Source organism: Ramlibacter sp. GCM10027632 (genome assembly GCF_042675325.1).
GTDB lineage: Bacteria > Pseudomonadota > Gammaproteobacteria > Burkholderiales > Burkholderiaceae_C > Ramlibacter.
In genome coordinates this window covers 1-55943 of record NZ_JBHTGW010000005.1, presented here as the reverse complement: position 1 = coordinate 55943, position 55943 = coordinate 1, and the positions used below count along the sequence as shown (strand labels likewise).

General features: G+C 72.2%; 47 protein-coding genes (1 of these 47 running past the window's edge). 17 read left to right on the top strand and 30 right to left on the bottom strand.

Translation table 11 applies throughout. The features are described 5' to 3' along the window. On the bottom strand, positions 1–635 hold the 5' portion of the coding sequence (gene tsaB / locus ACFQZY_RS09105; RefSeq protein ID WP_377415313.1) for a tRNA (adenosine(37)-N6)-threonylcarbamoyltransferase complex dimerization subunit type 1 TsaB. The gene continues 58 nt to the left of window position 1, outside the view; 635 of the gene's 693 nt are visible here — the first part of the coding sequence; it begins with the start codon at positions 633–635; the stop codon falls past the left edge of the window. Between the two features lie 54 nt (positions 636–689). Here tsaB and dacB point away from each other — a divergent pair, with 54 nt between their 5' ends. Beyond that, positions 690–2114 carry a D-alanyl-D-alanine carboxypeptidase/D-alanyl-D-alanine-endopeptidase gene (dacB, locus tag ACFQZY_RS09100; RefSeq protein WP_377415312.1) on the top strand — a complete coding sequence of 475 codons (1425 nt, stop codon included), beginning with the start codon at positions 690–692 and terminating at the stop codon, positions 2112–2114. Here the strand turns inward: dacB and ACFQZY_RS09095 are convergent. From ACFQZY_RS09095 to purE, 4 genes are read right to left on the bottom strand one after another with little or no spacing between them, the layout of a single operon-like run. Further along, positions 2098–3057, bottom strand: coding sequence for an SGNH/GDSL hydrolase family protein (locus ACFQZY_RS09095; protein WP_377415311.1), 960 nt, complete (start codon positions 3055–3057; stop codon positions 2098–2100). The two genes, dacB and ACFQZY_RS09095, sit on opposite strands and share 17 nt — an antisense overlap. 44 nt (positions 3058–3101) lie before the next feature. Next, positions 3102–4094 carry an L-threonylcarbamoyladenylate synthase gene (locus tag ACFQZY_RS09090; RefSeq protein ID WP_377415310.1) on the bottom strand — a complete coding sequence of 331 codons (993 nt, stop codon included), beginning with the start codon at positions 4092–4094 and terminating at the stop codon, positions 3102–3104. Between the two features lie 13 nt (positions 4095–4107). Continuing rightward, entirely contained in the window at positions 4108–5277 is a 1170-nt protein-coding gene (locus tag ACFQZY_RS09085) for a 5-(carboxyamino)imidazole ribonucleotide synthase (protein ID WP_377415309.1), read from the bottom strand. Further along, on the bottom strand, positions 5274–5768 hold the full coding sequence (gene purE / locus ACFQZY_RS09080; protein ID WP_377415308.1) for a 5-(carboxyamino)imidazole ribonucleotide mutase: 495 nt from the start codon (positions 5766–5768) through the stop codon (positions 5274–5276). Before purE ends, ACFQZY_RS09085 begins: the two co-directional genes overlap by 4 nt. 58 nt (positions 5769–5826) lie before the next feature. Here purE and trxA point away from each other — a divergent pair, with 58 nt between their 5' ends. Then, the gene (trxA, locus tag ACFQZY_RS09075; RefSeq protein WP_377415307.1) at positions 5827–6735 is read left to right on the top strand and encodes a thioredoxin; all 909 of its coding nucleotides are present in this window, start codon (positions 5827–5829) and stop codon (positions 6733–6735) included. A 52-nt stretch (positions 6736–6787) separates the two neighbouring features. Here the strand turns inward: trxA and ACFQZY_RS09070 are convergent, their stop codons facing one another. The 3 genes from ACFQZY_RS09070 to fba form a co-directional block, all read right to left on the bottom strand. After that, the gene (locus tag ACFQZY_RS09070; protein ID WP_377415306.1) at positions 6788–7246 is read right to left on the bottom strand and encodes an SRPBCC family protein; all 459 of its coding nucleotides are present in this window, start codon (positions 7244–7246) and stop codon (positions 6788–6790) included. An 84-nt stretch (positions 7247–7330) separates the two neighbouring features. Continuing rightward, positions 7331–8239 carry a phosphoribosylaminoimidazolesuccinocarboxamide synthase gene (locus ACFQZY_RS09065; RefSeq protein WP_377415305.1) on the bottom strand — a complete coding sequence of 303 codons (909 nt, stop codon included), beginning with the start codon at positions 8237–8239 and terminating at the stop codon, positions 7331–7333. Between the two features lie 72 nt (positions 8240–8311). Then, positions 8312–9376 carry a class II fructose-bisphosphate aldolase gene (gene fba / locus ACFQZY_RS09060; RefSeq protein WP_377415304.1) on the bottom strand — a complete coding sequence of 355 codons (1065 nt, stop codon included), beginning with the start codon at positions 9374–9376 and terminating at the stop codon, positions 8312–8314. 125 nt (positions 9377–9501) lie between these two features. Here fba and ACFQZY_RS09055 point away from each other — a divergent pair, with 125 nt between their 5' ends. Then, positions 9502–10926, top strand: coding sequence for an 8-oxoguanine deaminase (locus ACFQZY_RS09055; RefSeq protein ID WP_377415303.1), 1425 nt, complete (start codon positions 9502–9504; stop codon positions 10924–10926). Between the two features lie 74 nt (positions 10927–11000). Here ACFQZY_RS09055 and pyk read toward each other — a convergent pair whose 3' ends face one another. Next, complete coding sequence (gene pyk, locus ACFQZY_RS09050; protein WP_377415302.1) at positions 11001–12434, bottom strand: pyruvate kinase; 1434 nt, start codon at positions 12432–12434, stop codon at positions 11001–11003. 176 nt (positions 12435–12610) lie between these two features. Here pyk and ACFQZY_RS09045 point away from each other — a divergent pair, with 176 nt between their 5' ends. After that, positions 12611–13696 (top strand): fatty acid desaturase, encoded by a 1086-nt coding sequence (locus ACFQZY_RS09045; RefSeq protein WP_377415301.1) that lies wholly within the window; start codon positions 12611–12613, stop codon positions 13694–13696. Between the two features lie 61 nt (positions 13697–13757). Here the strand turns inward: ACFQZY_RS09045 and ACFQZY_RS09040 are convergent, their stop codons facing one another. The 5 genes from ACFQZY_RS09040 to def form a co-directional block, all read right to left on the bottom strand. After that, complete coding sequence (locus tag ACFQZY_RS09040) at positions 13758–14951, bottom strand: phosphoglycerate kinase (RefSeq protein WP_377415300.1); 1194 nt, start codon at positions 14949–14951, stop codon at positions 13758–13760. 63 nt (positions 14952–15014) lie between these two features. Continuing rightward, positions 15015–15350: an AzlD domain-containing protein gene (locus tag ACFQZY_RS09035; RefSeq protein WP_377415299.1), complete on the bottom strand. Its 336-nt coding sequence runs from the start codon at positions 15348–15350 to the stop codon at positions 15015–15017. After that, positions 15347–16084: an AzlC family ABC transporter permease gene (locus tag ACFQZY_RS09030; RefSeq protein WP_377415298.1), complete on the bottom strand. Its 738-nt coding sequence runs from the start codon at positions 16082–16084 to the stop codon at positions 15347–15349. The genes ACFQZY_RS09035 and ACFQZY_RS09030 overlap by 4 nt, the downstream gene beginning before the upstream one ends. Then, the gene (gene fmt, locus ACFQZY_RS09025) at positions 16084–17040 is read right to left on the bottom strand and encodes a methionyl-tRNA formyltransferase (RefSeq protein WP_377415297.1); all 957 of its coding nucleotides are present in this window, start codon (positions 17038–17040) and stop codon (positions 16084–16086) included. Before fmt ends, ACFQZY_RS09030 begins: the two co-directional genes overlap by 1 nt. A gap of 5 nt (positions 17041–17045) precedes the next feature. Continuing rightward, a complete protein-coding gene (gene def, locus ACFQZY_RS09020) occupies positions 17046–17558 on the bottom strand; it encodes a peptide deformylase (RefSeq protein WP_377415296.1) in 513 nt (170 codons plus the stop codon). A 131-nt stretch (positions 17559–17689) separates the two neighbouring features. Between def and ACFQZY_RS09015 the strand changes: the two genes are divergently transcribed. The 3 genes from ACFQZY_RS09015 (at position 17690) to ACFQZY_RS09005 (ending at position 20589) form a co-directional block, all read left to right on the top strand. Beyond that, on the top strand, positions 17690–18892 hold the full coding sequence (locus ACFQZY_RS09015; RefSeq protein ID WP_377415295.1) for a LysM peptidoglycan-binding domain-containing protein: 1203 nt from the start codon (positions 17690–17692) through the stop codon (positions 18890–18892). A 4-nt stretch (positions 18893–18896) separates the two neighbouring features. Beyond that, positions 18897–20012, top strand: a complete 1116-nt coding sequence (gene dprA, locus ACFQZY_RS09010) for a DNA-processing protein DprA (protein ID WP_377415294.1) — start codon at positions 18897–18899, stop codon at positions 20010–20012. 76 nt (positions 20013–20088) lie between these two features. Then, positions 20089–20589 (top strand): DUF494 family protein, encoded by a 501-nt coding sequence (locus tag ACFQZY_RS09005; protein WP_377415293.1) that lies wholly within the window; start codon positions 20089–20091, stop codon positions 20587–20589. A 69-nt stretch (positions 20590–20658) separates the two neighbouring features. On the opposite strand, the gene ACFQZY_RS09000 is transcribed toward ACFQZY_RS09005, so the two are convergent. The 5 genes from ACFQZY_RS09000 to ACFQZY_RS08980 all read right to left on the bottom strand — a co-directional run bounded on the left by ACFQZY_RS09000 (position 20659) and on the right by ACFQZY_RS08980 (position 29959). Beyond that, the gene (locus ACFQZY_RS09000) at positions 20659–23022 is read right to left on the bottom strand and encodes a DUF1631 family protein (protein WP_377415292.1); all 2364 of its coding nucleotides are present in this window, start codon (positions 23020–23022) and stop codon (positions 20659–20661) included. 16 nt (positions 23023–23038) lie between these two features. After that, positions 23039–23992 (bottom strand): protein translocase subunit SecF, encoded by a 954-nt coding sequence (secF, locus tag ACFQZY_RS08995; RefSeq protein ID WP_377415291.1) that lies wholly within the window; start codon positions 23990–23992, stop codon positions 23039–23041. 4 nt (positions 23993–23996) lie between these two features. Continuing rightward, positions 23997–25883: a protein translocase subunit SecD gene (gene secD, locus ACFQZY_RS08990; protein ID WP_377415290.1), complete on the bottom strand. Its 1887-nt coding sequence runs from the start codon at positions 25881–25883 to the stop codon at positions 23997–23999. A 53-nt stretch (positions 25884–25936) separates the two neighbouring features. Then, positions 25937–26266, bottom strand: coding sequence for a preprotein translocase subunit YajC (gene yajC, locus ACFQZY_RS08985; protein WP_377415289.1), 330 nt, complete (start codon positions 26264–26266; stop codon positions 25937–25939). A 123-nt stretch (positions 26267–26389) separates the two neighbouring features. Further along, positions 26390–29959: an indolepyruvate ferredoxin oxidoreductase family protein gene (locus ACFQZY_RS08980; protein WP_377415288.1), complete on the bottom strand. Its 3570-nt coding sequence runs from the start codon at positions 29957–29959 to the stop codon at positions 26390–26392. Positions 29960–30073: 114 nt separating this feature from the next. Between ACFQZY_RS08980 and ACFQZY_RS08975 the strand changes: the two genes are divergently transcribed. Then, a complete protein-coding gene (locus ACFQZY_RS08975; protein WP_377415287.1) occupies positions 30074–30553 on the top strand; it encodes an Lrp/AsnC family transcriptional regulator in 480 nt (159 codons plus the stop codon). Positions 30554–30556: 3 nt separating this feature from the next. Here the strand turns inward: ACFQZY_RS08975 and ACFQZY_RS08970 are convergent, their stop codons facing one another. Together ACFQZY_RS08970 and ACFQZY_RS08965 are read right to left on the bottom strand one after the other, a co-directional pair. After that, a complete protein-coding gene (locus ACFQZY_RS08970; protein WP_377415286.1) occupies positions 30557–32524 on the bottom strand; it encodes a PhoX family protein in 1968 nt (655 codons plus the stop codon). A 5-nt stretch (positions 32525–32529) separates the two neighbouring features. Then, positions 32530–33693: a murein transglycosylase A gene (locus ACFQZY_RS08965; RefSeq protein ID WP_377415285.1), complete on the bottom strand. Its 1164-nt coding sequence runs from the start codon at positions 33691–33693 to the stop codon at positions 32530–32532. Between ACFQZY_RS08965 and ACFQZY_RS08960 the strand changes: the two genes are divergently transcribed. Then, positions 33692–33814 (top strand): hypothetical protein, encoded by a 123-nt coding sequence (locus ACFQZY_RS08960; RefSeq protein ID WP_377415284.1) that lies wholly within the window; start codon positions 33692–33694, stop codon positions 33812–33814. The two genes, ACFQZY_RS08965 and ACFQZY_RS08960, sit on opposite strands and share 2 nt — an antisense overlap. A gap of 9 nt (positions 33815–33823) precedes the next feature. On the opposite strand, the gene ACFQZY_RS08955 is transcribed toward ACFQZY_RS08960, so the two are convergent. From ACFQZY_RS08955 to ACFQZY_RS08940, 4 genes are read right to left on the bottom strand one after another with little or no spacing between them, the layout of a single operon-like run. After that, positions 33824–34453 carry a response regulator transcription factor gene (locus ACFQZY_RS08955; protein WP_377415283.1) on the bottom strand — a complete coding sequence of 210 codons (630 nt, stop codon included), beginning with the start codon at positions 34451–34453 and terminating at the stop codon, positions 33824–33826. Between the two features lie 3 nt (positions 34454–34456). After that, positions 34457–36496: a nitrogen regulation protein NR(II) gene (locus tag ACFQZY_RS08950; protein ID WP_377415282.1), complete on the bottom strand. Its 2040-nt coding sequence runs from the start codon at positions 36494–36496 to the stop codon at positions 34457–34459. A 4-nt stretch (positions 36497–36500) separates the two neighbouring features. Then, positions 36501–37325, bottom strand: a complete 825-nt coding sequence (locus ACFQZY_RS08945) for a carbon-nitrogen hydrolase family protein (RefSeq protein WP_377415281.1) — start codon at positions 37323–37325, stop codon at positions 36501–36503. Between the two features lie 10 nt (positions 37326–37335). After that, a complete protein-coding gene (locus tag ACFQZY_RS08940) occupies positions 37336–41373 on the bottom strand; it encodes a YhdP family protein (protein WP_377415280.1) in 4038 nt (1345 codons plus the stop codon). A gap of 24 nt (positions 41374–41397) precedes the next feature. Between ACFQZY_RS08940 and glnE the strand changes: the two genes are divergently transcribed. From glnE to ACFQZY_RS08920, 4 genes are all read left to right on the top strand, one after another. Continuing rightward, entirely contained in the window at positions 41398–44121 is a 2724-nt protein-coding gene (glnE, locus tag ACFQZY_RS08935; RefSeq protein WP_377415279.1) for a bifunctional [glutamate--ammonia ligase]-adenylyl-L-tyrosine phosphorylase/[glutamate--ammonia-ligase] adenylyltransferase, read from the top strand. A gap of 77 nt (positions 44122–44198) precedes the next feature. Beyond that, on the top strand, positions 44199–45590 hold the full coding sequence (locus tag ACFQZY_RS08930) for an efflux transporter outer membrane subunit (RefSeq protein ID WP_377415278.1): 1392 nt from the start codon (positions 44199–44201) through the stop codon (positions 45588–45590). Positions 45591–45604: 14 nt separating this feature from the next. After that, positions 45605–46768: an efflux RND transporter periplasmic adaptor subunit gene (locus ACFQZY_RS08925; protein ID WP_377415277.1), complete on the top strand. Its 1164-nt coding sequence runs from the start codon at positions 45605–45607 to the stop codon at positions 46766–46768. An 18-nt stretch (positions 46769–46786) separates the two neighbouring features. After that, positions 46787–49876: an efflux RND transporter permease subunit gene (locus ACFQZY_RS08920; RefSeq protein WP_377415275.1), complete on the top strand. Its 3090-nt coding sequence runs from the start codon at positions 46787–46789 to the stop codon at positions 49874–49876. 21 nt (positions 49877–49897) lie between these two features. Here ACFQZY_RS08920 and rfaE2 read toward each other — a convergent pair whose 3' ends face one another. Then, the gene (gene rfaE2 / locus ACFQZY_RS08915) at positions 49898–50398 is read right to left on the bottom strand and encodes a D-glycero-beta-D-manno-heptose 1-phosphate adenylyltransferase (protein ID WP_377415273.1); all 501 of its coding nucleotides are present in this window, start codon (positions 50396–50398) and stop codon (positions 49898–49900) included. Next, on the bottom strand, positions 50398–51246 hold the full coding sequence (locus tag ACFQZY_RS08910) for a ferritin-like domain-containing protein (RefSeq protein ID WP_377415271.1): 849 nt from the start codon (positions 51244–51246) through the stop codon (positions 50398–50400). Before ACFQZY_RS08910 ends, rfaE2 begins: the two co-directional genes overlap by 1 nt. Before the next feature lie 112 nt (positions 51247–51358). On the opposite strand from ACFQZY_RS08910, the gene ACFQZY_RS08905 reads away from it, so the two are divergent. Next, on the top strand, positions 51359–51949 hold the full coding sequence (locus ACFQZY_RS08905) for a glutathione peroxidase (protein WP_377415269.1): 591 nt from the start codon (positions 51359–51361) through the stop codon (positions 51947–51949). An 81-nt stretch (positions 51950–52030) separates the two neighbouring features. On the opposite strand, the gene ACFQZY_RS08900 is transcribed toward ACFQZY_RS08905, so the two are convergent. Continuing rightward, positions 52031–52645, bottom strand: a complete 615-nt coding sequence (locus ACFQZY_RS08900; RefSeq protein WP_377415267.1) for a glutathione S-transferase N-terminal domain-containing protein — start codon at positions 52643–52645, stop codon at positions 52031–52033. Positions 52646–52742: 97 nt separating this feature from the next. On the opposite strand from ACFQZY_RS08900, the gene purB reads away from it, so the two are divergent. Beyond that, positions 52743–54122 (top strand): adenylosuccinate lyase, encoded by a 1380-nt coding sequence (gene purB / locus ACFQZY_RS08895; RefSeq protein ID WP_377415265.1) that lies wholly within the window; start codon positions 52743–52745, stop codon positions 54120–54122. A gap of 10 nt (positions 54123–54132) precedes the next feature. Beyond that, on the top strand, positions 54133–54693 hold the full coding sequence (locus ACFQZY_RS08890) for a YaeQ family protein (RefSeq protein WP_377415263.1): 561 nt from the start codon (positions 54133–54135) through the stop codon (positions 54691–54693). A gap of 19 nt (positions 54694–54712) precedes the next feature. Here the strand turns inward: ACFQZY_RS08890 and ACFQZY_RS08885 are convergent, their stop codons facing one another. Continuing rightward, positions 54713–55171: a DUF3717 domain-containing protein gene (locus ACFQZY_RS08885; RefSeq protein ID WP_377415261.1), complete on the bottom strand. Its 459-nt coding sequence runs from the start codon at positions 55169–55171 to the stop codon at positions 54713–54715. A gap of 70 nt (positions 55172–55241) precedes the next feature. On the opposite strand from ACFQZY_RS08885, the gene ACFQZY_RS08880 reads away from it, so the two are divergent. Beyond that, positions 55242–55595, top strand: a complete 354-nt coding sequence (locus tag ACFQZY_RS08880; protein WP_377415259.1) for a phage holin family protein — start codon at positions 55242–55244, stop codon at positions 55593–55595. On the opposite strand, the gene ACFQZY_RS08875 is transcribed toward ACFQZY_RS08880, so the two are convergent. Beyond that, the coding region (locus ACFQZY_RS08875) for a tetratricopeptide repeat protein (protein ID WP_377415257.1) at positions 55563–55943 on the bottom strand (381 nt) is incomplete at its 5' end. The genes ACFQZY_RS08880 and ACFQZY_RS08875 overlap by 33 nt on opposite strands.

Here is a 55943-nt window from a genome sequence, read left to right as displayed (position 1 = left end):
ACGTAGATCGGCAGCGCCGCGGCCGGCGGCACGACGCCGCCCGCGGCGGCCAGCGCAGGGGCCAGGCGCAGCATCGCGTCGGCCGTGGGCAGGGCCTCGATGCGCGGGGCTCCCGCCGGCAGACGCGCGCCGTACGGGCCGAAGGCATTGCCCGCGAGCACCCAGCCCTCGGGCACCGCCACGGCCTCGGGCCGGTACAGGCCGATCGGGCCCTGGCGCTGCCAGGCCTGGCCGTCGAAGGCGTAGGCGGCGGCGTAGACCTCGTCCATCCGCGCGTCGAGCAGGGCCAGCACGCGGGTGGCGCCGTGGGAGGCGCGGGCGGCCTCGGCCACGGCCATCAGGGTCTCGACCGGCAGCACCGGCAACGCGGCCCCGAAGGCCAGGCCCTGGGCCACCGCGCAGGCGGTGCGCAGGCCGGTGAAGGAGCCGGGGCCGGCGCCGAAGGCGATGGCGTCCATCGCCGCCAGCGGCAGCCCCGCCTGCGCCAGCAGGCCACGGGCCACGGGGATCAGCGAGGCCGAGGCCTCGCGGCCGCCCTCGCCCTGGTGCGACAGGGTGCGCGGCCCGCCGCCGTCGCGCCATGACAGCGCCACGGACAGGTGCTCGGTGCTGGTGTCGAAGGCAAGCAGGTTCAAGGCAATGCGGAAATCGGGGGAAGCGGTGATTATCCGGCCACCGATAATGGCCGCATGGCCCTGCGCTCCCTCCTCGCCGCCGTGACCGCGCTGTGCGCCGCCCTGGCCGGCCCGCCCGCGCAGGCCCAGGGCCTGCCCACCGAGGTGGACGCCCACCTGGCCCGCGGCAAGCTGCCGCGCGAGGCGGTGGTGGTGGTCGTCGCCGACGCCGAGGGCCGCCTGCCCCCGCGCGTGTGGCACCGCGCCGATGCGCCGGTCAACCCCGCCTCCATCGCCAAGCTGGCCACCACCTATGCGGGCCTGGAGCTGCTCGGCCCGGCCTGGACCTGGACCACCCCCGTCTACCTCGACGGCCCGGTGCAGGACGGCACGCTCCAGGGCAACCTCTACCTGCAGGGGCGCGGCGACCCGCGCCTGGTGATGGAGCGCCTGTGGCAGCTGCTGCGGCGCGTGCAGGGCCTGGGCATCCGCCGCATCGCGGGCGACATCGTGCTCGATCGCAGCGCCTTCGAGCTGCCCCCGCAGGACCCGGCCGCCTTCGACGGCGAGCCCCTGCGGCCCTACAACGCCGGTCCCGACGCGCTGCTGGTGAATTACCGCGCCCTGCTGCTGCACTTCACCCCCAACGGCCAGGGCGCGGCGGTGCAGGTCGAGCCCGCCCAGGCCGGCGTGCAGCTGCCTGCCACCGTCCCCCTCGCCGGCGGCGAGTGCGGCGACTGGCGCGCCGCGCTGAAGGCGGATTTCCGCGACCCCGCTCGCATCCGCTTCGATGGCGCCTACCCCGCGGCCTGCGGCCCGCGCAGCTGGCCGGTGGGCGCCCCCGACCCGGCGGCCCATGCCGCGCGCGCCATCGCGGGCACGTGGCAGGAGCTGGGCGGCCAGCTCGCCGGCACGGTGCGCGAGGGCCGCGTGCCCGCCGGCCTGCGGCCGGTGCTGGAGACGCAGTCGCCCGCGCTGGCCGAAGTGGTACGCGACATCAACAAGTTCAGCAACAACGTGATGGCGCAGCAGCTGTTCCTGACGCTGAGCCTGCAGCAGCGGGGCCTGGGCACGCCCGCCGGCTCGCGCGAGGTGCTGCAGCAGTGGTGGCGGGAACGGGTGCGCACCGAGCCGCCGCAGTTCGACAACGGCTCGGGCCTGTCACGCCAGGAGCGCGCCACCGCGGCGCAACTGGCGCGCCTGCTGCAGGTGGCCTGGGCCTCGCCGCTGATGCCGGAGTTCGTGGCCTCGCTGCCGGTGGCGGGGCTGGATGGCACGGCGCGCCGCAGCGGCGCCCGCGCCGCCGGCCTGGCCCACCTCAAGACCGGCAGCCTGCGCGATGTGGCCGGCGTGGCCGGCTACGTGCATGCGCCGGGCGGGCGGCGCTGGGTGGTGGTGGCCATCGCCAACCACCCGAACGCCGGCGCGATGCGCCCGGCGATCGACGCGCTCGTGGACTGGGTGGCGCGCGACCCCGAGGCGCTTACCAGCGCGCGGTGACGCGCTGGTAGGCGTAGTCGCCGAAGGTGCGGTGGCCGAACGGCGTGGGGTAGACCAGGTCGGCGAACAGGTAGGTGTCCGGCGTGACGCCCGAGCCCAGGGTGCTGCTGGTGCACAGCGCGGAGTTCACCTGGCCGGTGCCGATGCCGATGCCGGCGCCCGCATCGACCGAGGCGCAGGCGGCGCCGGTCACGTTGGTCAGCGCGTAGGAGGTGGGGAAGCCGGTGAACTGGTTGAACTGCAGCGGCATGTCCACGTAGAGCACATGCTCGCCGAGGTCCGCCGCGGCCACCAGCAGGGCGTTGTTGAACGCCGTGCTCAGGGCCTCCAGCGTGGCCACCTGGCCGATCGCGATGGCCCAGGGCGAGCGGCCCAGGTTGTAGGGACCGGCGATGACGACGTGGCGCGCGCCGCCCTGGACCAGGCGGCGCACCTGCGCGGCGTAGTCACGCGCGGCCTGCTCGAGGTTGGCCCGGGCCTGGGCCACGGTCTGCTGGCCGGCGAAGGCCCGGGTGGCCTCGGCAATCATGTCGGCGGTGCCGGCGGACACCAGCAGCATGTCCTGCGTGGCGGGGCCGCCGGCGGCCAGGAAGCTGTCGACCTGGGCCTTCAGCGTGGGCGTGGCGGCGTTGCCGGCCGCATCCGGCGTGGCCAGGATGCGGGCGTTGCCGGTGGCGTAACTGGTGCCGCCGGCCGATCGGGTGGTGAGCACCAGGCCGAAGCGGCTGGCGACCTGCTGGGTCCAGACGTTCACCGAGCCGTCATTGATGGTGTAGCGCTTGCCGCCCACCTCGCCCAGGTCGGCGAGGCCGTCGCCGAAGGCCACCATGCGCGTGGGGCGGAACTGCGAGACGACGCCGGTGCCGCCGCCGCAGGCGGCCAGCAGGACGGGGGCGACGCAGGCCAGCGCGAGGACGGCGCGGCGCAGGCGGGGGAAGGCCATGAATCTCTCCAAGGGGGAATGCGTGGGTGGGGTCGGCCGCGAGTTTAAGCCGCGGCGCGGCGCAGCCGGTCCCGCACGCCGGCCCACTCGGGGGCCTCGGGCGGCTGCTCGATCCAGATCAGGCGCGCGCCCTGCGCGTCGAACTCGCGCAGCACGGCGAACAGCTCGCGCGCGGCCCGCGCCGCGTCGTCGGGCATGCGGCGCAGGGTGACGCCGCGCGAGGCGGCGGCCAGCGGTGTACGCGACCAGATGGCCAGGTGCGCGGCATCGGCGCCGAGCAGGTCCAGGCCGTCCTGAAGCGCCTTGGCGTCCATCAGCCGCACTTGGGCGTGCGGCGCGTAGTGCGACGCCAGGGTGCCCGAGGCGCGCGGCGCGGCCTGGGCGACCTCGTGCGGCAGCCACAGGCGCTCGCCGCAGGCGGCCTCGATCTGCGCGTGGGTCAGCGTGCCGGGACGCAGCAGCACCGGCTTGCCCCGGGTGCAGTCGACGATGGACGACTCGATGCCGACCTCGCAGGCGCCGCCATCGAGCACCAGCAGGTCGTCGCCGAACTCGCTGCGCACATGGGCGGCGGTGGTGGGGCTCACGCGGCCGAAGCGGTTGGCGCTGGGCGCGGCCAGGCCCGCCACCGGCGGCGCCAGCTGCGCGCAGGCGGCCAGCAGGGCGCGGGCCACGGGATGCGAGGGGCAGCGCAGGCCGATCGAGTCCTGGCCGCCGGCCGCCGCCTGGCCCATGCCCTCGCGGCGCGGGAGGATGACGGTGAGCGGGCCGGGCCAGAAGGCCTGCATCAGGCGGTGCGCCACGGGCGGGACCTCGCGGGCGAAGCGCCGCGCCATGTCCTCGCCGGTGACATGCACGATCAGCGGGTGGTCGCTCGGGCGGCCCTTGGCCGCGAAGATGCCGGCCACCGCGGCGTCGCTGCCGGCGTCGGCGCCGAGGCCGTAGACGGTCTCGGTCGGGAAGGCGACCAGCGCGCCTTCAGCCAGGCGGCGGGCCGCCTGGGCGATGGCATCAGGGGAGGAGCCGTCGAGGATCACGCGCGGCCGCCGCTCAGAACGGCTCGAGGCCGAGGAGGGCGCAGGCCTTGAGGGCCGACTCGCGCACCGCCACGGCGGTGGCGCCGGTGAAGGTGAGGTGGCCCATCTTGCGGCCGGCGCGGGCCTCGGTCTTGCCGTACAGGTGCAGGTGCGCGCCGGGCAGGGACAGCACGGCGGCCCACTCGGGCTCGCGGGCCGCGGTGTCGCCAGCGCGGAACCACAGGTCCCCCAGCAGGTTCAGCATGATCGCGGGGCTGTGCTGGCGCGGCTGCACCAGGGGCAGGCCGGCGAGCGTGCGTACCTGCAGCTCGAACTGAGAGCAGTCGCAGGCGTCCATGCTCCAGTGGCCGCTGTTGTGGGGGCGTGGGGCCATCTCGTTGACCACCAGCGAGCCGTCCTGCAGCACGAAGAACTCGACGCACAGCACGCCGACGTAGCCCAGGCCCTCGGCGATGGATTTCGTGGCGGCGATGGCCTGCTGCGCGCGCGCCGGCGGCAGGATGCCGTCGAACACCTCGGTCACGGCCAGGATGCCGCCGCGGTGCAGGTTGCGCTGGGGCGGCAGGTTCACCATGGCGCCATCGGCGCCGCGCGCCACCACCACCGAGCACTCGGCGGCCAGGGGCAGCATCTTCTCGAGCACGCAGGGCACGCGGCGCAGGCCCTCCCAGGCGGCGGCCAGCTCCTCGCGGGTGGACACGCGCACCTGGCCCTTGCCGTCGTAGCCGAGGCGGGCGGTCTTGAGGATGCCGGGCAGCAGGGCGTCGCCCACGGCAGCGAGCTGCTCGGGCGTCTCGATCACGGCATGCGGGGCCACCGGCACGCCGCACCTCGTGAAGTGGGCCTTCTCGGCGGCGCGGTCCTGGGCGATGGCCACCGCGTCGCCCGCGGGGGCGACGGGGCGGTGCGCCGCCAGCTGGCGCAGGGCCTGGGCCGGCACGTTCTCGAATTCGGTGGTGATGGCGTCGGCCACCCGGGCCAGCTCGGCCAGGCCCTTGTCGTCGAGGTAGTCGGCGTGCAGGTGGTGGTGGCTGACCCGGCCGGCCGGGCTCACCGCGTCGGGGTCGAGCACCGCGGTGAAGTACCCCATGCGCTGGGCGGCGTGGACGAACATGCGGCCCAGCTGGCCGCCGCCCATCACGCCGAGGGTGGCACCGGGCAGGAGGGTCGGGCGAGCGGTCATGCGCTGGGCGGCAGGGTGGTGTTGCGGGCGACGTCCGACTGCTTCTGGCGGTAGGCGTCGAGCCTGGCGCGCAGGGCCGGGTCGTCGGTGGCGAGCATCGCCACGGCGAACAGCGCGGCGTTGGCCGCGCCGGCCACGCCGATGGCGAAGGTGGCGACGGGGATGCCCTTGGGCATCTGCACGATGCTGTGGAGCGAATCCACGCCCTGCAGGTGCTTGCTGGCGACCGGCACGCCCAGCACCGGGACGGTGGTCTTGGCGGCGATCATGCCGGGCAGGTGGGCGGCGCCGCCGGCGCCGGCGATGATGGCCTTCAGGCCGCGGCCGGCCGCCGCCTCGGCGTAGGCAAACATGTCGTCGGGCATGCGGTGCGCCGAGACCACGCGGGCCTCATGCGCGACGCCGAATTCCTGGAGAATCGCGACTGCGTTCTGCATGGTGTCCCAGTCGCTGCCGGAACCCATGACGACGCCAACCTGTACCGTGCTCATGCCTGCCTTCAAGGGGAAAAGGCATGAATTTTAAGTTCCAACCCCCGAACAAGCCCGAATGATCGACGTCACCCTGGAAAACTTTGAGCAGGAGGTCATCGCCGCCTCCATGGAAGTGCCCGTGCTGGTGGACTTCTGGGCGCCCTGGTGCGGCCCCTGCAAGGTCATCGGGCCGCTGCTGGAAAAGCTGGAAGCCGACTACGGCGGCCGCTTCAAGCTGGTGAAGATCGACTCCGACCAGGAGCAGCAGCTCGCCGGCGCCTTCGGCATCCGCAGCATCCCGACCTGTATCCTCCTCATGGGCGGCCGCCCGGTCGACGGCTTCATGGGCGCGCTGCCCGAAGGCCAGGTGCGGGAGTTCCTGGACAAGCACCTGCCGCCCGGCGATGCCGTGGCCGACGAGGCCTTCGAGGAGGAGGCTGCGGCGCCCGCCGCCCCGGCCGGCAGCGAGGAGGCGATCGCCGCCCTGCGCCAGGCCGCCGAGGCCGCCCCGGACAACGACGACGCCCGCTTCGACTACGTGAAGGCCCTGCTCCTGGCCGGCCGCCTGGACGACGCCAAGGTCGCCTTCGCCCCGGTGATCGCCAAGGCCCCGGCCGTGCGCAAGCTCGACTCGCTGCAGCGCCAGATGGACGCCATGGACTTCGCCCTGTCGAAGGGCGCGCAGATGGAGGCCCTGGTCGACCTGGATTCGCGCATCGCGGCCAACCGCCGCGACTTCCCGGCCCGCTTCGACCGCGCCCGCCTGCTGATGGCGCACGGCAAGTGGACCGAGGCCATGGACGAACTGCTCGAGATCCTGATGCGGGACAAGTCCTGGAACGAGGAAGCCGCGCGCAAGGCCTACATCGCGGTACTGGACCTGATCGAGCCGCCCCGGCCCAAGGTGGCCGAGGGCCAGATCCCGCCGGACGACCCGACGGTGGCCACCTACCGGCGCCGCCTCTCCAGCGCGATCCTGAGCTGAGGGGACACGCCCCGGCCCGCCCCCGCCGGCCGGGCGGGCGGCCGAGGCGCGGCTACGCCGGGCCCGACTCCTCGACCAGCCGCCCCAGGAGGGCCAGCGAGTCCTGCCAGCCGAGGTAGCAGTCGTCGGCGGGGATGGCGGCCGGGATGCCCTCCTGCACGATGGACACCTCGGTCCCGCGCGCCACGGCGGTGAGCGTCACCGTGGTCTGCATCTCGCCGGGCAGCTGCGGGTCGTCGAAGCGCGCGGTGTAGCGCAGGCGCTCATGGGGCACCAGTTCGAGGTAGCTGCCGCCGAACGCATGGACATGACCCGAGGCGAAATGGGTGAACGACATCCGGTAGGAGCCGCCGGCCACCGCATCCTGCTGGTGCATGCGGGCGGTGAACCCGTCGGGCGGCAGCCATTTGACCAGCGCCTCGGCGTCGAGGAAGGCGCGGTAGACGCGCTCCGGGGGGCAGCGCAGGACGCGGTGGAAGCGGACGCTGGAGGTCGAGGTCGGTGAGGCCATGGCAAAGCTCCTGGGAGGGAAAAGCCTCGCCATTGTGCGCGGGCGCGGGCGCGCGGCGCACCCCCGCGCCGGGACCTGCCGGCGTTAACCCGTGAGCCGCTCCAGCGCCTCACGGTACTTGGCCGCCGTCTTCTCGATCACGTCCTGCGGCAGGCGCGGCGCCGGGGGCGTCTTGTCCCAGGGCTTGCCGTTCAGGCGGACCTGCTCCAGCCAGTCACGCACGAACTGCTTGTCGTAGCTGGGCGGGTTGGCGCCCTGCGCGGCGGCCTCTTCATAGCCCTCCACCGGCCAGTAGCGGGAGGAGTCGGGCGTGAGGACCTCGTCCATCAGCACCAGCTGGCCCTTTTCGTCGAGGCCGAACTCGAACTTGGTGTCCGCGATGATCAGGCCCTTCTTCAGGGCGATCTCGGCGGCCTCCTTGTAAAGCTGGATGCTGATGTCGCGGATGCGGGCGGCCAGGTCGGGGCCGATCATTTCCACGGTGCGCTCGAAGGTGATGTTCTCGTCGTGCTCGCCCACGGCGGCCTTGGCCGCGGGGGTGTAGATCGGCTCGGGCAGGCGGGCCGCGTTGGTCAGGCCGGCGGGCAGCTTCACGCCGCACACCGACTGCGACTCCTGGTACTCCTTCCAGCCGCTGCCGGCGAGGTAGCCGCGCACCACGGCCTCGACCGGGATCGGCTTCAGGCGCTTGACCAGCATGGAGCGGCCGATCACCTGGTTGCATTCGGCGGAAGTGACCACGCTCTCGGGCAGCTCGCCGGTGAGGTGGTTCGGGCAGACATGGGCCAGCTTGCCGAACCAGAACAGCGCCATGTGCGTCAGCAGCTCGCCCTTGCCGGGAATGGGCTCGCCCATGATCACGTCGAAGGCGGAGAGGCGGTCGGTGGCCACCATCAGGATGCGGTCGTCGCCGACGGCGTAGTTGTCACGCACCTTGCCGCGGGCCAGCAGCGGCAGGGAGGTCAGCGAGGAGGTATGCAGGGCGGAAGTCATGGCAGGGCCTTCTGGAAACGCAAACGGCCCGCGGTCAGCGGGCCGTTGATTATCGCAAGGGAGCGACCGGGATCAGTTCACCACCTGGGCCAGCTCGCCCTGGGCGTACTTGGCGGCCACGACCTGCAGGCTGTGGGCCTTGATCTTGCCGGCCTGGCCTTCGCAGCCGAATTCCAGGTAGCGGGCCTTGCACACCTGCTTGGCGGCCTCGCGGGCGGGCTTGAGCCACTCGCGGGCGTCGAACTTCTCGGGGTTCTCGTGCAGGAACTTGCGCACCGCGCCGGTCATGGCCAGGCGGATGTCGGTGTCGATGTTGATCTTGCGCACGCCGTACTTGATGGCTTCCTGGATTTCCTCGACGGGCACGCCGTAGGTTTCCTTCATGGCGCCGCCGTACTGGCGGATGATCGCCAGCAGCTCCTGCGGGACGCTGGAGGAGCCGTGCATCACCAGGTGGGTGTTGGGGATGCGGCGGTTGATTTCCTTGATGCGGTCGATCGCCAGGATGTCGCCGGTGGGCTTGCGGCTGAACTTGTAGGCGCCGTGGCTGGTGCCGATGGCGATGGCCAGGGCGTCGAGCTGGGTGCGCTTGACGAAGTCGGCGGCCTGCTCCGGGTCGGTGAGCAGCTGCTCGCGGGTCATCACGGCGTCGGTGCCATGGCCGTCTTCCTTGTCGCCCTGCATGGTCTCGAGCGAGCCCAGGCAGCCCAGCTCGCCTTCGACGGTGATGCCCAGGGGGTGGGCCATGTCCACCACCTTGCGGGTGACTTCCACGTTGTAGTCGTAGGAGGCGATGGTCTTGCCGTCGGCCTCGAGGCTGCCGTCCATCATGACCGAGGAGAAGCCCAGGTCGATGGCGCCCTTGCAGACGTCGGGGTTCTGGCCGTGGTCCTGGTGCATCACCAGCGGGATGGTGGGATAGGCCTCGATGGCGGCCTGGATCAGGTGCTTGATGAAGGCCTCGCCGGCGTACTTGCGGGCGCCGGCGCTGGCCTGCAGGATCACCGGCGCGCCGGTTTCCTTGGCGGCTTCCATCACGGCCTGGACCTGTTCGAGGTTGTTGACGTTGAAGGCCGGGATCCCGTAGCCGTTTTCGGCGGCGTGGTCCAGCAGTTCGCGCATGGAAACGAGAGGCATGGTGCAGTCCAGTGGAGAGTTTCGAAGGCGGCTTTCCGGGCCATGTAACCGCCCGGTAACTCACCCGATTTTAGCCGCCGACCCACCCGGCCGGGGTTCGTAACACCTGCGGACACAATCCGGGCATGACCGCCGAACGCACGCTCCTGATCAAGAATGCCCGTCATGTCTTCACCGCCGACGAGGCCGGCACCGAACTGAAGGACGCCTCCATCCGCGTGCGCGGCCACCGGATCGAGGCCATCGGCCCGGCCGCCGAGGTCGGCGACGGGGCCGACGAGGTGATCGACGCCCGCGCCCACCTGGTGGTGCCGGGCCTGGTCAACACCCACCACCACATGTACCAGAGCCTGACCCGCGCCATCCCCGCGGTGCAGGACGCCGAGCTGTTCTCCTGGCTGCAGGGTCTCTACCCGATCTGGGCCGGCCTGACGCCGGAGATGGTCGAGGTCTCGACCCAGGTCGCCATGGCCGAACTGCTGCTCTCGGGCTGCACCACCAGCAGCGACCACCTGTACATCTACCCCAATGGCGTGCGGCTGGACGACAGCATCCGCGCCGCGCAGGCCATCGGCATGCGCTTCACCGCCACCCGCGGCAGCATGAGCGTAGGCCGCAGCCAGGGCGGCCTGCCGCCGGACCGGGTGGTGGAGGACGAGGCCGCGATCCTGAAGGACAGCCAGCGCCTGATCGAGCAGTACCACGACGCCTCGCACGGCGCGATGGTGCAGGTGGCCCTGGCGCCGTGCTCGCCCTTCTCCGTGAGCCGCGACCTGATGCGCGAGACGGCGGCCCTGGCCCGCGCCCACGGCGTGCGCCTGCACACCCACCTGGCCGAGAACGACCACGACATCGCCTACAGCGCCGAGAAGTTCGGCTGCACGCCGGCGCAGTACGCCCAGGACCTGGGCTGGCTGGGCGACGACGTCTGGCATGCCCACTGCGTGAAGCTGGACGACGAGGGCATCTCGCTGTTCGCCGCCACCCGCACCGGCGTCGCCCACTGCCCCTGCAGCAACATGCGCCTGGCCAGCGGCATCGCGCCGGTGCGCCGCATGCTGGACGCCGGCGTGCCGGTGGGCCTGGGGGTGGATGGCAGCGCCAGCAACGACGCCGCGCACCTGGTCAACGAGGCGCGCCAGGCCATGCTGCTGGCGCGCGTCGGCCGGGCGCTGCAGCCGCCGGTGCAGCGCGAGGGCCGCACCTTCTTCGGCTGCGACCTCGGCCCCGCCGAGATGACGGCCCGCGATGCCCTGCGACTGGCCACGCGCGGCGGCGCGCAGGTGCTGGGGCGCACGGACATCGGCCGGCTCGCGCCGGGCCTGTGCGCCGACTTCGCCCTGTTCCGCCTGGACACGCTGGCCATGGCCGGCGGCGCAGTGCACGACCCGGTGGCCGCGCTGCTGCTCTGCGCCAGCCCGCAGGCCGACCACGTGGTGGTCCATGGCCGGCGGGTGGTGAAGGACGGGCGCCTGGCCACCGTGGACCTGGCGCCGCTGCTGGAGCGGCACAACCGGCTGGCCGTGGAACTGGCGCAGGCCGCGCGCTGAAGGCGGGCGGGCGGCCTCGCCCTCCGCGGTTTCCACGCCCGCCCCTCCCCGCGGGGAGCGGCCGGGGGGGGCGGTCAGGTGGCCCGCAGCACCTTCAGCATGTTGGTGCCGCCGGGGTTGCCCATGCGGTCACCGCAGGTGATCACGTAGATGTCGCCGCCGGTGACGATGCCGCGCTGCTTCAGGTGCCCCTCGGCCTCGGCCAGCGCGGTGTCGCGCTCGGCGCTCTGGTCCACCAGCAGCGGGCGCACGTTGCGATACAGCGCCATCTTGCGCTGCGTCGCCAGCTTGGGCGTGAGCGCGTAGATCGGGACGTGGATGCGGTGGCGCGACATCCACAGCGCGGTGGAGCCGGTGTCCGTGAGCGCCACGATGGCCTTGCAGCCCAGGTGGTGCGCGGTGAACAGCGCGCCCATGGCGATGGACTGGTCGATGCGGTGGAAATCCATGCCGCGGAAATCGGCATCGAGCTGCACGTCCTCGGCGCGCTCGGCCTCGGCGCAGATGTTGGCCATCTCGACGACCGTCTCCAGCGGGTACTTGCCGGCGGCGGTCTCGGCGCTGAGCATCACCGCGTCGGTGCCATCGAGCACGGCGTTCGCCACGTCGCTCACCTCGGCGCGGGTGGGCACCGGGTTGGTGATCATGGACTCCATCATCTGCGTGGCGGTGATCACCACCTTGTCATGCTCGCGGGCCAGCCGGATCATGCGTTTTTGCAGCGCCGGCACGGCGGCATTGCCCACCTCCACGGCGAGGTCGCCGCGGGCGACCATGATGCCGTCGCTGGCCTTGAGGATGGACTCCAGGTTCGGGATCGCCTCGGCCCGCTCGATCTTGGCGATCAGCCCCGGCTTGTGGCGGAATTCGGCGGCGGCCACGTTGCACAGCTGGCGCGCCATCTCCATGTCGGTGGCGTTCTTGGGGAAGCTCACCGCCACGTAGTCGGCTTGGAAGCTCATGGCGGTACGGATGTCCTCCATGTCCTTGGCCGTGAGCGCCGGCGCGGTGAGGCCGCCGCCCATCTTGTTGATGCCCTTGTTGTTGGACAGCTCGCCGCCGAGCTTGACGGTGGTGTGGACCTTGTCGCCGTCCACATGGTCGACGATCAGCACGATCAGGCCGTCGTTCAGCAGGAGGGTGTCGCCGGGCTTCACGTCGCGCGGCAGCTCCTTGTAGTCCAGGCCCACGCCGGCGAGGTCGCCGGGCTCGGTGCGCGAGGCGTCGAGCACGAATTTCATGCCCGGCTCGAGCAGGACCTTGCCCTCGGCGAACTTGCCCACGCGGATCTTGGGGCCCTGCAGGTCGGCCATGATGGCCACCTCGCGGCCGGCGCGGCGGGAGGCCTCGCGCACGAGGCGGGCCCGGTCGATGTGGTCCTGCGCCTTGCCGTGGCTGAAATTCAGGCGCACGACATTCACGCCGGCGCGGATCATCTGTTCGAGGAGTTGGGGGTCGCTGGAGGCGGGGCCGAGGGTGGCGACGATCTTGGTGGCTCTACGGGCCATGGTGGTTGTTTCCGGGGTTGAGGATTGTCTCTGCGCGGGCATTCTCACACGCGCGCCGTGGCGCCGGTTACAGCGCGGTTACCAGCGCGCTCCGGCGCCCCGGTTGATCCAGGTCATCGAATCTGTAAGTGGACGTGTTTACCATCCACGGGTTTACCCGTGTTTGCCAAGATTCCATGACTCCCCATCCGCAGCCGCTGCCTCCCGAAGCCCCCCTGCCGCATCGCAAGATCATCCGCGAGTGGCTCATCCCCCTGTCGCAACGCACCACGCTGCGCGCCTTCGTCCTGCTCGCGCTGGACTATGCGCTGTTCGCGGCGCTGCTGGCGGGCGTGATCGCCGTCGAGGCCTGGTGGGCCAAGGCCCTGCTGGGGCTGGCCGCCGGCTTCGTGATCGGCCGCCTGTTCATCATCGGCCATGACGCCTGCCACCAGAGCCTGACGCCGCACCGCCGCCTGAACAAGTGGCTGGGCCGCATCGCCTTCCTGCCCTCGCTCACGCCCTACAGCCTGTGGGATGCGGGGCACAACGTGGTGCACCACGGCTTCACCAACCTCAAGGGCGTGGACTTCGTCTGGGCCCCGGCCACCGCCGCCGAGTTCGCGGCCATGACGCCGGTGCAGCGCGCCCTGGACCGCGCCTACCGCAGCGGCTGGGCCCCGGGCCTGTACTACTTCATCGAGATCTGGTGGAAGAAGATGTTCTTCCCCTCGCGCAAGCAGATGCCTTCGCGCCGCCCGGTGTTCCTGTGGGACAACCTGCTGGTCTCCGTCGCCGGCCTGGTGTGGCTCGGCGGCCTGGTGGCCGCGGCTGCCGCGACCGGCCAGTCGATCGCGCTGCTGCTGGTCACCGGCTTCGTGCTGCCCTTCCTGTTCTGGTGCTCGATGATCGGCTTCGTCGTCTACGTCCACCACACGCACGTGAAGGTCTCCTGGCACGACGACCGCGCCGCCTGGCAGAAGGCCCAGCCCTTCGTGTCGACCACGGTGCACCTGACCTTCCCCTTCCGGATCGGCGCGCTGATGCACCACATCATGGAGCACACCGCCCACCACGTGGACATGAGCATCCCGCTGTACCGCCTGAAGCAGGCGCAGGACAAGCTCGAGGAACTGCTGCCGGGCCGCATCGTGGTCCAGCGCTTCTCCTGGCGCTGGTACTTCCAGACGGCGCGCGCCTGCAAGCTGTACGACTTCACCCGTCGCTGCTGGACCGACTACGCCGGGCGGGCGACGAGCCAGCCGGCGGCCTTGCCGGCCTGACCCGACGGAACGACAACGACAAAGGGGCCCGCGGGCCCCTTTGTCTTTGGTGCGGGGGCGATCAGCCCGCCGCGCGCTTCTCGAGGATCTCGAACGCCGGCAGGGTCTTGCCCTCCAGCACCTCGAGGAAGGCGCCGCCGCCGGTGGAGATGTAGCCCACGTCCTTCTCGATGCCGTACTTGGCGATGGCCGCCAGGGTGTCGCCGCCGCCGGCGATGCTGAAGGCGCTGGACTCGGCGATGGCGCGGGCGATGGTCTCGGTGCCCTTGGCGAAGGCGTCGAACTCGAACACGCCCACCGGGCCGTTCCAGACGATGGTGCCGCAGGCCTTGAGCTGCGCGGCCAGCCTGGCGGCGGTCTGCGGGCCGATGTCCAGGATCAGGTCGTCGTCGGCCACCTCGGTGGCCGCCTTGACGGTGGCCGGGGCGTCGGCGGCGAAGGCCTTGGCCACCACCACGTCGGTGGGGATCGGCACCTCGGCGCCGCGGGCCTTCATGGCCTCGATCACGGCCTTGGCCTCGGCGACCAGGTCGGCCTCGGCCAGCGACTTGCCGATCTTCAGGCCGGCGGCCAGCATGAAGGTGTTGGCGATGCCGCCGCCCACGATCAGCTGGTCCACGTTGGCGGACAGCGACTTCAGGATGGTCAGCTTGGTCGAGACCTTGGAGCCGGCCACGATGGCGGCCAGCGGGCGCTTCGGGTTGGCCAGGGCCTTGGAGATGGCGTCGATCTCGGCGGCCAGCAGCGGGCCGGCGCAGGCCACCTTGGCGAATTGGGCGATGCCGTAGGTGGAGGCCTCGGCGCGGTGCGCGGTGCCGAAGGCGTCGTGCACGAAGATGTCGCACAGGGCGGCCATCTTCTGGGCCAGCTCGGGGTTGTTCTTCTTCTCGCCCTTGTTCAGGCGGCAGTTTTCCAGCAGCACCACGGAGCCGGGCGCGACCTGCACGCCCTCGACCCAGTCGGACACCAGCGGCACCTCGCGGCCCAGGAGTTCGGCCATGCGCTTGGCGACGGGCGCCAGCGAGTCCTCGGGCTTGAACTCGCCCTCGGTGGGGCGGCCCAGGTGGGAGGTGACCATCACCGCCGCGCCGGCGTCCAGGGCCAGCTGGATGCAGGGGATGGAGGCGCGGATGCGGGTGTCCTCGGTGATGTTCCCGGCGTCGTCCTGGGGCACGTTCAGGTCGGCGCGGATGAAGACGCGTTGGCCGCGGGCCTTGCCCTGGGCGCACAGATCGGAGAAGCGGAGGATGTTCATGGTCGGTCCCTTGGAGAACCCGCCATTTTAGGAAACCCGGCTGACGCCCCGGGTCCGGAACCGTTACCAGCCCAGGCCGAGGTGCAGCGGCAGGTACACCGCCATGCCGGCGATGATGGTCAGGAGCGTGTCGCGGCGCCAGAAGAACACCGCCACCCCCACCGCGGCCCCGAAGATGCGGGCGTCCTGCCAGGTGGGCACCAGGTGGCCCTGGGCCATCACGACCTCGGGCAGCACCACGGCCGAGAGGGCGGCGATGGGCGCGTACTGCAGGCCGCGCTCGGCCCACTCGGGCAGCGACCAGTCGCGGCTGGAGATGAAGAAGAAGCCGCGCGCCACCACGGTCACCACGGCCAGGCCGAGGATGACCGCCATGGTCCAGAGGTCGGTCTGCCTCATGGGGCCTCCTGCTGCCGGACACGCTCCCGGCTTTCGAGCGTGAGGCAGACCAGCACCGCCACGCCGATCGCGGCGACGATGTTCAACTTGAGCGGCAACGCATAGGTGGCCACCGCGGTGATGCCGGCGACCGCCATCGCGATGACGCGCAGCCGGCTGGTCGCCAGCGACAGCTGGATGCCGATCAGGCACAGGATGCCGGCAAAGCCCAGGCCCCAGTGCGTGGGCACGAAGTTGGCCAGGGCGATGCCGGCCAGGCTGGGGAGCATCCAGGCGACCCAGTTCATGCCGGCATTGCCGGCCATGAAGGCCTCCTGGGCCAGGCGCTCCTGCGGGTCGTCGGCCGGGGGATGCGGGTAGCGCTTGGTGTGCAGCACATAGGTCATGTCCGTGGTCAGGTAGCCGGTGACCAGGCGCCGCAGCAGCGGCATGTGCATCATGTACGGGCGCAGGTGCAGGCTGAAGACCACGAAGCGCAGGTTCACGCAGAAGCCGGTGGCCAGGACCACCCAGGCCGGCGCGCCGGCCACCAGCAGCGGCAGGGAGGCCAGCTGCGAGCTGCCCGCGAAGACGAACAGCGCCATGGACAGCGCCTCCACCAGCGACAGGCCCGACTTGACCATGGCCACGCCGGTCATGAGCCCCCAGGCCGCGATGCCCGGCGCCTGCGGCGACATGCTGCGCAGGCCGGCCCGGAACTCCGGGTGCTCGCGCAGCGCCCGCTCCCAGAACATCAGGCGGCCTCGCCGAAACGCTGGCCCGCGGCCAGCGGGAAGCCGCGCAGGAAGTCGGCGACGCCCAGTCGCTTGCCGCCGGCGCGCTGCAGCTGGGTGAGGCGCAGCGCGCCCTCGCCGCAGGCCACGGTGATGCCGTCGGCCTCCACGGCCAGAACCGTGCCGGGCCGGCCCGCGCCCGCCGCGAGGGCGGCTCCCCAGATCTTGACGGCCTCGCCGCCCAGGTGGGTGGCGGCGCCGGGGAAGGGGTCGAAGGCGCGCACGCGGCGCTCGATCAACTCCGCCGGCAGCGACCAGTCGACCTGGGCCTCGGCCTTCTCGATCTTGTGCGCGTAGGTCACGCCCTCGGCGGGCTGGGGCACCGGGCGCAGGCCGCCGCGGGCGACCCGCTCCAGGGCCTCGACGATCATGCGCGCGCCCAGGTCGGCCACCTTGTCATGCAGGCTGCCGGTGGTGTCGCCGGCCGCGATCGGCAGGCGCTCGACGAGCAGCATGTCGCCGGTGTCCAGGCCGGCGTCCATCTGCATGATGGTCACGCCGGTCTCGGCGTCGCCGGCCTCGATGGCGCGGTGGATCGGCGCGGCGCCGCGCCACCGGGGCAGCAGCGAGGCATGGATGTTCAGGCAGCCGGCCCGCGGCAGGTCCAGCGTCCACTGCGGCAGGATCAGGCCGTAGGCGGCGACCACCATGACGTCGGGACGGGCCGCCTCCAGCGCGCCGCGGGCAGCGGCGGCGTCCTCGGGATACTTGCCGTCCAGGCGAAGGCTGAGGGGCTGCGAGACCGGGATGCCGTGGTCCACCGCGAACTGCTTGACCGGCGAGGCCTGCAGCTTCATGCCGCGCCCGGCCGGGCGGTCAGGCTGGGTGAGGACCAGGGGAATCTCGAAACCCGCAGCGTGCAGTCGCTCCAGCGCCAGGCGGGCGAACTCCGGGGTGCCGGCGAAGACGACGCGCACGGTGGTCAGAGCCGCACCGCCTCGCGGCGGGACTTGACCAGCTTGGTCTTGATGCGGTTGCGCTTGAGGGGCGAGAGGTACTCGACGAAGACCTTGCCCAAGAGGTGGTCCAGCTCGTGCTGGATGCACACCGCGGTCAGGCCCTCGGCCTCGATCACGCGCTCCTGGCCGTTCTCGTCGAGGGCGCGCACCTTCACGGCGATCGAGCGCTCGACGCCGTCGTAGATGCCGGGCACCGACAGGCAGCCCTCCTCGCCGACGCGCTTCTCGTCGCTGGCCCAGATGATCTCGGGGTTGATCAGCGCCATGGGCTGGTCGCGGTCCTCGGAGGTGTCGACGACGACGACGCGCTCATGCACGTCCACCTGGGTGGCCGCCAGGCCAATGCCGTTGGCGTCATACATGGTCTCGCGCATGTCGGCCACCAGCTGGCGGATGCGGTCGTCGACGGCCGCCACCGGCTTGGCGACGGTGTGCAGGCGGGGATCGGGATAGACGAGGATGGGGAGCAGGGCCATGGGATCGGGGCAGAACTGTCGCCATTTTCCCCCACTTTGAGAGCCATTGCCGCCCAAGGTGAGAACCAAACGTTGCCGTTGCCGGGGCTTGGGCGCAGAATCGGCCAAAGACCAAGAAGGGGAACACACCAATGAAGGCAACGATGCGCCCCGGCGCGATCGCGATCGCCCTGGTGGCTGCCTGCATGGCCCAGGCCGCGGCAGCCCAGAACTACCCGATCACAGGGGCCCAGCGGGCCACCGCGCAGCAGGTGGCGCAGGCGGGTGTCCCACTGTCCGAGCTGTCACCCAACGCCCCGGACCGCTACACCGTCCAGCGCGGCGACACGCTGTGGGACATCTCCGGGCTGTACCTGGTGCGGCCCTGGCGCTGGCCTGAGCTGTGGGGCATGAACCTGCAGACGATCCGCAACCCCCACCTGATCTACCCCGGCCAGGTGCTGGTCCTGGAAAAGCGCGACGGCCGCGCCTTCCTGCGGGCCGAGGGCGCCCCCGACGGCTCGCCGGTGCCCACCGTGCGCCTGTCGCCCCGGGTGCGCAGCCAGCCCCTGGGAGACACCGCGCTGCCCACGCTGAAGCCGCACCTGATCGAACCCTTCCTGGCCGAGCCCCTGGTCGTCGATGAGGAGACGCTGGCGCGCGCCCCGCGCCTGGTCGCCGCCACCGAGGGCCGCGTGCTGATCACCCGCGGCGACCGCGCCTACGCCCGCGGCCCCTCGGGCCAGCCCCTGGCCGAGCCCGCCACCGGGCCCCTGCCCGCCTTCCGCGTGTTCCGCAGCACCCGCGCCCTGGTCGACCCGGTCACCGGCGCGGTGCTGGGCCAGGAGGCCCAGTACCTCGGGCGCGCCGTGCTGGCGCGCGGCGAGGGCAGCCAGACCACCCGCACCGAGGGCCGCGACGCGCAGACCCTGCCGGTGCCCGCCACCCTGGACATCGTGGCCGCCCGCGAGGAAATGCGCACCGGCGACCGGCTGCTGCCCGAGCCGCCGACCCAGCTGGTGAACTACACCCCGCGCGCGCCGGAGAAACCCATCGAGGGCGGGGCCATCGTCTCCATGTACGGCAGCAGCGTGGGCATGGCCGGCCAGAACCAGGTCGTCGCCATCAACAAGGGCGCGGCCGACGGCATGGTCAGCGGCCATGTGCTGGCCATCCTCAAGCGCGGCGGCCAGGTGACCGACCGCACCGAGGGCCGCAAGGAGACCCTGCAGCTGCCGGACGAGCGCAACGGCCTGCTGATGGTGTTCCGCACCTTCGAGAAAGTCTCGTACGCCCTGATCCTGCAGACCAGCGACGGTGTGCGGGTGGGCGACCGCCTGGCCAACCCACGCTGAGCGCGTGGACGCCGGCGAGCTTTCCGGGTGGCTCCGGCTGGCGCTGGCGCCCCGCCTCGGTGGCACCGCCGCGCGCCGGCTGCTGGCCGCTTTCGGGCTGCCGCAGCAGGTGCTCGACGCCCCGGACGCCGAGCTCTCGCACCTGCTCTCGCCCGCGCAGCTCACCGCCCTGCGCGAACCCAGTGAGGCCCTCGACGCCCAGGCCACCGCCTGCGCCGCCTGGCTCGCGGCGGACCCGGCGCGCCGCCGCGTCCTGAGCCTGGCCGACGCCACCTACCCGCCCGCCCTGCTGCACACCGCGGACCCGCCCCTGCTGCTGTGGGTGGCCGGCGAGCAGCCCGACGCGCCCTGGCCCGAGGCCATCGCCGTGGTCGGCAGCCGCAACCCCACGCCGCAGGGCCAGGACCACGCCCGCCAGTTCGCGCGCAGCTTCGCGCAGGCGGGCTGGTGCGTGGTCTCGGGCCTGGCGCTGGGCATCGACGCGGCGGCCCACGAGGGCGCGCTCGAGGGCGCGGGCAGCGACCTGCCCTGCGCCACGATCGCGGTGGTGGGCACGGGCCTGGACCGCGTCTACCCCCGCGCCCACCTGGACCTCGCCCGCCGCATCGCGGCGCGCGGGCGCCTGGTGGGCGAGTACCCCCTGGGCACGCCGCCGCTGCCCGCCAACTTCCCGCGGCGCAACCGGCTCATCGCCGCCCTCTCGGGCGGCACGCTGGTGGTGGAAGCGGCCCTGCGTTCCGGCTCACTGGTGACGGCGCGCTGCGCCAGCGAGCAGGGCCGCGAGGTATTCGCCATCCCGGGCTCGATCCATTCACCGCTGTCGCGGGGCTGCCATGCCCTGATCCGGCAGGGCGCCACGCTGGTGGAGAACGCGCAGGACGTGCTCGGGGAGCTGGCGCCGCAACGCTGCGCGCCGGACCCGGTGGCCGCCGACCCGCACGAGCCGCCGGAGGACGGACTGCTCGAGGCCCTGGGCTTCGACCCGGCCTCGCTCGACGCGCTCACCGCGCGCACCGGGCTGCCCACCCCGCAACTGCAGGCGCGCCTGCTCGAACTCGAACTCCAGGGGGCGGTGGTGCGGCTCGCAGGCGGGCTGTTCCAGCGCGCGGCTGCAGCCTGAAAAGCCTTTTGCGCGAAGGCAACACCTGCGGCATTTCGCTCATGGCATCGGGCGCGGCGGGCCTTATAGTGGGGTCATGTTCGAAGTGCTGGTATTCGTCTACGAAAACTACTGGCGCGGCGACGCCTGTCCCGAGCTGGAGCAGCTCGGGCGCAAGCTCAGCGCCCATGGCTTCCAGGCCGAGGAGATCCATGACGCGCTGGTCTGGCTCGACGGCCTGAACTTCGCGGCCCAGGCCACCCGGCAGATGCTGCCCGAGGGCGCACGGCTCGCCTCGGACGACTGCTCCCCCGATCGCCAGTCCGCCCACAGCCTGCGTGTCTACTCGATCGCCGAGCAGGACCGCCTCGGCGCCGAGTGCCTGGGCTTCATCACCTTCCTCGAGTCCGCCGGCGTGCTGCCGGCCGCCATGCGCGAGATCGTCGTCGACCGCGCCATGGCCGCGGCCAGCCACCCGGTCTCGCTCGACGAGCTCAAGATCATCGTGCTGATGGTGTACTGGAGCTTCGGCACCGAGCCCGACGCCCTGGTGCTCGACGAGCTGTGCGACGACACCGCGGCGCGCCTGGCGCACTGAGCGGGCACACCATCGGCACGCCGGCGCGGCGCTCGGCACGCCGCCCCCAGCCCCCCTCGGGAGAGGCCCTCAGGCGGCCAGCAGCCGCTCCGGGTTGGCGTCCAGCTTGGCCAGCGCATCGCGCGTGGCGCGCACGGTGAGCGCCTCGTCCTCGTGCGGCACCAGCAGGCCGGCCTGCAGGTAGGCCGCCAGCCGCCCCACCTGCAGCAGCACGCAGCGGCCGCCCGGCGCAGTGAACAGGTGCAGCTGCCCGCCCTCGGAGCGCCAGGCGTACTGCACCGGCTCGACCTCGCCGTTGTGGTCCAGCCGGAACCAGGCGCCCGGCTGCAACTCACGCGCCCAGGCCATCATGGCGGCGCCGGGGCGCACGCCACCATCGGTGACGATCTCCACGCCCCGCGCTTCCTCGCCGAGCAGCTCGCCCAGGCTCTCCGCATCCAGGGGCAGGTCGGCCTCGAAGCCGGCGGCCAGGCTCTCGAGGTTGGTCAGGCAGTCCGCGATGGCCTCGATGCGCGCGGTGGGAATGGGCGCGGTGCGGGACTGGAAGGCATCGGCCAGGGTGTCGCTCAAGGTCTTGAGCTGGGCATCCTGCTCCGCGGCCGGCAGACCCAGCAGGGTCATGCCCTGGCGCAGGCGCTGCAGGAGTTGCGGCAGGCCCTGGATCACCTGGGCGCGCTCCGCCCGGTTGGGCTTGGCGCCCGCGGCCCAGACCAGCTCGGCAGCGGATTTCTTGAGAGCGATGGTGTCGGGATGCTGGGCCCCGTGGCGCACGGCGGCGACCGCCATCACCTCGGCCCAGACCTTGAAGAGGAATTCACGGATGCCCGCCGGCACCGGCATGTCGTCGAGCATGCGGCGCAGCTCGATCGTGTAGCGCACCGCCATGGTCTCCTTCTGCTCGACCTGCTGGGCCACGGTGACCACGCGGCGCGTGGCGGGGGCCTGGTCGGTGAGGTAGCGCGAGAGGAATTTCTGGAACTCCTCGTGCGCCATCAGGAAGACCTTGCGGCCGGTCTCGGGGTACTGCTCGACCAGCTGGACGATGCGGCGGATCTCGGCCTCCATCTCGCTGCCGTCGATGGTGGCGCCGTCGAAGCCGAGCACGCAGGCGCCCATGCGGTCGATCAGCAGGCGCGCGGGGTGCTGCAGGCTCTCGAAGAAATCGGGTTCGGCCAGAGCCACGCGCAGCACCGGCATCTGCAGGCGCGCGAACCAAACCCGCACCGCGGGCGGGATGCGCTCCTCGGCCAGGATGCTCTGGAACATCAGCGCGACGACCTCGATCAGCGCCTTCTCGGTGGACGAGCCGGCCTGGCGCTTGAGTTCGCCGCTCTGCTCGCGCAGCGCCTGGGCGATGCGGGCGACGGCACGGTCGTCGAAGGCATCCGGATCGGCGAGCAGGGTGCTGCCCACCGGGCCGAGGGCCACCGACAGGGCCGGCGAGGGCACGACGGGCTGACCGGGGTCGAAGTCGGCGACACGCTCGCCGATCAGCCGGCGCATGCGTCCGAGCAGGCCCTGGGCCCGGCTGCGCACGCGGGCCAGGGGCGACTCCACGCCGGCTGCGAGACGGCTGTCGGGCGGTACCTGGCCCCAGGCCGACGCGGCCCCCGGCCCGGCCTCGCCGGTGCCCGTGGGCGTGCCGCGGCCGCTCCCGCCGCCGAAGCCGAGCCCCCCGCCCGTGCTCAGGCCCATGCCGCTGGCACCACCGCCGCCGCCGGAAGCGCCCGAGCCGCCCGGCAAGCCACCGGGCCCGGTGCCCGGCGCCCCGGGCGGGCGCGCAGCGGCGTCGGGACTGCGGCGGACACGGCGGCCCGCCCCGATGTCCGGGAGCACACCCGCGTCGATGAGCGATTGGTTGGCCCGCTGCCAGGCCCGGGACACGACCGGCCCGAGCTGCTGCTGGAAGAAGTCGCCCGCCAGCAGCCAGGTGCGGCGCGGCAGGCCCGAGGCCATCCAGGACTCGACCAGGTGCTGGGCCAGGCCTTCGGGGCGGATGACGTCGCTGGCCGGCAGCTCGACGCCCTCGACCTGCTGCATGCGGCGCAGCAGGTCATTGAAATCCCAGCCACCCGCCTCCTGCAGGGACATGGCCAGGCGCGAAGCGATGATCTTGCGCTCGACCTCGTCGTGGTCGAGCAGGGAGAGGTCGCCCCCCGCGGCGGGCGGCGCGGCGCCCGCCAAGCCGGCCGCACCCCGGCGCCAGGCCAGCCGCGTCGCGGCCGCCCAGCTCGCGCGCAGCCGCTCGTACTCGAGCATCGCGTCGCGCCGCTCGTGCGCTTCCCGGGTGCTGGTGCTGCGGTCCACCTGCTCGAGCAGGCGGGTGGCCAGGGCCAGCGAGAGCGGCTCCAGGCAGGCCTCGAGCTCGGCCACGAACTGCTCCCGCACCCTGCGCGCCAGGGTGCCGGGTGCGTTGGGCGTGGTGAGCGTCAAGCGAGGCCCTCCGGACTCAGACGGTGGCGCCGGCGTTGGGGTCGTTCGGGTCGCCGTCCTTGCGGGGGGGCGCCTTGACCAGGTCCTCGCGCTTGACGCCCAGCCACATGGCGATGGCGGCGGCGACGAACACCGAGGAGTAGATGCCGAACAGGATGCCGATGGTCAGGGCCAGGGCGAAGTAGTAGAGGGTGGCGCCGCCGAACAGCAGCATCGACAGCACCATGATCTGCGTGCTGCCGTGGGTGATGATGGTGCGGCTGATGGTGGAGGTGATCGCGTTGTCGATGATCTCCACCGTGTCCATCTTGCGGAAGCGGCGGAAGTTCTCGCGGATGCGGTCGAAGATCACCACCGACTCGTTGACCGAGTAGCCCAGGATGGCCAGCACCGCCGCCAGCACGGCCAGCGAGAACTCCCACTGGAAGTAGGCGAAGAAGCCCAGGATGATGACCACGTCGTGCAGGTTGGCGATGATGGCCGCGACCGCGAACTTCCACTCGAAACGGATCGCCAGGTAGATCACGATGCCGGCGATCACCACGGCCAGGGCCTTGAGGCCGTCGGCCGCAAGCTCCTCGCCCACGGAGGGGCCGACGAACTCGGTGCGCTTGAGGTTGACGGCCGGGTCCTGGGCCTTGAGGGCCGCCAGCACCTTCTCGCTCTGTTGCGCGGAACTCACACCTTTCTGGGCCGGCAGCCGGATCATGACGTCGCGGGCGGTGCCGAAGTTCTGCACCTGGACATCGGTGAAGCCCAGGCCGGCGACGACCTGGCGGATGCGCTCGACCTCGGCCGGCTTGTCGTAGGTGACCTGCATCACCGTGCCGCCGGTGAACTCCACCGAGAGGTGAAGGCCGCGCGTGGCCAGGAAGAAGACGGCCAGCGCGAAGGTGACGAACGAGATGATGTTGAACACCACCGCGTGCCGCATGAAGGGGATGTCGCGGCGGATCTTGAAGAATTCCATTTTCTTACAGGCTCTCGGGCTTGTTTATAGCGCTGCCGGCTTCAGGACGCCAGACGGTGCCGATCGAGACGGACTTGAGTTTCTTGCGCCGGCCGTACCAGAGGTTGACCAGGCCGCGCGAGAAGAAGACCGCCGAGAACATGGAGGTCAGGATGCCGATGCAGTGCACCACCGCGAAGCCGCGCACCGGGCCGGAGCCGAAGGCCAGCAGGGCGACGCCGGCGATCAGCGTGGTGATGTTGGAGTCCAGGATGGTGGCCCAGGCGCGGTCGTAGCCGGCGTGGATCGCCGCCTGCGGCGAGGCGCCGTTGCGCAGCTCCTCGCGCACCCGCTCGTTGATCAGGACGTTCGAGTCGATGGCCATGCCCAGCGCCAGCGCCATGGCGGCCATGCCGGGCAGGGTCAGGGTGGCCTGCAGCATCGACAGGATGGCCACCAGCAGCAGCAGGTTCACCGCCAGCGCGATGCTGGAGAACACGCCGAACAGCATGTAGTAGACCGTCATGAAGGCGCAGATCACGACGAAGCCCCAGGCCACGCTGTGGAAGCCCTTGGCGATGTTCTCGGCGCCCAGGGTGGGGCCGATGGTCAGCTCCTCGATGATCTCCATGGGCGCGGCCAGCGAACCGGCGCGCAGCAGCAGGGCCAGGTCGTTGGCCTCGGCAACGGTCATGGAGCCGGAGATCTGGAAGCGGTTGCCCAGCTCGCCCTGGATCACCGGGGCGGTCAGCACCTCGCCCTTGCCCTTCTCGAAGAGCAGGATGGCCATGCGCTTCTTCAGGTTCTCGCGGCTGGTGTCGCGCATGATGCGGCCGCCCTTGGCGTCGACGGTGAGGTCGACCTTGGGCTGCTGGCTCTGCGAGTCGAAGCCGGGCTGGGCGTCGGTCAGGCTGTCGCCGGTCAGGATGACCTGCTTCTTGACGATGACCGCACGGCCGTCACGCTCCAGGTAGCGCTCGGAGCCGAAGGGCACCGGGCCGGTGCCGAGCTCGGCGGCGCGGGCCTCGGAGGAGTCGTCGACCAGGCGCATCTCCAGGGTGGCGGTGCGGCCCAGGATGTCCTTGGCCTTGGCCGTGTCCTGCACGCCGGGCAGCTGGACCACGATGCGGTCCAGGCCCTGCTGCTGGATCACCGGCTCGGCCACGCCGAGCTCGTTGATCCGGTTGTGCAGGGTCATGATGTTCTGCTTGAGCGCCTGCTCCTGCACCTTGCGGGCGGCCTCGGGCTTGAGCGAGGCCGCCAGGCGGTACTCGGTGCCGTCCGGGCCGGCGGTGACGGCCAGGTCGGGGAACTGGTCGGCCACCAGCTTGAGGGCCTGCTGCAGGGTGGCGGCCTCACGGAAGCGCACCTCGATGGCCTGGCCATTGCGGTTGATGCCGGCGTGGCGGATGTTGGCCTCGCGCAGCTGGGTGCGCAGGTCACCCGCAAAGGCCTCGGCCTTCTTGGTCAGCGCCGCGGGCATGTCCACCTGCAGCATGAAGTGCACGCCGCCGCGCAGGTCCAGGCCCAGGTACATGGGCGCGGCATGCAGCGCCGACAGCCAGCGCGGCGAGGCCGAGATCAGGTTGAGGGCGACGACGTAGGCCGGGTCGGCCGGGTCGGGGTTGAGGGCGCGCTGCAGCGCGTCCTTCACCTTGAGCTGGGCGTCGGTGCTGTCCACGCGCACCCGCACGGAACTGGCGTCGAGGGTGAGGGCCTGCGGCGCCAGGCCGGCGGCGGCCAGGGCCTGCTCCACCCGGGCCTGGGTGGTGGCGTCCACCTTCACGGTGGCCTTGCCGGCCGAGACCTGCACAGCGGGCGCCTCGCCGAAGAAATTGGGCAGGGTGTAGAGGGCGCCCACCAGCAACGCGACCAGGAGGATCGCGTACTTCCAGACCGGGTAACGGTTCATGACGACGGTTCGTGCGGGAAGAACGGGGAGAAGGGACGGGACAGCGGCCGTGATTACTTCAGGGTGCCCTTGGGCAGCACCTGCACGATGGCGCTGCGCTGGACCTGCACCTCGACGCCGCTGGCCACTTCCAGGCCGACATAGGTGTCGCCGATCTTGCTGATGCGGCCCACCAGGCCGCCGGCGGTGGTGATCTCGTCACCCTTGGCCAGGGCCTCGAGCATGGCCTTGTGCTCCTTCTGGCGCTTCATCTGGGGGCGGATCATGATGAAGTACAGGACCACGAACATGAGCAGCAGCGGCAGCATGCTCATGAAGGAGGAGGACATGTCGCCACCGGCGGCGGCGGGGGCGGTCTGGGCAAAGGCGGAGGAAATGAACACGGAGGCTCCTCGGAATCGTTGGGTCTTGACGTGGAAAACCGCCCGCGCCGGCGCCATCGCGCCGCCGCGAGGCGGAATCGAGGAATTGTAGGCGCTGGGCCGCGGGCGCGTGGCGTGCGGGCCTCAGGCGGCCAGGCGGCCCTCGGCCGGCCGGCCGCGCCAGCGCGCCATCAGGGCCTCCCACTGCGGGCGGGCCGCGGCGAGGTGGCGCTCCTTCACATGGCCGAAGCCGCGGATCTGCTCCGGCACCCGGGCGATCTCCACGGCCAGCGCATGGTTGCCGGCCGAGAGGCCGGCCAGCAGTTCCTCGACGCAGGCGCGGTACTCGGCGATCAGCGCGCGCTCGGTGCGGCGCTCCCCGGTGCGGCCGAAGACATCCAGCGCCGTCCCGCGCAGGAAGCGCAGGCGCGCCAGCAGGCGGAAGGCCAGGCCCATGGCCGGGCCGTACTTGCGCTTGACCAGCTCGCCACGCTCGTTGCGGCGGGCCAGCAGCGGCGGGGCCAGGTGGTAGTGGACCTTGAAGTCGCCCTCGAACTGGCTGGCGATCTTCTCGGCGAAGCCGGCCTGCGTGTGCAGGCGGGCGACCTCGTACTCGTCCTTGTACGCCATCAGCTTGAACAGGTAGCGCGCCACGGCCTCGGCCAGGGCGGTCTTGCCCAGGCCGGCCTCGGCGGCGCGGACCTTCTCGACGAAGTCACGGTACTGCTGCGCGTAGGCGGCGTCCTGGTAGGCCGTGAGGAACTCGACGCGCCGGGCGACCAGGCTGTCCAGCGTCTCGCGCTTGTGCAGCTCGACCACCTGGGCGGGCGAGACCAGGCGCTCCACCGCGGCCGGGTCGTGGGCGGCCCGGCGGCCCCAGTTGAAGGCGGTCTTGTTGGCGTCGACGGCCACGCCATTGAGCTCGATGGCGCGCATCAGCGCCTCGAGGCCCACCGGCACCCAGCCCTTCTGCCATGCATAGCCGAGGAGCATGGGATTGGCATAGAGGCTGTCGCCCATCAGGCGGGTGGCGGCGCGCTCGACATTGAAGGCGCCGACCGCGCCGGCGCCGACGGCCCGCGCGATCTCCCCGGCGCAGGCATCCTCGGGGTTGACCCAGTTGGCGTCGCGCACGAAGGCGGCAGTGGGCGTGCTGTGGGCGTTGAGGGCGACGCGGGTGCGGCCCTCGCGCATGCGCAGCACCGTCTCCTTGCCGGCGGCGACGATGGGGTCGCAGCCGATGACCAGATCCGCCCCGGCCATGCTCACGCGGGTGGTGCGGATCGCGGCGTCGGACTCGCCGATCAGCACGTGGCTCCAGGTGGCGCCGCCCTTCTGGGCCAGGCCCGCCGCGTCCTGCGTGACGATGCCCTTGCCTTCCAGGTGCGCGCCCATGCCCAGGAGCTGGCCGATGGTGATGACCCCGGTGCCGCCGACGCCGGCCACCACGATGCCGAAGGCCTGGCCGGGCACCAGCGCGGGCACGGCCGGGTCGGGCAGCTCGCCGAGGTCGGCCGGCGAGGGCCGGCGGTCGCGGGCCTGCTTCTTCAGCTGGCCGCCCTCGACGGTGACGAAGCTGGGGCAGAAGCCCTTGAGGCAGCTCATGTCCTTGTTGCAGCTGCTCTGGTTGATGGTGCGCTTGCGGCCGAAGGGCGTCTCCAGCGGCTCCACCGACAGGCAGTTGGACTGCACGCCGCAGTCGCCGCAGCCCTCGCAGACCAGGTCGTTGATCACCACGCGCACGGCCGGGTCGACCATCGTGCCGCGCTTGCGGCGGCGGCGCTTTTCGGTGGCGCAGGTCTGGTCGTAGACGATGACGCTGGTGCCGGGGATCTCGCGGAACTCGCGCTGCAGGCGGTCGAGCTCGTCGCGGTGGAACACCTCCACGCCATCGGGCAGCCGGGCCAGGGTGTACTTCTCGGGCTGGTCGGAGACGATCACCAGGCGGCTCACGCCCTCGGCGGTGAGGCTGCCCACGATCTGCAGCACCGAGTGGCCCTCGGGCCGCTCGCCGACCTGCTGGCCGCCGGTCATGGCCACCGCGTCGTTGTACAGGAGCTTGTAGGTGATGTTCACGCCCGCGGCGATGGCCTGGCGGATGGCCAGCAGGCCGCTGTGGAAGTAGGTGCCGTCGCCGAGGTTGGCGAACACGTGCTTCTCGTGGGTGAAGGGCTGCTGCCCGACCCAGGGCACGCCCTCGCCCCCCATCTGGGTGAAGCCCAGGGTGTTGCGGTCCATCCAGGTGGCCATGTAATGGCAGCCGATGCCGGCCATGGCGCGCGAGCCCTCGGGGACCTTCGTCGACGTGTTGTGCGGGCAGCCCGAGCAGAACCACGGCACGCGGTCGGCCTTGACCTCGAGCACCTGCATCGCGCGCTCCTTGGCCTCGAGCAGCGCCAGCTGGGCGTCGAGGCGGGCGGCGGTGTCGCTGTCCACGCCGATCTTCTTGAGGCGGCGCGCGATGGCGCGGGCGATGATGGCCGGCGACAGGTCGGCATTGGCGCGCAGCAGGGTATGGGCCGAGGGGTTGGGCATGGACCACTCGCCGCCGGTGAAGTCGCCCTCGGGCTCGTCGAACTTGCCCAGCACGTTGGGGCGCACGTCGGGCCGCCAGTTGTACAGCTCCTCCTTGATCTGGTACTCGATGACCTGGCGCTTCTCCTCGACGACGAGGATCTCGCGCAGCCCGGTGGCGAACTCGCGCGTGCCCTGCGCCTCCAGCGGCCAGACCACGCCCACCTTGTGCAGGCGCAGGCCGATGCGCTGGCAGGTGGCGTCGTCGAGGCCGAGGTCGGCCAGGGCCTGGCGGGTGTCGTTGTAGGCCTTGCCGCTGGCGATGATGCCGAAGCGGTCGTTGGGGCCCTCGATGACGTTGTGGTTCAGGCGGTTGGCGCGGATGTAGGCCAGCGCGGCGTACCACTTGAAGTCGAACAGGCGCTGCTCCTGGTCCAGCGGCGCGTCGGGCCAGCGGATGTGGACGCCGCCCGGGGGCATGGCGAAGTCCTCGGGCAGGATGATCTGCACGCGCTCGGCGTCGATCTGCGCCGCGGCGCTGGACTCCACGATCTCCTGGATGGTCTTCATCCCCGACCAGACGCCGGCATAGCGGCTCAGGGCGAAGGCATGGATGCCCAGGTCCAGGATCTCCTGCACCGAGGCCGGGAAGAACACCGGCAGGCCGCAGGCCTTGAAGATGTGGTCGCTCTGGTGGGCGGCGGTGGAGCTCTTGGCGACATGGTCGTCGCCGGCCACCGCGATCACGCCGCCCCAGGGCGTGGTGCCGGCCATGTTGGCGTGCTTGAAGACGTCGGAGCAGCGGTCCACGCCCGGGCCCTTGCCGTACCAGATGCCGAAGACGCCGTCGAAGCGGTTGGCGCCCGCGGGCGCAAAGCCCAGTTGCTGCGTGCCCCACAGCGCGGTGGCGGCGAGCTCCTCGTTCACGCCCGGCTGGAAGACGATGTTCTGCGACTGCAGGAACTTCTTGGCCTTCCACAGCGCCTGGTCGTAGCTGCCCAGGGGGGAGCCGCGGTAGCCGCTGATGAAGCCGGCGGTGTTCTTGCCTGCCAGGGCGTCGCGCTGGCGCTGGAGCATGGGCAACTTGACCAGGGCCTGCACGCCGCTCATGAAGGCGCGGCCGTAGTCCAGCGAGTACTTGTCGTCCAGGGTGACCGTCTCGAGCGCTTTGCGGATGTGCTCAGGCAGGGGCGCGTTCATGGTTTCTTGTCTCCGTAGTGGAGGGCAGTGTATGCCGCAACACTCGATAAGTCTTTGCTTTTGATGCTCAAACCTCTGTAGGATAGGAAAGGATATTGCTCAAAACACGGAAAAATGGAAACGCTCGACAAATTCGACCTGCGCATCCTGCAAGAGCTGCAGGCCGATGCGCGGCTGACCAACGCCGAACTGGCGCAGCGGGTGGGGCTGTCGGCGGCGCCGTGCTGGCGACGGGTGCGGGCACTGGAGGAAGCGGGTTACATCAAGGGCTACCACGCCGAGATCGACCGGCACCGCATCGGCCTGGGGGTGCTGGCCTTCGTGCGGGTGGACGCCGAGCGCACCACCGGCGAAGGCACCCGCCAGATGGAGGCGGCGATCCGCAAGATTCCCGAAATCGTGTCCTGCCACTACATCAGCGGCACCGGCACCTTCGAGCTGCAGGTGGTGGCGCGCGACCTCGACAGCTTCTCCCGCTTCCTGCGCGAGGTCCTGATCAATCTGCCCAACGTGAAGGACCTCCACACCAGCTTCTCGCTGGGGGAGGTCAAGGCCAGCAGCGCGTGGCCGCTGGACCACCTGCGGCCGGCCTGAGGCTCAGGCCGCAGCTGGCGCAGCCCGGGCCGGCCCCAGCGTGAGGTACCCCACCCCGCCGGCGTAGCCGCCCAGGTGCATTTCGCGCACCAGCGGCTCGAGCACCGGCCGGACCTTGTCATGCAGGGGCGACTCCCAGTCCCCCGGGTGCTGGAAGTTGGTGGCGACGTAGGTCCAGCCGTGGATGTCGTCCACCGCGTGCAGGCCGGTGGACTCCGCGCCCACCGGGCAGGACAGCAGGCGCACCAGCTCGCCGGTGTCCACCTGGTAGGCCCACAGGAAGTTGTTCACGTGCGTGCTGCTGTCCTCGCCGATGAACAGGGTTCGCAGGCGCTGCGAGAACTTGAGGTTGTCCGGGCAGGCGATGCGGTCCGGGTCGGCGAAGTTGCCCAGGGCGTCCTGGACGCGGCGGCCCGGGTTGGGGCGTTGCGCGTCGCCGCCGAGGTCGCGCGCCACCAGGGCCGGCACGGCAGCCATGTCCACCGGCACCCAGTCGCTGGCGATGGCCGCGCCCGCGGCGTCGCGCTGGCCGGGGCGCAGGTTCAGCCGGTAGACCGCGCCCGAGAAGGGCCCCTGCACCGCGATGCCGCCGGAGCCATTGCGCATCGGCGCCTCGATGCGCGAGATGGCCACGTAGGCCACGCGGTCGCGGGCGTCGAGCGTGGTGCCCTCCCACTTGGTGAAGCCCAGGCTGCCGCCGACGAGCGCGGCGTAGCGGTGGGTCTCCAGGAAGGCCGCGGCCGTTTCCATGCCGGGCTTCAGGCGCACCCAGTTGAAGCCGCCCGCGTACGGGATGCGGGTGAACGAGGCGTCGCCCGGGTCGGTGCGGCGGATGTCCATGATGTCGGCGGCGCGGATCCCGCCCTCCACCAGCGCCTCGATCTCGCAGCTGCTCGCATGGCCCAGGCGGATCCAGGTGAGCGTGGCCGCGCCGGGGCCGGCGTTGGAGGTGGCGTTCCAGCGGGCCACGTACAGCGTGCCGCTGGACAGGTCGCGCGGGCGGTCGGCGACGAACATGAAGGCGCCGGCGTTGCTGAAATCGTCCCCCATCATGAGGGTGCGCTCGTCGGGCATCACCTGCACCAGCTCCTTGGAGATGCGGCCGGTGGCGTAGTGCTTGCGGATGCTGCCGGTGCCGTCGGCGTTCACCGTGACCTCGGGCAGGTGGCCGTAGCGGTACGGGTTGGCGCGCGCCCGGTCGCCGTAGAGGCTGGCGCTGAAGCCCCGCAGCAGCGGGTCGTCGGCGCGGGCGGCGTCGGGCTCGTACTCCTCGCTCGAGAGGTGGGTGTTCCAGGGCGAGAGGCTGGCGCCGCAGGTGGTCCACAGGCCGTGCACGCCCGCGGTGTCCACCGGGTGGTAGCGCACCAGCGCGAGCCGGCCGGTGGCCGGGTCCTGGTCCAGCGTGAGCACCGCCATCGGCGAAGGCAGGATGCCGTAGGCGCTGCGGCCGGCCTGGTCGCGGCTGGTGTACTCGAACTGCACCACCGCGAAGACGGTGTTGCCCTGCACGCCCGGCGCGCGCACGCCGGGCAGGGTGAGCAGGCTCATGCCGTCCGGGCAGTCGGAGAAGAACTGGCGCTCGCGGCCCGGGACCGAGCGGTCCATGATCGGCTGCTGGCGGATGTCGTAGCAGCCGCCGGCGACGACCTGGCCGCCGCGGCCGTCGGGCACGCGCTGGCCGGTGGCGAACAGGCGCTCATAGCCCAGGGGCCACTCGCGCACGCTGCCGTCGGCGAAGCGCGCCTGCAGGCGCGAGCCCACCGTGGTGGACGCCATGGCGGCGGGTTCGGCCAGCGTGGGCGCGGGCATGCCGGTGAAACGCAGGCCGGTCAGGGCGGCAGCGGGAACGGCGGCTGCCGGGGAGACGGCGGAGGCCGGGGGCACCGCGCAGCCGGCCAGCGAGGCCAGCGGCAACAGCGGCAGGGCGGGCAGGCCGGCGGCGGCCTTGAGGAGATCGCGACGGGTCGTCATGGACATCAGGGTTGCCGGGGCCACAGGACCCACAGGCGAAGCGGTTGCTTGAGGCGGCCGGCCAGCTCGCCGGCCTCGGCGCCCCAGCCGGCGAAGTAGTCGGCGCGCACCGCGCCGACGATGGCGCTGCCGGTGTCCTGCGCCAGCACCAGGCGGGCCAGCGAGGTCTGCGGGCCGGTGGACTGCAGCCACACCGGCGTGCCGTAGGGAATGCTCTCGCGGTCCACCGCGATCGAGCGGCCCGGCGTGAGCGGCACGCCCTGCGCACCGCGCGGGCCGAAGGCGGCGGCCAGGTCGTCCAGCGGCTCCTCGCGGAAGAACACCATGCGGGGGTTGGCCCAGAGCATCTCCTGCACCCGCTGCGGGTTGTCACGCACCCAGGCCTTGATGCCGGGCCAGGAGGCGTCCTTCACCAGCCGCTGCTGCAGCAGCCAGCTGCCGACGCTGCGATAGGGCTGGTCGTTGGTGCCGGCATAGGCCAGGCGCACCAGGCGCTGGCGGCCGTCCGGCTCGGTCAGGCGCAGGCGGCCGGAGCCCTGGATCTGCAGCACCAGCGCGTCGACCGGGTCGGCCAGCCAGGCGATCTCGCGCCCGCGCAGGGCGGCGCGCGCCTCGGGCAGCGTGTCCATCTCCTGGCGGGTGAACCAGGGCCGGCGCTGGGCCAGGTCGGCCGGCAGGCGGTACAGGGGCACGCGGTGGGTGGCGGTGGGCTGGCGCGAGGCGTCCAGCAGCGGCTCGTAGTAGGCGGTGAGCAGGCCCGGCTCGCCCGCCTGCAGCGGCTCGACGCGGAACGGCTGCAGGTGCCGCCGCATCCACGCGCGCTGCTCCTCGCCGGAGGCGATGGCCAGCTGGCGCACCTGGGGGCACAGCGCGGTGAAGGACGCGGCGGGGCGCTCGCAGCTCTTGATCCAGGCGTTCCAGGCCTCGTGCAGGGCGTCGCCCTCGAAGCCGGGCAGCTCCTGCCAGCGCACCGGGACCCAGCGGCTCTTGCCGCTGGCGCGCGGCGGCGGCAGCGGGGCCTCGTCCGCGGCGGCTGGGGCGGCGGCCGGCGCGGCGTCGGGCCGGGCCGGGGCCGCGGGCTCGGGCAGCGGCGTGCTGGCGCAGCCGGCCAGCAGGGCCAGGACCGTTCCTACAATGGCGCGCGCCACCCAACCGAAACTCGCATTCATGCTGCTGATTCTGCTCGAAGCCCTGCTGGCCCTCGCGGTGCTGGTCCTGATCGTGTGGTGGACGATGTTCTCGGGCCGCCCCAAGGGCGAGCCGCCGAAGGACGACGACCCCCCGGCCTGACCGGCCGCCTCAGGCCTGATCGCGCAGGACGTTGGCGAGTTCCACCGCCGACTTCACGTCCATCTTGTCGAACACCCGCGCGCGGTGGACTTCCACCGTGCGCACGCTGATCTCGAGCTGGTCGGCGATCAGCTTGTTCGGCAGGCCCTTGGCCACCAGCTCCATGACGTCGCGCTCGCGCTGCGTGAGTTCGGACAGCCGCGCCTGCAGCTGCAGTGTGGCCCGGCGCTGCGCCAGCACCTGGGCGGAGCGGGCCAGCGCCTGCTCGATGCGGTCCACCAAGGCGTTGTCGGAAAAGGGCTTCTCGCAGAAGTCGAAGGCGCCGCGCTTGACCATGTGGACGGCGGTGGGCACGTCGGCATGGCCGGTGAGGAAGATGACGGGCACCAGGTCCACCAGGCCGCGCGCAGCCAGCCCGTCGAACAGCGCCAGGCCGCTGGTGCCGGGCATGCGCACGTCCAGCAGCAGGCAGGACGGCTGCTGCGGCGCGAAGCCGCGCTCGAGCATCGCAGCGAAATCGTCGGCGCTGGCGTAGGCCTCGCTGGTGAGGCGGCGCGAGCGCAGGAGCCAGGCCAGCGCCTCGCGCACGCCGGCGTCGTCATCGACGATGTAGACGATTGCGTCCTGGGTGGGTTGCATGGGTCAGTCGGGGGCGGTGTCGCCGGCCGCGGCGGCCGGCAGCGTGAAGCGGAAGATCGTACCCTGCGGCGGGTTGGGCTCGAAGACCAGGTGGCCGCCGTGCTGCTCGACGACCGTGCGGCACAGGGACAGGCCCAGGCCCATGCCTTCCGCCTTGGTGGTGAAGAACGGCGTGAACAGCTGCTCCTGCACCTCCTGCGGGATGCCGGGGCCGACGTCGGCCACCGAGAACTCCAGCCAGACCTTGCCCGAGCTCTCCCCCGAGCCGGCGCGGCGCGCCTGCAGCGTGAGCGAGGGGCGCGCCGAGCCCGCCTCGTCCATCGCCTGCATGGCGTTGCGCGCCAGATTGAGCAGCACCTGTTCGACCATCGTGCGGTCGCAGTGCGCCGGGGGCAGGCCGGCGGGGATGCGCGTGACCACGGTGATCCCCAGTTTGCGCGCCTGCAGCGTGACCAGGGGCATGACCGCGTCCACCAGGGCCTGCGGCGCCACCGGCTCGCGGGCCTGGTCGCGCCGGCGCACGAAGTCGTGCACGCTCTTGATCACCTTGCCGGCGCGCTCGGCCTGCTGCGCGATGCGTTGCAGCGCCCCGTCCAGGCCCTCGAGGTCGCCGTCCTGCAGCAGGTTGCGCGAGCCGGTGGCGTAACTGGAGATCGCCGCCAGCGGCTGGTTCAGCTCGTGGGAGAGCAGCGAGGCCATCTCGCCCACGGTGGCCAGGCGGGCGGTGGCCTGCAGCCGCTCCTGGCTGGCGCGCGAGAGCTCCTCGACGCGGCGCTGCTCGCTGATGTCGAGGAAGGCCGACATCCACCCGGTCTGCACGCCCTGCGCGTTGATCAGGGGCGCCTCGATGATCAGGACCGGGAAACGCGAGCCGTCCTTGCGCATGAAGACCGACTCGAAGCCCTCGCGCGGCGGCGTGTGCTGGCCGGCCAGGCGCACTTCCTGGCGCTTGCGGTACTCGTTGGCCAGTTCCGGCGGCCAGTACGGCGCGGACAGCGACTGCCCGAGCAGTTCCTCCTGCGTGAAGCCCACCATCTCGCAGAACGCGGGGTTGACGTAGGTGATGCGCCCCTGGAGGTCGCGCGCGCGCAGGCCGGTGACCAGCGAATCCTCCATCGCCTTGCGGAAGGCGAGCGCGTCGGCCAGGTCGCGTTCGACCTGCATGCGCAGGCGCATGTCCTTCCCGAGCACGGCCAGCACCGCCACCAGGGCGATCGACATCGCCGTGACCAGGGCGGTGAGCACGTTGGGGAACAGGTCCGGCGCGGCGCGCCAGCTCTCCATGCGCAGCACCAGGGTGTTGCCCGGCAGGTCCAGCAGCTGCTGCGCGGTGAAGGTGCGGCGCCCGCGCTTGGCCAGTCCGTGCAGGGCCAGCCGGGTGCCGTCGGCCTCGGTGAACGAGACCTCCTGGTTGCGTGTGAGCTGCGGGCCGACCAGGCTGGCGAGGATCTCGCCGAGCGAGTAGGTGGCGACCACGTAGCCGGTGTACTCGCCGCCACTGGCCTCGGGCAGGCACAGGTCCATCACCTCGATGCCCATGCCATCGGGTTGCGGCAGGTAGTAGCTGGTGGAGTAGGCCGGCTGGTTCAGGCGGCGGGCCTGGGCGCAGGCCAGCGCCACGTCGGCCTGCGCCTGCCCGCGCCCGAAGCGCCCGAAGGCCGGCAGCCGGTAGGGCGACTCCACCACGGACACCGCCTGCAGGTCCATGCCCCGCCACTCGATGCGCAGGATCTCCCGGTGGGACCGCAGCAGCGCCTCGGCCTCGGCCTGCCAGGTGGGCAGGTGGCGCCGGCTGGCGTTGAGCGCCTGCAGGTTCTGCGCGCTGCGCGCCAGGCCGGCGCGGATGTCGGCGGCCGCCGCCAGCGTGTCGCGCTCGAGGTCGCCCTGCACCTGGCTGGCCTCGTAGCGCCCGGCCAGCCACACCAGGGTGGCGAGCATGCCGGCCACCAGCGGCACGAGGGCGGCCCACAGCCAGCGGCGCGAGGCCAGCGGCGGCGCGGGCGGGGGCACCGGCAGGGGCGTGGTGGCGGCGGTGTCGGCCATGGACTCAGAGGACCCGGTGGGTCAGCGCCGGCAGCTGCGCGCGGCACTGCGCCAGGCGCTGCGGGTCGAGCGCGGTGAGGAGCACGCCCGGGCCCTCGGCCGTGCGGCAGGCCTGGACCTGGCCCCAGGGGTCGATCACCATCGAATGGCCCCAGGTGCGCCGCCCGTTCTCGTGGAAGCCGCCCTGCGCCGGCGCCAGCACGTAGGCCAGGTTCTCGATGGCGCGGGCGCGCAGCAGCGTCTCCCAGTGCGCCTGGCCGGTGGTGTGGGTGAAGGCGCTGGGCACCAGCAGCACCTCGGCGCCGGCATCGGCCAGGCAGCGGTACAGCTCGGGGAAGCGCAGGTCGTAGCAGACCGACAGGCCGATGCGCCAGGCGCGGCCATCGCGCGCCTGCAGCTCGAAGGTGACGGGCCGCGCGCCGGCCTCGATGACGCGCGACTCGTCATAGCGCTCGCGCCCGTTGTCGAAGCAGAACAGGTGGATCTTGTCGTAGCGGGCCACGCACTCGCCCTGTGGCGAGAACACCAGGGTGGCGTTGCGCACGTGCGCGTCGCTGTCGGCGCGCAGGGGCAGCGTGCCGCCCACCACCCACAGGCCCAGCTCGCGCGCGCTGCGCGCCAGGAAGTCCTGGATCGGGCCCTGGCCGAAGGCCTCGCGGTGGTCCAGCTTGTCGGCGTCGCGCCGGCCCATGAGGCAGAAGTACTCGGGCAGCACCGCGAGTTCGGCGCCCTCGGCGGCGGCGCGGCCCAGCAGCGCGCGGGCGGCGTCGAGGTTGGCCTGCACCGAGGGGGCGGAGACCATCTGGATCGTGGCGGCTTGCAGGGTCATGGCGGTCGTCTCAGTTGCTCGGGCTGGCGCTGGGGCTGGACGCCGCCCGTTCGATGCGCGTGACGCGCGGCTCGGTCCAGGTGCCGTCCACCTGGAACTCCTGGGTGTTGGCGCGGATCAGGGGCTCGCGCAGCACCAGCTGCGCGAGGAAGGAGCCCAGGCCCACCGCGGGGTTGATGACGCTGGCCACCAGCGAGGCGGTGCCGGCGTTGATCTCGGGCACGACCACCACCTTCAGCTCCTGCGTCTCGCGGGCGAGGTCGGCGCGGCCCTCCATCAGGACGGCGGCGTTCACGCCCTTCATCTGCAGGTTGTTGGTGGAGGCGATGCCCTGGTCGATGCGGATGTCGCCGCGCACGAAGTCGAAGGCGAAGCCCTCGCTGAAGACGTCGCGGAAGTCCAGCGTGAGGCGGCGCGGCAGGGCCTGCAGGCTCAGGACGCCGAGCAGCTTGGCCAGGCCCGGGTCGGCCTTGAGGAACTGGCCCGACTCCACGTTGACCGCGAAGCTGCCGCTCATGCTGGGGTAGTCCAGCGAGAGCGGCGAGCCGGCCCAGGCCACCTGGCCCTCGAAGCGGCCGCGGCCGCGGCGCACCAGGTCCTTCATGCCCAGGCGGCCGAGCAGTCCGCCGGCGTCGGCCACCTCGAGGCGGAAGTTCATCACCGTGCGGCGCCGCTCGGGGCCGCGCGCGCGGGGCGCCGGGGCGGTGACGGCCGCCCAGTTGCCGGTGGCGGTGAAGCCGGCCTCGGGCATGGTCATGGCCAGCCGGTTCAGGCGCCACTCGGCCACCGAGCCGGCGCCGGCGGCGCGGTTGACGGCGTCGATCTCCAGGCGGCCCAGCTTCTTGCCCCGCAGCTCGAAGTCCTCGACGACCACGTCCAGGGCGGGGATGGAGGCGGGCTGTTCGTCCAGCAGCGACTCCACCGCGCCGGCCGCCGAGGCGCCGAGGGACAGGCGGGCGAGCCGCGCCATCACGCGCCCGGCGGTGGCGCCGACCGGCTCGCGGTACTCGAGGTAGCCACTGAGCTGGGTGGCGTCGACGTTGGCTCGCCAGGTCTGGCCCTCGCGGGCGCCGCCGGCGACCAGGTTGTTCAGGGTGCGGCCGGCCACGACGAGCTCGCGCGCGCGCAGCGCCAGGGTGGTGGGCAGGTAGGACTGCGCGGCGGCCGTGGCAGCCGCCGCGCCGGCATTCGCCCCGCCGCCCGGGCCCGGGCCGCGCGCGGGCGCCGCGGCCTGGGCCGGGCCGCCCAGCACCTGCTCCCAGGCGTCGACGTTGGCGCTGCCGAGGTTGATGTTGGCGCCGACGCCCTGGTCCGGCAGCGCCGCGACCTCGCCCGGCGCCAGGCCCACGCCCAGCGCGCCGCGCACCGCCACGGGCTCGGGCCCGGACGTGTCGCGCACGTAGGTGGCCACGAGCTGGCGCCCCAGCTCCAGCGAGAGCTGGTCCTGCGGCCGGTTCGCCGCGTTGACGATCTCGAAGCGCAGCGGCAGGGCCGCCTCGGGTGCCTTGGCCAGCGGCGCCGGCAGGGCCAGGCCGAGGCCCTGCAGCGAGCTGGTGACCAGGATGTCGACGCCCGCCGGGCGCAGGCCCAGGGTCACCGCGTAGGCGGCGGCGCCGGTGGCGTTGCGCGCGATGCGGGCCACCGGCCCCAGCTCGCGGGCCTGGCGCAGGCCGTCGGCGGTGGCCGTGCCCTGGGCGCGGATCACCGAGGCCGCCTCGCCCGGCGCGGCGCGGGCGCGCGTGCCGCCCTCCACGCGCACGTCGCCGCCCAGGGCGCGGGCCTGCACGCCAGCCAGGCTGAAGCCCCGCTCGTTGAAGGTCACGTTGCCGCGGGCCCGCGTGAGCTGCGGGACGCCGGGCGCGACCAGCAGGTCGTTGCCGGCGAGGGTCACGGTGCCCTGCACCGTGCTGCGGTCGATGGTGGCCACCGGCAGCGACAGGCGCAGGCGCAGTTCGGCGGGGCCGCTGGCGGCGGCGCGCGCCATCGGGTGGCCGATGTCGGCCGAGACCGGGGTGGCGCTGAACACCTGCAACTGCTCGGCGAGCGGGCCGCGCACCTGGCCGGTGATGCCGACCACGGTGGCATCGAGGCGCGGGATGGTGGCGTCGGCGCGCACCTGCAGGCCGGGCGCGCCGGCGAAACCGCCCTGCGCGCCCTTGATGAACATCGCGTTGCGCTCGAACACCAGCTCGCCGGACAGCCCCGTCAGCGGCGCCCAGGGCTGCGGGGCGCGCGGGTTGGCCCGGGGCACATAGGCATAGGTCACGTCGCGCACGCGGGCACTGATGCGGAAGTCGCCGCGGCGCGGGTCGGTGAAGGGGAAGTCGCGCAGGTCGCCGCGCACCCGCACCTTGCCGGCTTCGGCGCGGCCGGCCTGCACCGCCTCGCGCACGTAGTCGCGGGTCTCCTTGGGCACCCCCAGCGGCAGGTAGCGCCACACGCGCGTGCCGTCGGCCCTCGGCAGGGCCAGGGTAAGGTCCAGCACGCCGGGGTAGCGGGCCGCCCCGTCGCCGGTGCGCCAGCTGGCCTGGCCCTCGGCCTGCACGTCGGCGTTGGCCAGGCGCAGCTGGGTGGCGCTCACGCTCAGTCGCCCGCCCGATTGCTGCCACTGCAGGTCGGCGGAGAGCTGGTCCAGCGGCACCTGCGGCTGCTCCAGCACGCCCGGCAGGTCCACCAGGCCGTTGGCCACCTGCAGGCGGCCCTTGCCGCCGGCCTCGGTGAAGTCGAAGTCGAGCGTGGCGCCGGCGATGCCCGGGCGGCCAGTGGCGGCGTGGGCCGGCAGGGCGAAGCCGGCGAGGCGGCCCTTGGCCTGGTACCTCTGCAACTGCTCCGGCGGGCCCTGCCAGCTCGCCTGGAGCTGGTCGACCAGGCCCCGCGGGCCATGGGCCGTGAGCAGGGCGTGGGTGCCGGCGTCCAGCGGCAGGTGGCTGGCGATGCGGCCCAGCGCGCCCAGGTCCAGCTTGTCGGCGCGCACCTGGCCCTGCTCCGGCTCGCGGCCCTGCGCGGCGCGCCAGGACACGGCGACGTTGCCGCCGGGCCAGCGCTGGCCGTCGGCCGTCTCGAACTGCAGCCCCTGGGTCTCGAACTCGAAGCCCTCCTTCAGCCACTTGCCGGACAGCCGCCCGCCCAGGGAGGCCAGGGCCAGCGGCGGGCGGCCGGCGCCGAGAACGGCGTCGACCTGCTGGAGCGACACGTCGGCGGCGCCGCCCATGGGCCGGCCAGCCTCCACGTCGACCCAGGCACGCAGCATGCCGCGGCCGCCGCGCAGGTCGATGCCCAGGTCGGCCTGGCGGCGCAGCTGCGACAGGTCCACGCCTGGGAAGTCGGCGAACAGCTGGCCGCTCCACGACTGCCAGCGGCCGGGGTGCGTCGACAGCAGAGGCTGGCGCATCTGGGCGCGCAGGCTGAAGCGCTGGCCCCAGTCGGCCGGGGGCGTCGCATCCAGGCGCAGCGCGTGGCTGCGCGGGCCGTTGCGCACCACGAACTGCACGTCGGACAGCGCCAGCGTCGGGGCCTGGCGCTTCTCGTCGGTCCAGCGCACCGTGCCCCCCAGGACCACCGCCTCCTTCTGGCGGAAGAACCAGTCGACGACGCGGTCGTCGCCGCCGCCCTGCGAGACATCGAGGCCGGCGACCCACAGGCGGCCATCGGCTGACCGGCGCACATCGACCTCGGGGCCCTCGACATACAGCTGCTCGAAACCCAGGTTCCACAGCGAGCGCGGGGACACCGCCACCACCACGCGGGCCAGGCGCAGGGCCTCGCGCTTCTGCGCATCGAGCAGCACCACGTCGCGCAGCTCGATCGAGGGCATGAGGCTGTCGCTGTGCGCGGTGACCGAGCCCACGCGCACCGGAATGCCCAGGGCGCGCGAGGCCTGGATTTCGAGCTGGGGACGCAGCTCGCCGATTCTGGGTACGATCCAGCCATGCAAGCCGCCCCAGGCCAGCACCAGCAGCAGCCAGAAGGCCAGCAAGGCCCACCACGCGCCGCTGGCGACGGCGCAGAGCGCCCGGAACAGGCGTGAGGGCGGCAACGGATCGTTCATGAATACCGGAAAGTCTCAGGAATTATGACCGCCGCAGGCATGCCGCCCTCGGCGCATTCGCGCTTCGTGCAACGGCTGCGGCGGCGCTACGCCGGCGAGCTCGCGCTGCTCCCGCCAGGCCCGCCCACGCATGCCACGATGGCCGCGGCCTGGGAGGCGCTGCGCCCCCGTTGCGAGGACACCGGCACCGCGCTGCGCATCCTGCGCCAGCTGGTGATGGAGCGGCTGGTCTGCCTGGACTGCGAGCAGGGCGCCCCCCTGGCCGACATCACCCGCGGCGTGACCGAGCTGGCCGAATTCGCCCTGGACCACGCCTGCCGCGAGGCCTTCACCCAGCTCGATGCGCAGCATGGCGCGCCGCGCCGCGCCGATGGCGCCCGGGCGCAGCTTTGGATCATCGGCATGGGCAAGCTGGGGGCGCGCGAGCTCAATGTCTCCAGCGACATCGACCTGATCTACGTCTACGACCAGGACGGCGAGACCGACGGCGCCGCGGTCGGCCAGCGGCGCATCTCCAACCACGAGTACTTCGCCAAGGCGGTCAAGCTGATTTACGCGCTGGTGGGCGACACCACCGAGCACGGCTTCGTGTTCCGGGTCGACCTGGCGCTGCGCCCCAACGGCAACTCCGGCCCCCCCGCGGTGTCGCAGGACGCGCTGGAGGACTACCTGCAGGTGCAGGGCCGGGAGTGGGAGCGCTTCGCCTGGCTCAAGAGCCGGGTCGTCGCCCCGCGCTCGGTGGTGGCGGACCGCAGCGCCCAGGCCCTACGCAGCACCGTGCTGCCCTTCGTGTTCCGCCGCTACCTGGACTACAGCGTCTTCGAGTCGCTGCGGGTGCTGCACCGGCAGATCCGCGACCACGCGGCCAAGCGCAGCGCCGGCCGGCCCGAGCGGGCCAACGACGTCAAGCTCTCGCGCGGCGGCATCCGTGAGATCGAGTTCACCGTGCAGCTGCTGCAGGTGGTGCGCGGCGGCCAGTTCCCCGAGCTGCGCACGCGGCCCACGCTGGCGGCGCTCCAGCGCGTGGCGGCGGCGGGCCTGATGCCCCAGGCCACCGCCGACGCCCTGGCCGAGGCCTACGTGTTCCTGCGCCGGGTGGAGCACCGCATCCAGTACCTGGACGACCAGCAGACCCACGTGCTGCCCCTGGGGTGCGGCCCCGACGGCGACAACGGCGACCTCGCCTGGATCGCCCGGACCATGGGTTTTTCCGAGTGCCATGACTTCCTGCACGCGCTGGACGCGCACCGCGAGCTGGTGGCGCAGGAATTCGACACGCTCCTGGGCAACGAGCCGGCCTGCAAGGGCTGCAACGGGCCGCGCGGCTCGCGCGCCGAAGCCCCGCCCGACCTCGACAGCCTGCTCGACACCCTGCCGCCGCAGCTGCGCGAGCGGGTGGCCGGCTGGTCGACGCACCCCAAGGTGCTGGCGCTGCGCGACGACGCGCGCGCCCGCCTGGTGCGGCTGCTGGCGCGTACCGCCGCCTGGCTGGAGGAAGGCCGCGTGAGCGAGGAGGCCGCCCTGCGCATGGCCGACTGGATCGAGCCGCTGTTGCGCCGCGAAAGCTACCTCGCGCTGCTGGTGGAGCGCCCGCAGGTGCACGAGCGCCTGCTGCGGGTGCTGGGCGCGGCGCGCTGGCCGGCGCGCTACCTGCTCAAGCACCCCGGCGTGATCGATGAACTCGCCGGCGACGCCCTGCTGTCCGAGCGCTTCGACGCCGCCGAATTCGAGCGCGAACTGGAGGCCCGCAGCGCCTCCCTGCGGCGCACCGGCGAGGACGACGACGAGGCCCTGCTGGACCTGCTGCGCCGCGCCCACCATGCCGAGGTGTTCCGCACCCTGGCGCGCGACACCGAGGGCCGCCTCACCGTCGAACAGGTGGCCGACGACCTCAGCGCCCTGGCCGACGCCGTGCTGCGGGTCACCGCGCGCTGGTGCTGGCAGCGGCTTCGCAGCCGCCACGACGAGGCGCCGCATTTCGCCGTCATCGGCTACGGCAAGCTGGGCGGCAAGGAGCTGGGTTACGGCAGCGACCTGGACATCGTCTTCGTCTACGAGGACGAGGACGAGCGCGCGCCCGAGATCTACGCCGCGTTCGTGCGCAAGCTGATCACCTGGATGACGACCAAGACCGGCGAGGGCGACCTGTTCGAGATCGACACCGCGCTGCGTCCCAACGGCAACTCGGGCCTGCTGGTCACCACCTTCGAGGCCTACGCCAACTACCAGCAGAACCGGGGCAGCAACACCGCCTGGACCTGGGAGCACCAGGCCATGACGCGCGCGCGCTTCGTGCTCGGCGAGCCGGCGCTGGCCGCCCGCTTCGACGCGGTGCGCGAGGCGGTGCTCACCGCGCCGCGCGACCTCGGGGCGCTGCGCGCCGAGATCGTGGCCATGCGCCAGCGCGTGGCCCAGGCGCACCCGGTGCGCGGCGAGGTGTTCGACGTCAAGCACAGCCCCGGCGGCATGATCGACGCCGAGTTCGCGGTGCAGTACCTGGTGCTGTCGCAGTCCGCGGCGCACCGCGAGCTCATTCCCAACGTGGGCAACATCGCGCTGCTGCAGCGCGCCGAGGCGGCCGGCCTGCTGCCGGCGGGCGTGGGCACGGCGGCGGCCGATGCCTACCGCGCGCTGCGCCGGGCCCAGCACGAGGCGCGGCTGAACGAGCGGCCCACGCAGGTGGCGGGCGGCCTCATGGCGCGGGAGCAGCAAGCCGTGCAGGCGCTCTGGCAGGCGGTGTTCGGCTGAACCGCTCCCGCCGGGCGGACCCGCCGCCCCGCCACGCACCGTGCGTGGCACCCGACTCAGGAAGGACACGAGAAGGCATGGAGAAGCTTCGACGGGCAGCGCTGTGCGCGCTGCCGATCTTGCTGGCCGGTTGCGCCGTGGGCCGCCCGCCGGCGACGGTCGACGCGCCGGCGCCCGCAGCCTGGCAGGCCCCCTTGCCCCACGGTGGCCGCCTGGAGGACCTGGCTGCCTGGTGGACGCGCTGGAACGACCCGCTGCTGTCGCAATGGATCGAGGCCGCCCAGGCGGTCAGCCCCACGCTGGCCAGCGCCCGCTCGCGCCTGCTGCAGGCGCAGGCGGCGCGGGTGGCCGCCGGCGCCGCGCTGGCGCCGCGCCTGGACGGCACGGCATCGATGGGTCGGGGCAACACACAGCCGCCGATCCCGCTGGCCACCACGGCGCGGGCGGGCCTGCAGGCCGCCTGGGAGATCGACCTGTTCGGCGCCTCGCGCGGGGCGGCCGACGCCGCCACGGCCCGCGCCGAGGCGGCGCGCGCCGGCTGGCACGAGGCCCGGGTGAGCGTGGCCGCCGAGACCGCCACCGCCTACCTGGGCCTGCGGGCCTGCGAGCGCCTCCTGGCCGTCGCACGCGACGATGCCGCCTCCCGGGCCGAGACGGCCCGCCTGACCCAGCTCACGGCCGACGCCGGCTTCGCCGCACCCGCCAGCGCGGACCTGGCCCGCGCCAGCGCCGCCGAGGGCGCGGTGCGCCTGCGCCAGCAGCAGGCCCAGTGCGAGGTGGAGCGGCAGGCGCTGGCGGCGCTCACCGGCATCGCGCCGCCCGCGCTGCAGGCCAGGCTCGCCCAAGCGCCCGCGCAAGGCCTGGCCGAACTGGCGCCGCGCAGCCTGTTCGCCGTCCCGGCACTGCCGGCCCAGGTCCTCGCCCAGCGGCCGGACGTGTACCAGGCCTCCCTGGCCGTTGCCGCCGCCAGTGCCGACGCCGGCGCGGCGCATGCCGATCGCTTTCCCCGGATCACGCTCGCCGGCTCCATCGCCGCCGGGCAGGCCCGCATCGGCGGCGTGACGAGCGAGGCACCGACCTGGTCCATCGGCCCGCTGGCCCTGACGCTGCCGCTGTTCGACGGCGGCCGACGCGCCGCCAGCCTCGAGGCCGCCCAGGCCCGTTACGACGAGGCGGTGGCCCTGTACCGGGCCCGGGTGCGGCAGGCCGTGAGCGAAGTGGAGCAGGCCCTGCTGGTCCTGGACAGCGCCCGCGGGCGTACCGGCGACGCGATGGTCGCGGCGCAGGGTTTCCGGGCCTCCTTCGCTGCGACCGAGGCGCGCCACCGCGGCGGCCTGGCCAGCCTGGTGGAGCTCGAGGACGCGCGCCGCAGCCTGCTGGCCGCCGAGACCGGCGTGGTCGGCGTGCAGCGCGAGTTGAACAACGCCTGGATCCAGCTGTACCGCGCCGCAGGCGGCGGGTGGCAATGACGAGAAGACAACCCATGACACTGAACCGCCCCCTCGCCGTGGCCGTGCTGGCCGCCACCCTGGCCAGCCTCGGCGCGACGGCCGTCGTCGCGCAGGACGACCGCAAACCCGCCGCCCCGGGCAAGCCGGCCCTCAGCGTGGCCCTGGCCACGCCGCAGCGCGCGTCGCTCGCCCAGGCCCTGGCGGCCAACGGCAACCTCGCGGCCTGGCAGGAGGCCAGCATCGGCGCGCAGGTGAATGGCCAGCGCCTGTCCGAGGTGCGGGTGAACGTGGGCGACCGCGTGAAGAAGGGCCAAGTGCTGGCCAGCTTCGCCACCGACATGCTCGGCGCCGAGGCGGCGCAGTCGCTGGCGGCCGTGGCCGAGGCCGAGGCCGCCGCCGCGGAGGCCTCGGCGAATGCCGAACGCGCCCGCACGCTGCAGGCCAGTGGCGCGCTGTCGGCCGCCCAGATCCACCAGTACCTCACCGCCGAGAAGACGGCGCAGGCGCGGCTGCAGGCGGCACGGGCCGCAGACCAGGCCCAGCAGGTGCGACTGTCACAGGCGCAGGTGCTGGCGCCGGACGACGGCATCATCTCCTCGCGCACGGCCACCGTCGGCGCGGTGGTGGGCGCGGGCACCGAGCTGTTCCGCCTGATCCGCCAGGCCCGCCTGGAGTGGCGCGCCGAGGTGACCAGCAGCGAGCTGGGCCGCCTGCGGGCGGGCACGCCGGTGCGGGTGACCGCCGCCAGCGGCGCCACGCTGCGGGGGCAGGTGCGCACCCTCGGCCCCACCGTCGATGCGCAGACCCGCAATGCGCTGGTCTATGTCGACGTGAAGGCCGACCCGGGCAGCGCCCCGGCGCTGCCGGGCATGTTCGCGCGCGGCGAGTTCCAGCTCGGCGCGGCGCCGGCGCTGACCCTGCCGCAATCGGCGGTGGTGGTGCGCGAGGGCTTCAGCTACGTGATGCGCGTGAACCCCGACCAGCGAGTGAGCCAGCTCAAGGTGCAGACGGGCCGGGTGGTGGGCGAGCGCATCGAGATCCGCAGCGGCCTGCCCGAAGACGCGCAGGTGGTCGCCTCGGGCGGCAGCTTCCTCAATGACGGCGACCTGGTGCGCGTGGTGCCGGCGGCGCCCGCGGCCGCATCCGCCGCACCGGCATCGACCCCGGCGGGCGCGGCCTCCCGGGCCTCCCGGTAACCGGTCGGAGACGCCACCATGAACGTTTCCGCCTGGTCGATCCGCAACCCGATCCCGGCCTGCATGCTGTTCGTGCTCCTGACCTTCGCCGGCCTGCTGGGCTTCTCGGCGATGAAGGTGCAGAATTTTCCCGACCTCGACCTGCCCACCGTCAGCGTCACCGCCAGCCTGCCGGGCGCCTCGCCCTCGCAGATGGAGACCGACGTGGCGCGCAAGATCGAGAACGGCATCGCCACCATCCAGGGCCTCAAGCACATCACCACCAAGGTCCAGGACGGCGTGGCCACCATCACCGCCGAGTTCCGCCTGGAAAAGCCGGTGCAGGAAGCGGTGGACGACGTGCGCTCGGCGGTCTCGGGTCTCCGCGCCGACCTGCCCGCCGACCTGCGCGACCCGGCCATCACCAAGCTCAACCTCGCCGGCCAGCCCGTGCTGGCCTACACCCTGCGCAGCGCGCGGATGGACGACGAGGCGCTGTCCTGGTTCGTCGACCACGAGGTCTCGCGCAAACTGCTGGCCGTGCGAGGGGTGGGCGCCGTCAACCGCGTGGGCGGCGTCCACCGGGAGGTGCGGGTGGCCCTGCAGCCCGAGCGCCTGCAGGCCCTGGGCGCGACGGCGGCCGAGGTCTCGCGCGCGCTGCGCCAGGTGCAGCTGGAAAGCGCGGGCGGCCGTGCCGACCTGGGCGGCAGCGAGCAGCCGGTACGCACCCTGGCCACCGTGCGTACCGCCGCCGAGATCGGGCTGATCCAGGTGTCGATCTCCGGCGGCCGCAGCGTGCGTCTGCAGGACTTGGCCAACGTGACCGACACCGTGGCCGAGCCGCGCGCCGCGGCGCTCCTCGACGGGATGCCGGTGGTCGGCTTCGAGGTTTCCCGCAGCAAGGGCGAGAGCGAAGTCGCGGTGGGCGCGGGCGTGCGACGTGCGCTCGACGAGCTGCGCGCGGCCCACCCCGACATCGAGCTGACCCAGGCCTTCGATTTCGTCAGCCCGGTGCAGGAGGAATACGAGGGTTCGCTGCACCTGCTGTACGAAGGCGCCATCCTCGCGGTGGTGGTGGTGTGGCTGTTCCTGCGGGACTGGCGCGCCACGTTCGTGTCGGCGGTGGCCCTGCCGATGTCGGTGATCCCGGCGTTCCTGGGCATGTGGCTGCTGGGGTTCTCGATCAACGTGGTGACGCTGCTGGCGCTGTCGCTCGTGGTGGGCATCCTGGTGGACGACGCGATCGTCGAGGTCGAGAACATCGTGCGCCACCTGCGCATGGGGAAGACCCCGCTGCAGGCGGCGATGGAGGCGGCCGACGAGATCGGCCTGGCGGTGATCGCCACCACCTTCACCCTGGTGGCGGTGTTCCTGCCCACGGCCTTCATGAGCGGCATCGCCGGCAAGTTCTTCAAGCAGTTCGGTTGGACCGCGGCCCTGGCGGTGTTCGCCTCGCTGGTGGTGGCGCGGGTGCTCACGCCGATGATGGCCGCCTACCTGCTGCGGCCCGTGGTCACGGCCCACCGTGAGCCGGGCTGGCTGCGCCGCTACCTGGTGGCGGCGCAGTGGTGCCTGCGCCATCGCGTGGTGACCATGGTGCTGGCCACGCTGTTCTTCTTCGGCTCCATCGCGCTGATCCCGCTGCTGCCCACCGGCTTCATCCCGCCGGACGACAACTCCCAGACGCAGGTGTACCTGGAGCTGCCGCCAGGGGCCACGCTGTCGCAGACGCTGAAGGCCGCCGAGCACGCTCGCCAGCTGATTGCCGGCGTGGCGCACGTGCAGCGCGTGTACACCACCATCGGCGGCGGGAGCGCGGGCACCGATCCGTTCGCCGCGTCAGGCGCGCCGGAGGCACGCAAGGCCACCCTCACCATCCTGCTGGCCGAGCGCACCACCCGGCCGCGCAAGCAGGGAATCGAGAACGAGATCCGGCGGGTGCTGGAGCAGGTGCCCGGCGTGCGCAGCAAGGTAGGCCTGGGCGGCTCGGGCGAGAAGTACATCCTCGTGCTCACGGGCGAAGACCCGCAGGCCCTGTCGGCCGCCGCCATGGCCGTCGAGCGCGACCTGCGCACCATCCCCGGCCTCGGGCAGATCGCGTCCACGGCCAGCTTGATCCGGCCCGAGGTCGCCGTGCGGCCCGACTTCGCGCGGGCCGCCGACCTCGGGGTGACCAGCGCCGCCATCGGCGAGACGCTGCGCGTGGCCACCACCGGCGACTACGACGCGCAGCTGCCCAAGCTCAATCTTTCCCAGCGGCAGGTCCCCATCGTCGTCAAGCTCGACGAGGCCGCGCGGCGCGACCTCTCGGTGCTCGAGCGGCTGGCCGTGCCCGGCGCGCGCGGCCCGGTGATGCTGGGGCAGGTGGCGACCCTGGAGCTCACCGGCGGCCCGGCGGTGATCGACCGCTACGACCGCTCGCGCAACATCAACTTCGAGGTGGAGCTGTCCGGGCAGCCGCTGGGCGACGTCGCCGCCGCCGTCCAGCAATTGCCCGCCATCCGCAGCCTGCCGCCGGGCGTGAAGGTGGTCGAGGTGGGCGATGCCGAAGTGATGGGCGAACTGTTCGCCAGTTTCGGCCTGGCCATGCTCACGGGCGTCCTGTGCATCTACATCGTGCTGGTGCTGCTGTTCAAGGACTTCCTGCACCCGGTGACCATCCTCGCGGCGCTGCCGCTGTCCCTGGGCGGGGCCTTCGTGGGCCTGCTGCTGGCGCAGAAGTCCTTCTCCATGCCCTCGCTGATCGGCCTGATCATGCTCATGGGCATTGCCACCAAGAACTCCATCCTGCTGGTGGAGTACGCGATCGTGGCGCGGCGCGACCACGGCATGAGCCGCCTCGACGCGCTGCTGGACGCCTGCCACAAGCGGGCGCGGCCCATCGTCATGACCACCCTCGCGATGGGAGCGGGCATGCTGCCGATCGCGCTCGGCTGGGGCACCGCCGACCCGAGCTTCCGCTCGCCCATGGCCATCGCGGTGATCGGCGGGCTGATCACCAGCACGGTCCTGAGCCTGCTGGTGATCCCGGTGGTGTTCACCTATGTGGACGACCTGGAGAAGCTCGTGCGGCGCGCCCTGGCGCGCCTGCGCCGCGGCCCGCGCCCGGGCGATGCGCCCGGGGCCTGAGTCCCGCGGGGGGCGGCTCCCTCAGGCGCCGCGGATCCTGCGGACCAGGGCGGTGGTGGAGTAGCCGTCCACGAAGGGGATGGCGACGGCGCGGCCGCCCCAGCCTTCGACCAGCCGGGTCTCGGCCAGGGTGGCCATGTCGTAGTCGCCGCCCTTGACGTAGACCGAGGGACGCAGCTCGCCCAGGAGCTCCACCGGCGTGTCTTCGTCGAACCAGGTGACCAGGTCCACGCTGCCCAGGGCGGCCATCATGATGGCCCGGTCCTGCTCGTTGTTCAGGGGCCGGTCAGGGCCCTTGCCGAGGCGGCGGGCGGAGGCGTCGGTGTTGAGGGCCACCACGAGGCTGCCGCCAAGGTCACGGGCCTGGGCCAGGTAGGTCACGTGGCCGCGGTGCAGCACGTCGAACACGCCATTGGTGAACACCACCGGCTGCGGCAGCTGCGCGATGCGGCGCGCGGCCTCCTCGCGCGAGGCGATCTTGCCGAGGAAGGCCGGCGGCGGGAACGACGTTGCGCACGCCATCAGGCCGCCGCGGGCTGGGCCGCCGGGGCCGAGATTTCCTTGCGGAAGCGATTGAGCTCCTGCACCGACTTGAAGCTGCGCTCCATCAGCAGGCTCATGTTGTGGAGGATGCGGTCCACCACCTTGGTCTCCCAGGTCAGGTCGAACTTGATCTGGGTGTCCAGCCAGTGCTCGAGCCACTCGGGGTCGGGCAGGCGGCTCTGGATGGTGTCGCGCGGGAACAGGGCCTTGTTCACGTGCAGGTTGGTCGGGTGCAGGGCCTGCGCGGTGCGGCGGGCGCTGGCCATGAGCACGCCCACCTTGGCGAAGGCGGCCTTGGCCTCGTTGCCGAAGTTGGCGATGGCGCGCTTCATGTAGCGCAGGTAGGCGCCGCCGTGGCGGGCCTCGTCCTGGCTCAGGGTGGTGTAGATCGCCTTGATCACCGGCTCGGTGTGCCACTCCGCCGCGCGGCGGTACCAGTGGTTGAGGCGGATCTCGCCGCAGAAATGCAGCATCAGCGTCTCCAGCGCGGGCGCCGGCTCGAACTCGAAGCGGATCTCGTGCAGCTCCTGCTCGGTGGGCACGAGGTCGGGGCGGAAGCGGCGCAGGTACTCCATCAGCACCAGCGAGTGCTTCTGCTCCTCGAAGAACCAGATCGACATGAACGCGGAGAAGTCGCTGTCGTTGCGGTTGTCACGCAGGAACATCTCGGTGGCCGGCAGCGCCGCCCACTCGGTGATGGCGTTCATCTTGATCGTCTGCGCCTGCTCGTCGGAGAGCAGGGAGGCGTCGAAACTGTCCCAGGGGATGTCCTTGTCCATGTCCCAGCGGACAGATTCGAGTTGCTTGAAAAGTTCGGGATAAAGCATGGAGGCCGTTTCAGGATTGCCCATATTTTAGGCGGTGGCCCCTTTCCGGACAGGCCCGGCGGGCTTTGCGCGCGGCGCACAATGGCGTCCCGCACCGTCCACCGGAGCCCCCATGAAGACCTGGCTGATCGCGATCACCCTGGCCGGCGCAGCGTCCGGCGCCCTGGCGCAGGCACCCGCACCCGGCCCCGCCGCCAGCGCGGGCTGCCCCGCGCTCTTGCAGCACACCTTCCCGCGCCTGCAGGACGAGAAGCCCCAGTCGCTGTGCCAGTACAGCGGCAAGGTGCTGCTGGTCGTGAACACCGCCAGCTACTGCGGCTTCACGCCCCAGTACAAGGGCCTGGAGGAGTTGCACGCCCGGCTGCGTGACCGGGGCCTGGTGGTCCTGGGCTTCCCCTCCAACGACTTCGCCCAGGAAAAGAGCAGCAACAAGGAAATCGCGGATTTCTGCGAGAACACCTTCGGGGTGAAATTCCCCATGTTCGGCAAGTCGGCGGTGCGCGGGTCGGACGCCAACCCGTTCTTCCGGCAGCTGGCCCAGGCCACCGGGCAGGCGCCGACCTGGAACTTCCACAAGTACCTGGTGGGGCGCGACGGCAAGGTGATCGCTCACTACGGCAGCCGGGTCACGCCCACGGACCGGGCGCTGGTGGCCGCGATCGAGCAGCAGCTGGCGTCGGCGGCGCCCGCCGGCGGCCGCTGAGGCGGCGCGGCCGCATCCAGGCCGCCTCGGGCCCGCTCCGGGCGCCCCGGGGAAGCCGCCGAGGGGGCGCGCGCCGCGGCCTCAGGCGGGCAGGGTGTCGGCGAAGCTGGCCCGCTGCAGCAGCTTGTCGTGCAGCTTCGCCAGGTTCGGGTGGGGCGTGCGCCAGTCGATCGCGGGGAAGCGGAAGTCCAGGTAGCCCAGCGCGCAGCCCACCGCGATGTCGGCCAGCGACAGGTGGATGCCGGTGCAGAAGGCCTTGTCCCCCAGGCCCAGGCTCATGGCCTTGAGGCTGGCGTGGACTTTCCCGAGCTGGCGGTCGATCCAGGCCTGGCTGCGCTCGCCGTCCCGGCGGCCGGACCAGTGCTGCTCCAGGCGGGCCAGCACCAGCGCGTCGAGCACGCCGTCGGCCAGGGCCTCCCAGGTCTTGACCTCGGCGCGCTCGCGGCCCACGGCCGGAATCAGCTTGCCCACGGGGGACAGGGTGTCCAGGTACTCCACGATCACGCGCGAGTCGAACAGCGCCTCGCCGCCCTCCATGACCAGGCATGGCACCTTGCCCAGGGGGTTGGACTCGCCGATGGTGGTGTCGGCCGACCAGACGTCCTCCAGCAGGAGTTGGTAGTCCAGCTTCTTCTCGGCCATCACGATGCGCACCTTGCGCACGTAGGGGCTGGTGGTGGCTCCGATGAGTTTCATGGACTGGCGCTTTCCGGGCATTCGCGTTCTGGACGGGGGCCCGATTCTAGGGGTTGGGGCCCGGCCCCGCCGGCAGGGGGAACCTACAATTCGGGGCATGACGCTATCCACCATCGCCGCGCTGTCGCCCCTCGACGGCCGCTACGCGAACCGCCTCGCTCCCCTGCGCCCCCTGATGAGTGAAATGGGCTTCATGCACAAGCGCGTGCAGGTCGAAGTCTGCTGGTTCATCGCGCTGTCCGACGCCGGTTTCCCCGAATTCAAGCCCCTGTCGCCCGGTGCCCGCACCTACCTGCTGGGGCTGGTGAAGAACTTCTCCGAGGCCGACGCCCAGGCCATCAAGGAGATCGAGAAGACGACCAACCACGACGTCAAGGCCGTGGAGTACTGGATCAAGTCGAAGTTCGAGGCCCGCCCCGAGCTGCGCGCCGCCGCCGAGTTCGTGCACTTCGCCTGCACCAGCGAGGACATCAACAACACCAGCCACGCGCTGCAGCTCAAGGCGGCGCGCGAGCAGGTGATCCTGCCCGCCATCGACGGCCTGATCGCCAAGCTGCGCGAGATGGCCCAGGCCTACGCCGAGGTGCCGATGCTCAGTCGCACCCACGGCCAGACCGCCAGCCCCACCACCGTGGGCAAGGAAGTGGCCAACGTGCTGGTGCGCCTGTCCGCCGCGCGCGAGCGGATCGCCGGCGTGAAGCTGCTGGCGAAGATGAATGGCGCCGTCGGCAACTACAACGCCCACCTCGCCGCCTGCCCCGGTTTCGACTGGGAGGCCTTCAGCCGCAAGGTCGTCGAGACGCCCGAGCCGCTGGGCCTGGGCGTGACCTTCCAGCCGTACTCGATCCAGATCGAGCCGCACGACTACATGGCCGAACTGTTCGACGCCGTGGCCCGCACCAACACCATCCTGGTGGACTGGGCGCGCGACGTCTGGGGCTACATCAGCCTGGGCTACTTCAAGCAGAAGCTGCGCGAGGGCGAGATCGGCTCGTCGACCATGCCGCACAAGGTCAACCCGATCGACTTCGAGAACGCCGAGGGCAACCTGGGCCTGGCCAACGCGCTGCTGCGCCACCTCTCGGAGAAGCTGCCGGTCTCGCGCTGGCAGCGTGACCTCACCGATTCCACCGTGCTGCGCAACATGGGCGTGGCCCTGGGCTATTCGGCCCTGGCCTACCACTCGCTGGGCGTGGGCCTGGGCAAGCTGGAACTCAACGCCGAGGCGCTGGCCGAGGACCTGGACAACGCCTGGGAAGTGCTCGCCGAGCCGATCCAGACCGTGATGCGCCGCTATGGCGTGCAGGGCGCCTACGAGAAGCTCAAGGCCGTCACCCGCGGCAAGACCGTGCGTCCCGAGGACCTGCACGGCCTGATCCGCTCGCTGGAGATCCCCGAGGCCGAGAAGCAGCGCCTGCTGGAGATGACGCCGGGCAGCTACGTCGGCATGGCCGCCACGCTGGCGCGCCGCGCCTGAAGCGCCCTCGATGGCGCTGAAGTCCACCATCTTCAAGGCCAGCGTGCAGCTGGCCGACATCGACCACGGCTACTACGCCGACCACGCGCTCACGCTGGCCCGCCACCCGAGCGAGACCGACGAGCGCATGATGGTCCGCCTGGCCGCCCTGGCCCTGAACGCCCACGCGCTGCAGGACGACTGCGGCGGCGACGGCACGCTGGCCTTCGGCGCGGGCCTGTCCGACCCGGACGAGCCGGATGTCTGGCTGCGCGATTTCACCGGCCGGCCGCGCCTGTGGATCGAGGTCGGGCAGCCCGAGGACAAGCCGCTGTCCAAGGCCTGCGGCAAGGCCGACCGGGTGCGCGTGTACTGCTTCCACCATGCCGCCGAGGTGTGGTGGCGGGGCATCGAGGGCAAGCTCTCGCGCCTGTCGAACCTGGAGGTCTACCGCATCCCCAGCGAGGCGAGCCAGCAGCTCGCCCTGCTCGCGGCCCGCAGCATGCAGCTGCAGGCGACGGTCCAGGAGGGCGTGCTGACCCTGGGCGACGGCCAGCGCAGCGTGGACCTGGAGCCGGTGCGCTGGAAGTGAGGCGCGAGGCCTCGCGGCCTCAGCCCGCCGCGGCGGCGGATGCCGGCGCGGCCTGCGCCGGGGTGGCGGCGCCCTCGGCCGCCCGCTCGCGGTAGCGGTTGAACCGCCAGGCATCCCCCTCGATCGTGATGCGCCGCCACACGGCGCGCTTCTCGACCGGGGTCATCGCGGGCCAGTACTGCACCTCGTCGAAGCTGCGGCCGCAGCCCTTGCAGGTCTCGTCGCCCTGGCTCGTGGAGCAGATCGCGATGCAGGGGGTGTCGGGCGTGGTGTCGTACCAGGCCTGCCAGGCCTCCAGGGCCGCCGCGGGGAAGCCCTGCTCCGCGCACTCGTCCTCGCCGTGGAACACCATCAGCGCATAGACCTTGGCCAGCGCGCGCAGCGGCGCGGCGAGGGTGATGCCGTCGGGCGAGGGAGACTTCTCGCGCCACCAGTTGATGGCGGCCTCGATGTCGGTGATGTGGATGCTGCAGGCCATGGAAATCGCGGGGGACGCGGATGATAGCGCGGGCCGCGGCCCGCGCCGCACCCGGTGCTATTCTCGCCCCATGAAGCTCCTCGCCAAGTGGCTGCTCAGTGCCACGACCCTGCTGTTCCTGGCCAGCATCTACTCCGGCGTCACCGTCTCGAGCTTCCCCGGCGCGCTGCTCGCGGCCTTCGTCATCGGGCTGCTGAACATGGTGGTGCGCCCCATCCTGGTGGTGCTCACGCTGCCCGTGACCATGCTCTCGCTGGGCCTGTTCCTGTTCATCATCAACGCGCTCCTGTTCTGGGCGGCGGCGCGCATCCTCGAGGGCTTCGAGGTCAGCGGCTTCGGCGCCGCCCTGCTCGGGTCGCTGGTGTACTCGGTGGTCGGCGTGCTGGTCGACCTAGCGCTCGAGCGCCTGTTCCCGAACCATTGATTCGATCTGGCGGGCCCGGGTGTCGATGATCGACGCCTCGAAGTGGTCCGCCCCCGGCTGGCGCGCCAGCGCCTGCGCCGCGCGCAGGCGGTCCAGCGCCGCGCCGTGGTCCAGCATGGCCACCTGGGCCTCGGCCTCGGCGCGCAGGGCGCGCAGCGCCTGGCCCTGGGCCTGCGAGGCCTGCGCCAGCAGCTGCCAGGCCGAGGCATCCTGCGGATGCAGCGACACCCAGGTCTGCAGGCGCGACGACGCCTCGGCGGGCTGGCCCGCCAGCACCGCGGCGCGCGCCGCCAGCAGGGTCTCGGGCCGCGCGCCCGACGGGCCGCCGGCGGCGGCGGCGGCGGCAGG

Coding starts and splice junctions, on each gene's coding strand:
- ACFQZY_RS08905 (WP_377415269.1), top strand. CDS start 51,359: ATGAAGACCTGGCTGATCGCGATCACCCTGGCCGGCGCAGCGTCCGGC.
- ACFQZY_RS09085 (WP_377415309.1), bottom strand. CDS start 5,277: ATGACCGCTCGCCCGACCCTCCTGCCCGGTGCCACCCTCGGCGTGATG.
- dacB (WP_377415312.1), top strand. CDS start 690: ATGGCCCTGCGCTCCCTCCTCGCCGCCGTGACCGCGCTGTGCGCCGCC.
- ACFQZY_RS08965 (WP_377415285.1), bottom strand. CDS start 33,693: ATGAATGCGAGTTTCGGTTGGGTGGCGCGCGCCATTGTAGGAACGGTC.
- secD (WP_377415290.1), bottom strand. CDS start 25,883: ATGAACCGTTACCCGGTCTGGAAGTACGCGATCCTCCTGGTCGCGTTG.
- ACFQZY_RS09055 (WP_377415303.1), top strand. CDS start 9,502: ATGACCGCCGAACGCACGCTCCTGATCAAGAATGCCCGTCATGTCTTC.
- ACFQZY_RS08960 (WP_377415284.1), top strand. CDS start 33,692: ATGCTGCTGATTCTGCTCGAAGCCCTGCTGGCCCTCGCGGTGCTGGTC.
- ACFQZY_RS09005 (WP_377415293.1), top strand. CDS start 20,089: ATGTTCGAAGTGCTGGTATTCGTCTACGAAAACTACTGGCGCGGCGAC.
- ACFQZY_RS08910 (WP_377415271.1), bottom strand. CDS start 51,246: ATGCTTTATCCCGAACTTTTCAAGCAACTCGAATCTGTCCGCTGGGAC.
- ACFQZY_RS08950 (WP_377415282.1), bottom strand. CDS start 36,496: ATGGCCGACACCGCCGCCACCACGCCCCTGCCGGTGCCCCCGCCCGCG.
- ACFQZY_RS08945 (WP_377415281.1), bottom strand. CDS start 37,325: ATGACCCTGCAAGCCGCCACGATCCAGATGGTCTCCGCCCCCTCGGTG.
- glnE (WP_377415279.1), top strand. CDS start 41,398: ATGACCGCCGCAGGCATGCCGCCCTCGGCGCATTCGCGCTTCGTGCAA.
- purE (WP_377415308.1), bottom strand. CDS start 5,768: ATGAGCACGGTACAGGTTGGCGTCGTCATGGGTTCCGGCAGCGACTGG.
- ACFQZY_RS08955 (WP_377415283.1), bottom strand. CDS start 34,453: ATGCAACCCACCCAGGACGCAATCGTCTACATCGTCGATGACGACGCC.
- ACFQZY_RS09065 (WP_377415305.1), bottom strand. CDS start 8,239: ATGACTTCCGCCCTGCATACCTCCTCGCTGACCTCCCTGCCGCTGCTG.
- ACFQZY_RS08920 (WP_377415275.1), top strand. CDS start 46,787: ATGAACGTTTCCGCCTGGTCGATCCGCAACCCGATCCCGGCCTGCATG.
- ACFQZY_RS09040 (WP_377415300.1), bottom strand. CDS start 14,951: ATGAACATCCTCCGCTTCTCCGATCTGTGCGCCCAGGGCAAGGCCCGC.
- ACFQZY_RS08925 (WP_377415277.1), top strand. CDS start 45,605: ATGACACTGAACCGCCCCCTCGCCGTGGCCGTGCTGGCCGCCACCCTG.
- def (WP_377415296.1), bottom strand. CDS start 17,558: ATGGCCCTGCTCCCCATCCTCGTCTATCCCGATCCCCGCCTGCACACC.
- ACFQZY_RS09045 (WP_377415301.1), top strand. CDS start 12,611: ATGACTCCCCATCCGCAGCCGCTGCCTCCCGAAGCCCCCCTGCCGCAT.
- purB (WP_377415265.1), top strand. CDS start 52,743: ATGACGCTATCCACCATCGCCGCGCTGTCGCCCCTCGACGGCCGCTAC.
- ACFQZY_RS08885 (WP_377415261.1), bottom strand. CDS start 55,171: ATGGCCTGCAGCATCCACATCACCGACATCGAGGCCGCCATCAACTGG.
- ACFQZY_RS08890 (WP_377415263.1), top strand. CDS start 54,133: ATGGCGCTGAAGTCCACCATCTTCAAGGCCAGCGTGCAGCTGGCCGAC.
- ACFQZY_RS09015 (WP_377415295.1), top strand. CDS start 17,690: ATGAAGGCAACGATGCGCCCCGGCGCGATCGCGATCGCCCTGGTGGCT.
- fba (WP_377415304.1), bottom strand. CDS start 9,376: ATGCCTCTCGTTTCCATGCGCGAACTGCTGGACCACGCCGCCGAAAAC.
- ACFQZY_RS08975 (WP_377415287.1), top strand. CDS start 30,074: ATGGAAACGCTCGACAAATTCGACCTGCGCATCCTGCAAGAGCTGCAG.
- ACFQZY_RS09070 (WP_377415306.1), bottom strand. CDS start 7,246: ATGGCCTCACCGACCTCGACCTCCAGCGTCCGCTTCCACCGCGTCCTG.
- rfaE2 (WP_377415273.1), bottom strand. CDS start 50,398: ATGGCGTGCGCAACGTCGTTCCCGCCGCCGGCCTTCCTCGGCAAGATC.
- ACFQZY_RS09095 (WP_377415311.1), bottom strand. CDS start 3,057: ATGGCCTTCCCCCGCCTGCGCCGCGCCGTCCTCGCGCTGGCCTGCGTC.
- ACFQZY_RS08930 (WP_377415278.1), top strand. CDS start 44,199: ATGGAGAAGCTTCGACGGGCAGCGCTGTGCGCGCTGCCGATCTTGCTG.
- ACFQZY_RS09030 (WP_377415298.1), bottom strand. CDS start 16,084: ATGTTCTGGGAGCGGGCGCTGCGCGAGCACCCGGAGTTCCGGGCCGGC.
- ACFQZY_RS08980 (WP_377415288.1), bottom strand. CDS start 29,959: ATGAACGCGCCCCTGCCTGAGCACATCCGCAAAGCGCTCGAGACGGTC.
- ACFQZY_RS08900 (WP_377415267.1), bottom strand. CDS start 52,645: ATGAAACTCATCGGAGCCACCACCAGCCCCTACGTGCGCAAGGTGCGC.
- ACFQZY_RS08970 (WP_377415286.1), bottom strand. CDS start 32,524: ATGACGACCCGTCGCGATCTCCTCAAGGCCGCCGCCGGCCTGCCCGCC.
- ACFQZY_RS08940 (WP_377415280.1), bottom strand. CDS start 41,373: ATGAACGATCCGTTGCCGCCCTCACGCCTGTTCCGGGCGCTCTGCGCC.
- trxA (WP_377415307.1), top strand. CDS start 5,827: ATGATCGACGTCACCCTGGAAAACTTTGAGCAGGAGGTCATCGCCGCC.
- secF (WP_377415291.1), bottom strand. CDS start 23,992: ATGGAATTCTTCAAGATCCGCCGCGACATCCCCTTCATGCGGCACGCG.
- pyk (WP_377415302.1), bottom strand. CDS start 12,434: ATGGCCCGTAGAGCCACCAAGATCGTCGCCACCCTCGGCCCCGCCTCC.
- ACFQZY_RS08880 (WP_377415259.1), top strand. CDS start 55,242: ATGAAGCTCCTCGCCAAGTGGCTGCTCAGTGCCACGACCCTGCTGTTC.
- ACFQZY_RS09035 (WP_377415299.1), bottom strand. CDS start 15,350: ATGAGGCAGACCGACCTCTGGACCATGGCGGTCATCCTCGGCCTGGCC.